This is a genomic window from Acetobacter zythi (genome assembly GCF_963921165.1).
In the GTDB taxonomy this organism is placed as follows: domain Bacteria; phylum Pseudomonadota; class Alphaproteobacteria; order Acetobacterales; family Acetobacteraceae; genus Acetobacter.
Window position 1 is genome coordinate 227,421 of the sequence record NZ_CAWUEO010000023.1, and the last position, 56,255, is coordinate 283,675.

Annotated in this window: 52 protein-coding genes, 1 tRNA gene and 1 riboswitch (2 of these 54 cut by a window edge); of the genes, 19 read left to right on the forward strand and 34 right to left on the reverse strand. The window is 58.9% G+C overall.

Going from position 1 to position 56,255, the window contains the following annotated elements:
* The 5 genes from AABE20_RS09725 to AABE20_RS09745 all read right to left on the reverse strand — a co-directional run.
* A protein-coding gene (locus AABE20_RS09725; RefSeq protein WP_242012599.1) for a potassium transporter Kup crosses the window boundary here: on the reverse strand, positions 1 to 1,680 show its 5' portion. It extends 186 nt beyond the left edge of the window; only the first 1,680 of its 1,866 coding nucleotides appear in the window; its start codon is at positions 1,678 to 1,680; its stop codon lies off the left edge, out of view.
* Positions 1,681 to 1,927: 247 nt separating this feature from the next.
* A complete protein-coding gene (locus tag AABE20_RS09730) occupies positions 1,928 to 2,626 on the reverse strand; it encodes a YggS family pyridoxal phosphate-dependent enzyme (RefSeq protein WP_338332867.1) in 699 nt (232 codons plus the stop codon).
* 66 nt (positions 2,627 to 2,692) lie between these two features.
* Complete coding sequence (locus tag AABE20_RS09735) at positions 2,693 to 3,718, reverse strand: NAD(P)H-quinone oxidoreductase (protein ID WP_338332868.1); 1,026 nt, start codon at positions 3,716 to 3,718, stop codon at positions 2,693 to 2,695.
* 120 nt (positions 3,719 to 3,838) lie between these two features.
* On the reverse strand, positions 3,839 to 5,608 hold the full coding sequence (locus AABE20_RS09740; RefSeq protein WP_338332869.1) for a chloride channel protein: 1,770 nt from the start codon (positions 5,606 to 5,608) through the stop codon (positions 3,839 to 3,841).
* A gap of 89 nt (positions 5,609 to 5,697) precedes the next feature.
* Positions 5,698 to 6,732, reverse strand: coding sequence for a TroA family protein (locus AABE20_RS09745; protein WP_338332870.1), 1,035 nt, complete (start codon positions 6,730 to 6,732; stop codon positions 5,698 to 5,700).
* Positions 6,733 to 6,837: 105 nt separating this feature from the next.
* On the opposite strand from AABE20_RS09745, the gene AABE20_RS09750 reads away from it, so the two are divergent.
* Positions 6,838 to 7,062 (forward strand): hypothetical protein, encoded by a 225-nt coding sequence (locus AABE20_RS09750; RefSeq protein ID WP_338332871.1) that lies wholly within the window; start codon positions 6,838 to 6,840, stop codon positions 7,060 to 7,062.
* Positions 7,063 to 7,116: 54 nt separating this feature from the next.
* Here AABE20_RS09750 and AABE20_RS09755 read toward each other — a convergent pair whose 3' ends face one another.
* The 8 genes from AABE20_RS09755 to tkt all read right to left on the reverse strand — a co-directional run bounded on the left by AABE20_RS09755 (position 7,117) and on the right by tkt (position 16,471).
* The gene (locus tag AABE20_RS09755; RefSeq protein WP_338332872.1) at positions 7,117 to 7,344 is read right to left on the reverse strand and encodes a hypothetical protein; all 228 of its coding nucleotides are present in this window, start codon (positions 7,342 to 7,344) and stop codon (positions 7,117 to 7,119) included.
* Between the two features lie 13 nt (positions 7,345 to 7,357).
* Positions 7,358 to 7,936, reverse strand: coding sequence for a gluconokinase (locus AABE20_RS09760; RefSeq protein ID WP_338332873.1), 579 nt, complete (start codon positions 7,934 to 7,936; stop codon positions 7,358 to 7,360).
* 2 nt (positions 7,937 to 7,938) lie between these two features.
* Positions 7,939 to 8,646: a ribose-5-phosphate isomerase RpiA gene (gene rpiA, locus AABE20_RS09765; RefSeq protein WP_338332874.1), complete on the reverse strand. Its 708-nt coding sequence runs from the start codon at positions 8,644 to 8,646 to the stop codon at positions 7,939 to 7,941.
* A 20-nt stretch (positions 8,647 to 8,666) separates the two neighbouring features.
* Positions 8,667 to 9,413 carry a 6-phosphogluconolactonase gene (gene pgl, locus AABE20_RS09770; RefSeq protein WP_338332875.1) on the reverse strand — a complete coding sequence of 249 codons (747 nt, stop codon included), beginning with the start codon at positions 9,411 to 9,413 and terminating at the stop codon, positions 8,667 to 8,669.
* Positions 9,414 to 9,430: 17 nt separating this feature from the next.
* Entirely contained in the window at positions 9,431 to 10,339 is a 909-nt protein-coding gene (locus tag AABE20_RS09775; protein WP_338332876.1) for an HAD family hydrolase, read from the reverse strand.
* A 59-nt stretch (positions 10,340 to 10,398) separates the two neighbouring features.
* Positions 10,399 to 11,397, reverse strand: a complete 999-nt coding sequence (gnd, locus tag AABE20_RS09780) for a phosphogluconate dehydrogenase (NAD(+)-dependent, decarboxylating) (RefSeq protein WP_338332877.1) — start codon at positions 11,395 to 11,397, stop codon at positions 10,399 to 10,401.
* Between the two features lie 16 nt (positions 11,398 to 11,413).
* Positions 11,414 to 14,281, reverse strand: a complete 2,868-nt coding sequence (locus AABE20_RS09785; protein WP_338332878.1) for a bifunctional transaldolase/phosoglucose isomerase — start codon at positions 14,279 to 14,281, stop codon at positions 11,414 to 11,416.
* Between the two features lie 87 nt (positions 14,282 to 14,368).
* Entirely contained in the window at positions 14,369 to 16,471 is a 2,103-nt protein-coding gene (tkt, locus tag AABE20_RS09790; RefSeq protein ID WP_338332879.1) for a transketolase, read from the reverse strand.
* Between the two features lie 351 nt (positions 16,472 to 16,822).
* Here tkt and AABE20_RS09795 point away from each other — a divergent pair, with 351 nt between their 5' ends.
* From AABE20_RS09795 to AABE20_RS09815, 5 genes are all read left to right on the forward strand, one after another.
* The gene (locus AABE20_RS09795) at positions 16,823 to 17,395 is read left to right on the forward strand and encodes an ankyrin repeat domain-containing protein (RefSeq protein ID WP_338332880.1); all 573 of its coding nucleotides are present in this window, start codon (positions 16,823 to 16,825) and stop codon (positions 17,393 to 17,395) included.
* A gap of 118 nt (positions 17,396 to 17,513) precedes the next feature.
* Positions 17,514 to 18,581 carry a histidinol-phosphate transaminase gene (gene hisC, locus AABE20_RS09800; protein ID WP_338332881.1) on the forward strand — a complete coding sequence of 356 codons (1,068 nt, stop codon included), beginning with the start codon at positions 17,514 to 17,516 and terminating at the stop codon, positions 18,579 to 18,581.
* Positions 18,582 to 18,741: 160 nt separating this feature from the next.
* Positions 18,742 to 19,017, forward strand: coding sequence for a hypothetical protein (locus tag AABE20_RS09805; RefSeq protein WP_165992243.1), 276 nt, complete (start codon positions 18,742 to 18,744; stop codon positions 19,015 to 19,017).
* Positions 19,018 to 19,203: 186 nt separating this feature from the next.
* Positions 19,204 to 20,238 carry a transporter gene (locus AABE20_RS09810; RefSeq protein ID WP_338332961.1) on the forward strand — a complete coding sequence of 345 codons (1,035 nt, stop codon included), beginning with the start codon at positions 19,204 to 19,206 and terminating at the stop codon, positions 20,236 to 20,238.
* Positions 20,239 to 20,590: 352 nt separating this feature from the next.
* Entirely contained in the window at positions 20,591 to 22,003 is a 1,413-nt protein-coding gene (locus AABE20_RS09815; protein ID WP_338332882.1) for a transglycosylase SLT domain-containing protein, read from the forward strand.
* A 44-nt stretch (positions 22,004 to 22,047) separates the two neighbouring features.
* Here AABE20_RS09815 and AABE20_RS09820 read toward each other — a convergent pair whose 3' ends face one another.
* Genes AABE20_RS09820 through lgt form a run of 4 tightly spaced genes read right to left on the reverse strand, consistent with a single transcriptional unit; the run spans position 22,048 to position 25,695 of the window.
* The gene (locus AABE20_RS09820; RefSeq protein WP_338332883.1) at positions 22,048 to 23,013 is read right to left on the reverse strand and encodes a hypothetical protein; all 966 of its coding nucleotides are present in this window, start codon (positions 23,011 to 23,013) and stop codon (positions 22,048 to 22,050) included.
* Entirely contained in the window at positions 23,010 to 23,813 is an 804-nt protein-coding gene (pgeF, locus tag AABE20_RS09825; protein WP_338332884.1) for a peptidoglycan editing factor PgeF, read from the reverse strand. Before pgeF ends, AABE20_RS09820 begins: the two co-directional genes overlap by 4 nt.
* Positions 23,810 to 24,838, reverse strand: a complete 1,029-nt coding sequence (locus AABE20_RS09830) for a class I SAM-dependent methyltransferase (protein ID WP_338332885.1) — start codon at positions 24,836 to 24,838, stop codon at positions 23,810 to 23,812. The genes pgeF and AABE20_RS09830 overlap by 4 nt, the downstream gene beginning before the upstream one ends.
* Before the next feature lie 8 nt (positions 24,839 to 24,846).
* Complete coding sequence (gene lgt, locus AABE20_RS09835; RefSeq protein WP_338332886.1) at positions 24,847 to 25,695, reverse strand: prolipoprotein diacylglyceryl transferase; 849 nt, start codon at positions 25,693 to 25,695, stop codon at positions 24,847 to 24,849.
* A gap of 256 nt (positions 25,696 to 25,951) precedes the next feature.
* On the opposite strand from lgt, the gene AABE20_RS09840 reads away from it, so the two are divergent.
* The gene (locus AABE20_RS09840; protein WP_338332887.1) at positions 25,952 to 26,254 is read left to right on the forward strand and encodes a putative quinol monooxygenase; all 303 of its coding nucleotides are present in this window, start codon (positions 25,952 to 25,954) and stop codon (positions 26,252 to 26,254) included.
* Positions 26,255 to 26,309: 55 nt separating this feature from the next.
* On the opposite strand, the gene AABE20_RS09845 is transcribed toward AABE20_RS09840, so the two are convergent.
* Positions 26,310 to 27,905: an L-lactate permease gene (locus tag AABE20_RS09845; RefSeq protein ID WP_338332888.1), complete on the reverse strand. Its 1,596-nt coding sequence runs from the start codon at positions 27,903 to 27,905 to the stop codon at positions 26,310 to 26,312.
* 198 nt (positions 27,906 to 28,103) lie between these two features.
* Between AABE20_RS09845 and AABE20_RS09850 the strand changes: the two genes are divergently transcribed.
* Together AABE20_RS09850 and AABE20_RS09855 are read left to right on the forward strand one after the other, a co-directional pair.
* Positions 28,104 to 29,441, forward strand: a complete 1,338-nt coding sequence (locus AABE20_RS09850; protein WP_338332889.1) for a PQQ-dependent sugar dehydrogenase — start codon at positions 28,104 to 28,106, stop codon at positions 29,439 to 29,441.
* A 145-nt stretch (positions 29,442 to 29,586) separates the two neighbouring features.
* On the forward strand, positions 29,587 to 30,771 hold the full coding sequence (locus AABE20_RS09855; RefSeq protein WP_338332890.1) for a lipase family protein: 1,185 nt from the start codon (positions 29,587 to 29,589) through the stop codon (positions 30,769 to 30,771).
* 266 nt (positions 30,772 to 31,037) lie between these two features.
* On the opposite strand, the gene AABE20_RS09860 is transcribed toward AABE20_RS09855, so the two are convergent.
* Positions 31,038 to 31,114 (reverse strand) — tRNA-Arg (locus tag AABE20_RS09860).
* 71 nt (positions 31,115 to 31,185) lie between these two features.
* Positions 31,186 to 31,629 (reverse strand): hypothetical protein, encoded by a 444-nt coding sequence (locus AABE20_RS09865; protein WP_338332891.1) that lies wholly within the window; start codon positions 31,627 to 31,629, stop codon positions 31,186 to 31,188.
* A gap of 228 nt (positions 31,630 to 31,857) precedes the next feature.
* Here AABE20_RS09865 and guaA point away from each other — a divergent pair, with 228 nt between their 5' ends.
* Positions 31,858 to 33,456, forward strand: a complete 1,599-nt coding sequence (gene guaA / locus AABE20_RS09870; protein WP_338332892.1) for a glutamine-hydrolyzing GMP synthase — start codon at positions 31,858 to 31,860, stop codon at positions 33,454 to 33,456.
* Positions 33,457 to 33,619: 163 nt separating this feature from the next.
* On the opposite strand, the gene AABE20_RS09875 is transcribed toward guaA, so the two are convergent.
* The 6 genes from AABE20_RS09875 to mtnA all read right to left on the reverse strand — a co-directional run bounded on the left by AABE20_RS09875 (position 33,620) and on the right by mtnA (position 38,556).
* The gene (locus tag AABE20_RS09875; RefSeq protein WP_338332893.1) at positions 33,620 to 34,369 is read right to left on the reverse strand and encodes a class I SAM-dependent methyltransferase; all 750 of its coding nucleotides are present in this window, start codon (positions 34,367 to 34,369) and stop codon (positions 33,620 to 33,622) included.
* A 53-nt stretch (positions 34,370 to 34,422) separates the two neighbouring features.
* Positions 34,423 to 34,689 (reverse strand): hypothetical protein, encoded by a 267-nt coding sequence (locus tag AABE20_RS09880; protein WP_338332894.1) that lies wholly within the window; start codon positions 34,687 to 34,689, stop codon positions 34,423 to 34,425.
* A gap of 85 nt (positions 34,690 to 34,774) precedes the next feature.
* Complete coding sequence (locus tag AABE20_RS09885) at positions 34,775 to 35,815, reverse strand: cysteine synthase A (RefSeq protein WP_338332895.1); 1,041 nt, start codon at positions 35,813 to 35,815, stop codon at positions 34,775 to 34,777.
* Between the two features lie 67 nt (positions 35,816 to 35,882).
* The gene (locus AABE20_RS09890; protein WP_338332896.1) at positions 35,883 to 36,773 is read right to left on the reverse strand and encodes a DUF2272 domain-containing protein; all 891 of its coding nucleotides are present in this window, start codon (positions 36,771 to 36,773) and stop codon (positions 35,883 to 35,885) included.
* A gap of 155 nt (positions 36,774 to 36,928) precedes the next feature.
* On the reverse strand, positions 36,929 to 37,426 hold the full coding sequence (locus tag AABE20_RS09895; RefSeq protein ID WP_408740850.1) for an aminoacyl-tRNA deacylase: 498 nt from the start codon (positions 37,424 to 37,426) through the stop codon (positions 36,929 to 36,931).
* Positions 37,427 to 37,458: 32 nt separating this feature from the next.
* A complete protein-coding gene (gene mtnA / locus AABE20_RS09900) occupies positions 37,459 to 38,556 on the reverse strand; it encodes an S-methyl-5-thioribose-1-phosphate isomerase (protein WP_338332963.1) in 1,098 nt (365 codons plus the stop codon).
* A 326-nt stretch (positions 38,557 to 38,882) separates the two neighbouring features.
* On the opposite strand from mtnA, the gene AABE20_RS09905 reads away from it, so the two are divergent.
* Positions 38,883 to 39,578: a histone gene (locus tag AABE20_RS09905; protein ID WP_338332897.1), complete on the forward strand. Its 696-nt coding sequence runs from the start codon at positions 38,883 to 38,885 to the stop codon at positions 39,576 to 39,578.
* 161 nt (positions 39,579 to 39,739) lie between these two features.
* On the opposite strand, the gene AABE20_RS09910 is transcribed toward AABE20_RS09905, so the two are convergent.
* The 3 genes from AABE20_RS09910 to AABE20_RS09920 are packed head-to-tail and all read right to left on the reverse strand — an operon-like array spanning position 39,740 to position 41,910.
* Entirely contained in the window at positions 39,740 to 40,777 is a 1,038-nt protein-coding gene (locus tag AABE20_RS09910; RefSeq protein ID WP_338332898.1) for an asparaginase, read from the reverse strand.
* A gap of 18 nt (positions 40,778 to 40,795) precedes the next feature.
* Positions 40,796 to 41,329 carry a hypothetical protein gene (locus AABE20_RS09915; protein ID WP_338332899.1) on the reverse strand — a complete coding sequence of 178 codons (534 nt, stop codon included), beginning with the start codon at positions 41,327 to 41,329 and terminating at the stop codon, positions 40,796 to 40,798.
* On the reverse strand, positions 41,329 to 41,910 hold the full coding sequence (locus AABE20_RS09920; protein ID WP_408740851.1) for a Fur family transcriptional regulator: 582 nt from the start codon (positions 41,908 to 41,910) through the stop codon (positions 41,329 to 41,331). The genes AABE20_RS09915 and AABE20_RS09920 overlap by 1 nt, the downstream gene beginning before the upstream one ends.
* Before the next feature lie 123 nt (positions 41,911 to 42,033).
* Between AABE20_RS09920 and AABE20_RS09925 the strand changes: the two genes are divergently transcribed.
* The 3 genes from AABE20_RS09925 to AABE20_RS09935 are packed head-to-tail and all read left to right on the forward strand — an operon-like array spanning position 42,034 to position 44,542.
* Positions 42,034 to 42,945: a metal ABC transporter solute-binding protein, Zn/Mn family gene (locus AABE20_RS09925; protein ID WP_338332901.1), complete on the forward strand. Its 912-nt coding sequence runs from the start codon at positions 42,034 to 42,036 to the stop codon at positions 42,943 to 42,945.
* Positions 42,942 to 43,748, forward strand: coding sequence for a metal ABC transporter ATP-binding protein (locus AABE20_RS09930; RefSeq protein WP_338332902.1), 807 nt, complete (start codon positions 42,942 to 42,944; stop codon positions 43,746 to 43,748). The genes AABE20_RS09925 and AABE20_RS09930 overlap by 4 nt, the downstream gene beginning before the upstream one ends.
* A complete protein-coding gene (locus AABE20_RS09935; protein WP_338332903.1) occupies positions 43,748 to 44,542 on the forward strand; it encodes a metal ABC transporter permease in 795 nt (264 codons plus the stop codon). The genes AABE20_RS09930 and AABE20_RS09935 overlap by 1 nt, the downstream gene beginning before the upstream one ends.
* A 31-nt stretch (positions 44,543 to 44,573) precedes the next feature.
* Here AABE20_RS09935 and AABE20_RS09940 read toward each other — a convergent pair whose 3' ends face one another.
* Both AABE20_RS09940 and AABE20_RS09945 read right to left on the reverse strand, forming a co-directional pair.
* Complete coding sequence (locus AABE20_RS09940; protein WP_277875470.1) at positions 44,574 to 44,705, reverse strand: hypothetical protein; 132 nt, start codon at positions 44,703 to 44,705, stop codon at positions 44,574 to 44,576.
* Between the two features lie 50 nt (positions 44,706 to 44,755).
* Positions 44,756 to 45,250 (reverse strand): flavin reductase, encoded by a 495-nt coding sequence (locus tag AABE20_RS09945; protein WP_338332904.1) that lies wholly within the window; start codon positions 45,248 to 45,250, stop codon positions 44,756 to 44,758.
* Between the two features lie 62 nt (positions 45,251 to 45,312).
* Between AABE20_RS09945 and AABE20_RS09950 the strand changes: the two genes are divergently transcribed.
* Entirely contained in the window at positions 45,313 to 46,332 is a 1,020-nt protein-coding gene (locus AABE20_RS09950) for an enoyl-CoA hydratase/isomerase family protein (RefSeq protein WP_338332905.1), read from the forward strand.
* A 95-nt stretch (positions 46,333 to 46,427) separates the two neighbouring features.
* Here AABE20_RS09950 and AABE20_RS09955 read toward each other — a convergent pair whose 3' ends face one another.
* The 3 genes from AABE20_RS09955 to AABE20_RS09965 form a co-directional block, all read right to left on the reverse strand.
* Positions 46,428 to 47,024, reverse strand: a complete 597-nt coding sequence (locus AABE20_RS09955) for an acetate uptake transporter (protein WP_338332906.1) — start codon at positions 47,022 to 47,024, stop codon at positions 46,428 to 46,430.
* A 191-nt stretch (positions 47,025 to 47,215) separates the two neighbouring features.
* Positions 47,216 to 49,468 (reverse strand): FUSC family protein, encoded by a 2,253-nt coding sequence (locus AABE20_RS09960; RefSeq protein WP_338332907.1) that lies wholly within the window; start codon positions 49,466 to 49,468, stop codon positions 47,216 to 47,218.
* The gene (locus tag AABE20_RS09965; protein ID WP_338332908.1) at positions 49,452 to 49,934 is read right to left on the reverse strand and encodes a MarR family winged helix-turn-helix transcriptional regulator; all 483 of its coding nucleotides are present in this window, start codon (positions 49,932 to 49,934) and stop codon (positions 49,452 to 49,454) included. Before AABE20_RS09965 ends, AABE20_RS09960 begins: the two co-directional genes overlap by 17 nt.
* Positions 49,935 to 50,105: 171 nt before the next feature.
* Positions 50,106 to 50,341: riboswitch (cobalamin riboswitch) on the forward strand.
* 176 nt (positions 50,342 to 50,517) lie between these two features.
* On the opposite strand from AABE20_RS09965, the gene AABE20_RS09970 reads away from it, so the two are divergent.
* The 4 genes in view from AABE20_RS09970 to AABE20_RS09985 are tightly spaced (at most 11 nt apart) and all read left to right on the forward strand, a layout consistent with a single transcriptional unit that may run on beyond the window.
* Positions 50,518 to 50,958 (forward strand): DUF1636 family protein, encoded by a 441-nt coding sequence (locus AABE20_RS09970; protein WP_338332909.1) that lies wholly within the window; start codon positions 50,518 to 50,520, stop codon positions 50,956 to 50,958.
* Positions 50,955 to 52,007, forward strand: coding sequence for a cobalamin biosynthesis protein CobW (gene cobW / locus AABE20_RS09975; protein WP_338332910.1), 1,053 nt, complete (start codon positions 50,955 to 50,957; stop codon positions 52,005 to 52,007). Before AABE20_RS09970 ends, cobW begins: the two co-directional genes overlap by 4 nt.
* Before the next feature lie 11 nt (positions 52,008 to 52,018).
* On the forward strand, positions 52,019 to 55,462 hold the full coding sequence (gene cobN / locus AABE20_RS09980) for a cobaltochelatase subunit CobN (protein WP_338332911.1): 3,444 nt from the start codon (positions 52,019 to 52,021) through the stop codon (positions 55,460 to 55,462).
* A gap of 3 nt (positions 55,463 to 55,465) precedes the next feature.
* Positions 55,466 to 56,255, forward strand: the 5' portion of a protein-coding gene (locus AABE20_RS09985; protein ID WP_338332912.1) for a cobyrinic acid a,c-diamide synthase CobB. 536 nt of this gene lie beyond the right edge of the window; 790 of the gene's 1,326 nt are visible here — the first part of the coding sequence; it begins with the start codon at positions 55,466 to 55,468; its stop codon lies off the right edge, out of view.

Consider the following 56,255-nt stretch of genomic DNA (forward strand, 5'->3'; position numbering starts at 1 on the left):
GTCCACACCGTTGGCTTTCAGTTCTTCCAGCGCGCGGGGGATGTTGGGCATTTCCATAAAGCCGTAACGCAGGATCACCCGGTACACATCGGTGGTCAGTTCTTCCACCGTTACGCGGTGGCCGCGTTCGGCCTCCGGCTGGTCAAGGTTCTGCACGGTTACGAACAGCACGTGGTCATGCAGGATCTTGTTGTGGCGCATGTTATGCAGCAGGCATGGCGGCACAAAATCTGGCGTGCTGGTCATGAACACGGCCATGCCGGGAACGCGCACAATGGTGCGCGACTGGGGCAGACGGGCAATAAAGGAACCCATGGGCAGGCTATCCTGCCGCTGGCGGGCAATAATAAGGCCGCGACCCTTTTTCCATGTTGTCATCATCAGGGTCAGCACGCAGCCGAGCATGACCGGCACCCAGCCCCCATCGGGGATTTTGAGCGCATTGGCGGTAAAGAACGTGCCGTCCAGCAGCAAAAAGCCCCCAAACACCATGCCCACCTGCCACGCAGGCCAATTAAAGTGCTTGCGAAAGACCGCAATGGCCAGAACGGATGTGCAGATAAACGTACCCGTAACCGCAATACCGTAGGCCGAGGCCAGAGCATCGGAACTGCGGAAGGCCAGCACCAGCAGCACGGCCCCCACAGCCAGAAAACGGTTGAAGTCTGGCAGGTAAATCTGACCCTCTTCCTCCGCATTGGTGTGGGTAATGCGCAGGCGCGGCATGTAACCAAGCTGGATAAGCTGGCGGCATAGCGAGAACCCGCCCGAAATCCCGGCCTGACTGGCAATAACCGTTGCCAGCGTGGACAGCACGACCATGGGGGCCTGCATCCAGTGCGGGCAGAGCAGGAAGAACGGGTTAGCCAGCGCCTTGGGGTCGGCAATGACCAGTGCCGCCTGCCCAAAGTAGTTGAGCACCAGCATGGGCAGCACAAAAAACAGCCATGCGTAGCGGATGGGTGCTCGGCCAAAATGCCCCATATCCGCGTACAGCGCTTCTGCCCCGGTTACGCACAGCACAACCGCGCCAAGGGCAAGGAAGGAGAGCTTGCCGTGGTAGAATACGAACTCCAGCGCATAGGTGGGGGAGAGGGAGAGCAGAATATGCGGGTGATGCAGGACCTGAATAAGCCCAAGCACACCCAGCGTGCCAAACCAGAGCAGCATGATCGGGCCAAATATGGTGCCCACCCGGCCCGTGCCCACCCACTGCACACTAAACAGGCTGATAATGACCAGTATGGCAACGGGTATGACCACCTCATGCGCTGCGGGCAGGCTGACCTCTACCCCCTCAATTGCCGAGAGCACGGAAATGGCGGGGGTAATAATGCCATCCCCAAAAAACAGACAGGTGCCTATAATCCCGACCATGCCAAGCACCAGCCGCGTTCGCGCACTGGTGGTAACGCGCTGGGCAAGGGACATAATGGCCAGAATGCCGCCTTCGCCATTATGGTCGGCCCGCATGATGAGCAGAACATATTTGACGGTTACAATCAGGATCAGGGTCCAGAAGATCAGGCTGGCAACCCCCATGATCTCCCACGGCTCCACCTTATGGTGGTCGGAAATAACCTCCACCGTGGACCGAAAAGCGTAAAGCGGGCTTGTGCCAATATCACCATACACAACGCCCAGCACACTCAACAGGGCCGCAAAGCCCACGGGAGCCATGGCATGTTGCGGCTGATCCGCATCGAACTCGGCAATCCGCCGTGGTTCTGGTGCTCCGGTGGTCTGGTGCGGCTCGCCCGGAGCCGGGGCGGAACCTGTGGGCGTTGTACTGTCGGCGTCGGTCATGGCATTTCTGGCTCCGCGTCAGGGGCAGAAGAAGAAAAAAGAAATTCTAGGATGCCCTGCATAAGGGGGGGAGAGTGCCAGAGGCAAGGCATACCGGCTACCATTATTGAGAATGGGCCGTTCAGGCTAGTGCCGGGCGGGGGCCAAATATGGCGCTGCCGACCCGTACAAGGGTGGCTCCTTGCGCAATGGCCTGCTCAAAATCAGCCGACATGCCCATAGACAGCACCGGCAGGCCGTGGGTTTGCGCCATGGAGCGCAGGAGTTGAAAATGCGGCACCGGATTCTGCCCGGCTGGGGGAATGCACATCAGCCCCCGCAAGGAAGGGCCAAAACGGTGCCTGCAAACGCGGATAAACGCATCGGCCTGCTCCTTTGGTACGCCAAATTTCTGCGGCTCGTCCCCTGTGTTGACCTCCACCAGCAGGTCGGGCAGGCGGCCTTCGGCATCGGCTGCGCGGGCAATGGCGTCCACCAGTGCGGGGCGGTCAAGGCTTTCAATCATATCCGCAATGCGCACGGCTTCGCGCGCTTTGTTGGTTTGCAATCCACCAATCAGGTGCAGCCGCAGGTCGGGGTGGTCCGCGCGTAGGGGCGGGAACTTGGCTGCGGCCTCCTGCACCCTGTTTTCGCCAAACACAAACTGGTCGGCGGCAAGGGCTTCCTGCACGCTTTGCAGGGGGTGGAATTTGGATACGGCCACCAAAGACACCTCGGCCGGGTCGCGCCCGGCGGCAAGGGCTGCGGCATGCATGCTGCGCCGCACCGCGTTAAGCCGTTCCGCAATGGCAGAGGAGGGGAAAGGCAGAGACGTATCCATGGGACCCCGGAATTCCTTCAAAAGATGGAGGGCAGGGCTGGCGCCCTGCGGCTGCTCCTTACCCTTTTAGGCGGGGGAGACACTTAATACAATTTTGCCTGTGTGGTTACCCTCCTCCAGCGCTGCATGGGCGGCGTCTGTTTTGGCCAAGGGGAAAACGGCATGGATAAGGGGCTTAATGCTGCCTTTGTTGAGCAGGGGCCATACGTGTTCATACAGTTCATGCGCAATGCGGGCTTTGTTGGCACTATCCCTTGGGCGCAAGCTGCTACCGGTTACGGTGAGCCTGCGGGTCATAATCCGGGCCAGATCGGCCTGCTCCGCCTTGGCTCCCCCTTGCAGGGCAATAATGACCAGCCTGCCATCCATGGTGAGGGACTTGAGGTTGCGGTTAAAGTAAGCCCCCCCGATCATGTCCAGAATAATGTTCACACCCTGATCGTGCGTAAGCTCGCGGATACGGGTTAAAAAGTCTTCCGTGCGGTAGTTAATGGCTGTTGCCCCCAGCTCTTCGCACAGGGCGCATTTTTCGGGCGTGCCTGCGGTGGCAAAAACCTGCCCGCCAAATGCCTTAACAAGCTGAATGGCCGTTGTGCCAATGCCGCTAGTGCCACCATGGACCAGCACCCGCGCGCCCTGTGCTGGCAGGGTGGGCATGAACAGGTTGGACCAGACGGTAAAATAGGTCTCTGGCAAGGCTGCGGCCTGTTCGGCGCTAAAGCCCGCAGGCCAGGGCAGGCACTGGCCTGCGGGTACAAGGCAGTATTGCGCGTAACCGCCCCCGTTGGTCAGGGCGCAAACTCTGCTGCCAAGGGCGGGCATGGATGTGCCCTCCTGTGGCAGACCGCAAGCAACAACCTCGCCCGCCACTTCCAGCCCAAGGCGTGGGCATGCCCCCGGTGGCGGGGGGTATAATCCCTTGCGCTGCATCAGGTCGGGGCGGTTAACGCCTGCGGCCATAACACGCACTAATACCTCCCCACGGCCGGGTTGGGGTACCTGCAATGTTTCAAGGTGCAAAACCTCGGGTCCACCGGGTTCGGTAAAGCAGATTGCTTGCATGGAGGGGGGAACAACAGGTGCAGCAGGCATGGGACACCGCCGGTTTTTAGGAAAAACAGAGGCTATGAGTATGGCGTGTGGGGTGGCGGGGTAAAAGAGGGAGGGCGATCACGTCCGTGCTACGTGGCATGGCGTTGCGTGGGCTTGGGGTTATTTGCCGTGTTTTTCCCCCGCCAGTTCGCGGCGGGTGCGTTCGAGTTCTTCCGCATAGCGGCGCAGCACGTAACGCTCGCTTAGAATACCCAGAACATGGCCTTCCCGGTCAGTGACAGCCAGTGCCGGACGGGCTGTGCGCTCAAAGGCCGCCACGGCATGGCCAATTGAAAAGTCGGGGGAGAGGACTTCTCCATCATGGTCCACCAGTGCGGACAGGGGCTGGTCGGGGGCAATGGTAATGGACTGGATCAGATTGCTTTCCAGCAGCCCTGCATAATGGTGCTGGGCATCGTGCAGTACAATGTAGCGGGGCATGCGCCCGGCAAAGGTTGTGCGGGCATGCGCTACGGTTGTGTTGGCGGCCAGCATGTCCAGTTCCGTGCGCATCATGCGGCTTACGGTCAGTGTGCGCATCCAGCCTACATCCACGCCGGAGCGGATGTTTTCTCCCCGCAGGTGGAAGCGCCATGTGGCAAAGGAGTAGCCAAAAATGCGTTTGACCGTAAAGGAGGCCACAAGTGCCGTCAGGGCTACGGCGGCGGTCAGGTTGGCGCTGTGGGTCGTTTCCAGCGTGAGCAGAATCATGGTCAGTGGGCCGCCAATAATGGCGGTAGCCAACGCGCACATGCCTGCAACCGTGCACAGGGCAAGGGGGAGGTCCATAATGGGCGCTACAACGCTGGAAAAAGCTGCTCCGGTCAGCACCCCTAGATAGAGCGATGCAAAAAACAGCCCCCCCCTGAACCCCGAACCAATGGAAAGGGTGGATGCCGCCGCCTTGAGGAGCAGAAGCCCCAAAGCCGCCCAGAACAGGGGCGGGCTAACCAGCCCCTCCCGCATGGCGATATGGCCGGAGGACAAAACGGTGGGCGATATAATGGCAAGCCCGCCGACCAGCAGCCCCCCCACCATGGGGCGCAGCCAGAGAGGTTTGATACATACGGCAAAAATCTGTTCCGCGTAGGCAGCGCTCTTCATCAGCGCAACGCCGATCAGGGCGGAAAGCCCCCCCAGCACTGCCAGCAGCGGGTATGCCAGCGGAGGCACGCCCTGTGGAATGGTCATGGTGATGGCGGGCAGGGTTTCCCCCGTCAGATGCACAACCGCCAAAGCACAAAGGGAGGCGCAGGCAACCGGAGCCAGAAGGGGAAAGGCGTAGGAGCCAATAATCAGCTCAAACGCATAAAAAGCCCCGGCCAGAGGAGCGTCAAATGCAGCACCAATGGCTCCTGCCGCACCGCAGCCCACAAGCAGGCGTACATCGGCCCGGTGCATGCGCAGGTTACGACCAATGCGCGAGCCAAAGGCCGAGCCAATCTGGCTGAACCCGGCTTCCAGCCCAAGGGAAATACCACAACCGTTGGACAGGATGGTCTGCCCCGTGACGATCAGACTGTCACGCAAGGACATGCGACCGCCATGCAGGGCGTTGGCTTCAATCGGGTCCACGGGTCTGTGGCGGTTATGGCGCTGCAAGGTGTAATGCCACAGGCCCAGCAACAGCCCGCCGGTGGCGGGCACCAGCAGGGCGCGCCAGGGAGCCACATGCTCCAGCCCGGACAGGCGGTTGTAACCCGGAGCCAGCATGTTATGGGTCAGCAGGGTGGTAAAGGTGATCAGGCTTACGGCCAGCCCCGCCAGAGCGCCGGTTATGGCGGCCAGAACAAGCAGCCAGAGCGAATCCGTGCGCACCAGTGCCCGCAGGGCCGTAAGCCACCGGGCGGGCGTCTTATGGGTGCGCAGGTGTTCCAGCAACGCTGTCATGCTTCATGGCATAACAGCATGGGGGCGGGGCGTCCAATAAGGAGTATGAATGTCATACAAGTTATTGGGAGCCTGCTTTTGCCCGGATATTATGGAGCGGGGGGCTGGGCTGCCAGAATGCGCGAGATGTCATCTTCGCTCAGATGGTAATGGAAGAAAATATTGTAAAAATTGCGCACGGCGGTCCGTATATCCAGATCCGCGAACAGGGTTGGGTGGAACTTTTTGGCCGCCCACTGGATTTGCAGCAGTTCCTCGCAGCCGTAGCGGTCCCATGCAAAAACCCCTTTGGGGTTGGTCCACCATTTTTTCTGCGCGAAGGCGTTGAGCGTGCGCAGGGGGGAGGATTCGGGCAGATCTCCGGCGGAGGAGTCCACAATAACAATATCGGGGTTCCAGACCGCGATCTGCTCAAAGCTAACTGGCCTGTGGTTTCCGGCAATTCTTGCGGCATTGGTGCCCCCTGCCGCTTGAATCCATGCGTCAATCAGGGTTTTTTCCCCATCCACCTGTAGGGGAGAAAAGCGCGCAATGTGGAGCACGCGCGGGCGTTCGGACAGATGGAGCTGGGCTGTGCGGAACTTGAGCAGTTCCAGCACACGTTCCATTTCCTGGCGGTAGCGTTTGGCGGTGTTATGGGCTTCCAGCGTGCCAATGGCTTCCGCACTCATATCCAGCGATGTGAGCATGTCCGGCATGGTCATGTATTCGGCGGCAAGGGCTGCTACGCCTGCACGCCTGAGTTCTTCCGCCTTGGCTTTGGTGGGTACGAAGACCAGACCAATTTTGTTGGCCAGCAGGTATTCGGCACTTGCCGTGTCGGGTTTGACACCCATATGCGCCATGTAAAGAACGGGCGAAATTTTGAAAAGCCACGGGTTATCGCCTGCGTTTTCCGCCGTAACCTGTATGCGCGGGGCAGCGCCCAGCATCACGCTTATTTCGTTATGGGCAAACCACAGGTCCGCAATGGGGGGAGCGCCGTCCTTGATCTCGACCGTCGCACCACTCATATCAGTCACAAGGCGTGCGTGCGCATGCATGGGTGCGCTCAGAACAAGGCTTGCAACCATACCCGCCACACAACGCAGCAGGCCAGAGTATTTGGGGCGGTGGAAGGTCATGCGGTTATCCTAATTTGATATACATTAAAATATGGACAGAGCGCTTGCAAGCCACATTGGCGGGAGTGAGCCAATGGCCGGGACTGGCGAGGCAGGAGGCAGATTATGCGCAAACATAGCGTCATGGTGGATGGTAAGGTGCTGTACTATGCAGCCCAGTTATCACACGCCCGGCGTTTTGCCCGTGCCCGGCAGGCGGAGGGCATAGAGGCATATGTTGTGCCCGATCAAACGCCGCCCCGTACCCGCACGGTGCGTATGAACCCCCTGACTGGCCAGCCCTATAATAGCCCTCGCTCTGGCAGACATGGGGCAAAACACACGGCATGAATGCGCTTTTCCGCCCCATTGTGCGGCGGGTTGCTGTGGCTGCGTGTGAACAGATTAAACCAGAACAGTGCGGTTGCGGCGCCAGCTTTCTTCCAGCGCGTCAGCCGGGTCGGGGTGTGGGTCGCTCCATGCCCCATCCTGACCGGGAGCATGGGTGAGGGCGCGCCATGTGGCCTCCCCCGCCGTGCGCTCCACCACCACAGGCCAGGCGGGGGGAATGCGCGTTAACAGGCGTTCCATTTTCTGACCCGATGTGAGCGGTTTGGCGTAATTATGCCCCATAACTGGCGGTCTTTCAGTTTTTGCTGGCTTTGAGCAGACCCATGATCTGGGCAATGGTTTCTGCTGGCTGGTGCAGGGTCTGGAGTGACCATGCCGCTTCGTCAGGGTGTGGGGGTTCGAGCGTATCCAACTGGTTGGGCAACTGGCTTGGGGGCATAAAATGCCCCGTGCGTGTGTTCAGCCGTGCGTTCAGGGTATTTTCATCCGCATGCAGGTAGATGAACTGCACATGCAGCCCCTGCGCGCACAGCTTGTTACGGTATGCACGTTTGAGGGCGGAGCAGGCCAGAATGCCGCCAGTCCTGTTTTCCGCGCAGGATCTGAGCCACGCATGGCACCGTTCCAGCCATGCTGTGCGGTCCGTGTCGGTCAGGGGGATGCCGTCACGCATTTTGGCAATATTGTCCGCATCATGCAGGGTGTCTGCATCCAACCACGGCCAGCCCAGTTCGTTATGCAGTCCTTCGGCAATGGTTGTTTTGCCAGAACCGCAAACACCCATCACCACAACAAGGCGTTTGCCAATGCCATGGGCCGCGGGCTGTGCGGGCAGAACATGCCCCGGTGGAAAAGCTGAACTGTTCAAGGACATGCCTAGCTCCCTTGTGGTGTCATAATGCGAATACCCTCTGGGCCTGCGGTAATGGTCTGTGTTGCCATGTGCAGGAACAGGCCGTGCTCCACCACACCAACAATGTTGTACAGAGCGTGGCTTAGCTTTTCCGGTTCCATAATGGCGGGAAAAACACAGTCCATAATCAGGTTTTTTTCATCCGTGAGGAAAAAAGACCCATCGCGCATACGGCGTGGCGTGACCTGTGCGCCCAGATGCCCCAGCCTGCGCGCGGCGTTTTCCCACCCAAACGGAATAACCTCCACAGGCAGCGGGCAGCGCATGCCCAGATGGTCCACGTATTTGCTGGCATCTGCCACCACCACAAACCGGGCTGCGGCGGAGGCCACGATTTTTTCCCACAAAAGTGCGCCACCCAGCCCTTTGATCAGGTTCAGGGTTGTGGGTTCAATTTCGTCTGCGCCATCTATGGCAATGTCCAACTCGGGCTGCTGGCCAAAGGTGGTCAGGGGAATACCTTCCTCACGGGCCTGTTTTTCGGTCACAACGGATGTGGGAATCGCTGTAATCTTCAGCCCTTCCTCACGGATACGGCGGCCGAGTTCGGCCACAACAAACTTGGCGGTGGAGCCGGTGCCAAGGCCCACGGTCATACCGGTCTGCACAAGGGATGCGGCCTTGATGGCGCATTGCTGCTTAAAGGCTGCTGCGGGGTCTGGGGCTGTCATCAGTCTGGTTGTCCTTGTTATTATTGGTCCGATGGGGCTGCGGCCCGGTCTGTAAACCATATCAGTTCGCCCTGAGCCGTAATGGCGCTGGCTGGGCAGGTTGGGTCCTGTGCGCGAATGCGGGCCAGAATATCGTGCTTGGCGGCACCTTCCACCAGAAAAACAACATGCTGGCTTGCGTGGATGGCAGGGTAGGTCAGCGTTAAGCGGGTATGGGGGGCGGCAGGTGGCACGCAGGTGGCAACCCAGTCCTTATGGTTGTCCAGCACAGGCTGGCCGGGAAAAAGTGATGCCGTGTGCCCATCCGTGCCAACGCCAAGGAGCTGCACATCAAAAAAGTGTCGCTCTGGTGTAAAGTTTTCCGCGCCATAGAGGTTTTTGAGCGTGCGTTCGTACGTTCTGGCGGCTTCTTCCGCCGGACCACGGTCAGGCATGGGAAAAATGTTGGCTGCTGGAATAGGAGCTTTGGAAAAAAGGAGCCGTTGCATCATGCCAAAGTTACTGTCGGCATGGTCATGCGGCACAAACCGGTCATCCCCGATAAAAAATTGCATGTTCTGCCACGGAAAGCGCTCCACATAAGGCGCGCTGGCCATAAGGGCATACAGGTGCTGGGGGGAGGAACCCCCGCTGAGTGCCAACCGGAAAGGTGAGGGGCCACTTTTGGCAAGGCTGCGTTCAAGCAGCCAGTCCGCCAGTCCGGTTATGAGTGCTTCCCTCTGCGGGAAAACACGCATGGCGCCAGTGGCGGTTGTCTGTCCGGGCATGGTTGGCTCTTTCGGGGTCATTGGGGTGGCGGGGAGTTGGGAGTGGCAGGGGCATAGCGCATAGTGGCGTCTGTTTTGCAACGGGGCAGTACAAAGTCCGTTATGGCGCGTGCCCAGCCCTCTTGTGTGTTCGGGCTGCTTACGTAATGCGCGCAGGCTTGCACATCTGGTGTGGCCTGCCCCATGGCAATGGCAAGTCCTGCAATGGAGAGCATGGGAATATCGTTGTTCATATCCCCAAGGCAGGCCACTTCCTCCACGCTTATGCCGTAGTCCGCGGCCAGTTGGCGCACGGCGTGGCCCTTGTTGGCATGCAGGGGGGTAATGTCCAAAAACCATTTGCTGGACAGGGCAACACTGGCGCGGCCTGCCAAATGCTGGCTGATTTTTGTCTGCTGCTCATGCAGTAAGGCATGGTCTGCGGTGGAGCCTGCAACTTTGCCAATGTTCTGTGTGCAGGCATGCAGGTTGGAAACCTGTATGGGTATGGTTTGCACGGTTTGGCTTTCCGCCTGCACAAGGGGGTCCTGTGCATTACGCACAAGCCATTCGTGCCCACGGAACAGCCATGTATCCACCTGCCGAGTTTCCAACAGGTCCAGCGTATCCAGCACTGTTTGCGGGTCGAGGGAGAGGCGGGAGCGGATGGTTCCATCGGGGTTGAACACGGTGCCCCCGTTTAACGCGCCATAGGGGGTGTTGATCCCCAGTTGCCCGAAATACATTTCCATCCCCCCCGGCGGGCGGCTACTGACAAGGCACAGAGGCACCCCCGCAGCCCGCAAAGCCTGCACCGCAGCAACACTCTGGGCTGTAATCTGCTTGTCCGGGGTGAGTAATGTGCCGTCCATGTCGGAAACAACAAGGCGGATATGGCGGGCAGGAGAGCGGTCGGGGCCATGCCTGTTCTGCCCAAAGCCTGCCATTGTTCTGCTCTCCTGCATACCCTTGCCTCTACGTGGGCAGGGGAAGAATAAAGGCGGTTCTAGCCTTTGCTTTCTACGTGGCCACCAAAGCCAAAACGCATGGCGGACAGCACTTTTTCGGCAAATGTGTTGCCACTGCGTGAGCGAAAGCGCGTAAAGAGGGCCGCCGTCATGACCGGCACGGGCACGGCTTCTTCAATCGCGGCTTCAATCGTCCAGCGTCCTTCGCCCGAATCGCTGACTTCGCCGCTAAATCTGGACAGTTCGCCATTATTGGCAAGGGCCTGTGCGGTCAGGTCCAGCAGCCATGAGGACACCACGCTGCCACGGCGCCAGACCTCGGCAATATCGGCCATGTTGAGCGAGAAGCGTTCCTCCTCGGCCAGCAGCGGGGAGTCCTTGCGGTACATTACGTCAAAGCCTTCGGCAAAGGCCTGCATCATGCCGTATTCAATACCGTTATGGACCATTTTAACAAAATGGCCCGACCCCGCAGGGCCGCAATACAGGTAGCCCTGCTCCGCCCGGGGGTCCAGACCGTCCCGGTCGCGCTCGGGGGTGCGGGGGATGTCACCCATGCCCGGGGCAAGGGCTGCCAGAATGGGGTCAATATGATCAGCCGCCGCCTTGGCGCCGCCGTACATCATGCAGTAGCCCCGATTCAGCCCCCACACGCCGCCTGATGTGCCGATATCAAGGTAATCAATCCCTTTTTCGGCCAGCACCTTGGCGCGGCGGATATCGTCCTTGTAGTAGGTGTTGCCACCATCAATCACAATGTCGCCCTGCCCCATAAGCCCGGCGAGGGACATAATGGTTTCTTCCGTAATGTCGCCAGCAGGGAGCATGGACCACACAATTTTTTTGGGGCCAGAAAGCTGCGCCACAACATCGGCCAGACTGGTGGCCCCTGTTGCACGCCCGGCTTCTGCCCGCTCTACGGTTTTGTTTACGGCCGAGGCATCCCGGTCGTAAACAACAACGTGGTGCCCAAAGCGTGTCAGGCGGACGGCAATGTTGCCCCCCATCCTGCCCAGACCAACAATGCCAATCTGCATGATTTCTCTCTTGCTTTCAGTCTTTGAATGACAGGGCGTCATGCAGGGCGGAGGCCAGAGCCGCAAGCCCTTCCTTCAGATTGCCACGGATGTGTACGCGCAGGGCGCGGCGTTTGCGCTCGCTCAGCACGTCAAAATCACCCCGGGCCTGTGCGGCCTTGACCACGCCAAACGTATAACCGGTGCCCGGCACGGGCAGGTCACGCGCGTTGTCCGCCGTAATCTGGAGGAACACCCCTGTGTTGGGGCCACCCTTGTAAGCCTGCCCCGTGGAGTGGAGGAAGCGCGGACCAAAACCCGTGGATGTGGCAATGGTTTTGGCATCCCGCACATGCAGGCGAATGTGCTGGAGCCATTCCGCCGTTTCGCGGTTGCGTTCAATAAAGGCCAGCAGAGCCACGTAATCATTGGGTTTTACGCGGTCAAAATGCGCCTTGAGAATGGCGGATGCACTGTCCGCCTTTACGGCGGCAGCGTTGGTCGGGTCCGTAAAAAAGGCAAGAGGCCCAAATTCCGCAAACGGGGTCTGGGCAGGCAGGGCGCCGGTTCTGTCGTAAGCTTCGGTGAGCTTGCGGGTTTCAATTTTGGTGGATTCCACATCGGGCTGGTCAAACGGGTCAATGCCCAGAAAAGCACCCGCAACGGCGGTCGCCACCTCCCAACGGAAAAACTCCTGCGCGATCTGGCGTTTGTTGTGCAAGGTGATGGTAATGACCGGCTGACCTGCTTCGATCAGGGTTGCAATGGCCTCGTCCTGCTCATGCCGGTGTTCAGGGGCAAGGCGCAGGTAAACAAACAGGCGGTCATGGCCATAGCGGCGGGGGCCACCGAGTGTTTCATTATCAACAGGGATAATGCCCTTGCCGTGCTTGCCGGTGGATTCCGCCACAAGCTGTTCCAGCCATGCGCCAAAATCGGCAATCTGCGGCGTGGCAATAATGCTCAGCTTGTCGCGCCCCAGTGCTGTGGCTGCAACGCCCATAAGGGTGCCAAGCTGCACGCCGGGGTTGAGTGCGGGCGGCACACTGGCATCGCACAGGCGCACGCCGCGTAGGGCGTCTTCCAAAAACAGGCGTACGGGCACGCCTGCCGCTGCGGCAGGCACCAGCCCGAAGTTGGATAGAATGGAGTAGCGGCCTCCAATTTTGGGGTCGCCTGCAAAAACTTTCCAGAACCCTTCCTGCTTTGCAAGGGCTTCCAGCTTGGAGCCGGGGTCCGTAATGGCGACAAAATGCGAACCCGCTTTGTCCTTGAGCGCACGTTTGGCCAAGTCCTGAAAATAGGCCAGCATAATATTCGGCTCAAGTGTGCTGCCGGACTTGGATGCAACAATGAACAGCGTGTGCGCGGGGTCTATTTTGCGCTCAAAGGCGGCAACCTGCTGGGGGTCCGTGCTGTCGAGCACATACAGGTGGCCAAAACCTTCGTGTTTGCCAAAGGTCATGGCCAGCACTTCCGGCCCCATGCTGGACCCGCCCATCCCCATGAGCAGCACCTGCTTGAAGCCACGCGCCCGGACCTCGACCTGAAAAGCCTCCAGTTCGGCCACATGGGCCAGCCGTTCGTCCACAACGTCCAGCCAGTTCACCCAGTCCGCCTCGGACTGGCCGGTCCATACGGAGGCGTCCTTGCGCCACAGGCGGCGGATGGTGCCCCCTTTGCGCCATTCTTCCAGACCAGCGTCCAGTGCGGCTTGCAGGTTGGCTGGCAGGCTTGTTTTCAGGGTGGTTACCTTGTTGCCCATCAGGGCAATCTGCTTGCCTGCGACCGAGCCAAGGAGTGCGTCAAACGCATCTTCAAATGCGCTCACACCTTCATTGAGCAAGGTGGTGGTGACGCCGGTCAGGTCCAGACCAAGGCGCTCTGCATCTTCCATCACCTTGCGGGCTTCGGCCACACCCTGTGTCAGGCTCTCACTGACCGTGCCGTGGTCACGGAAGGCATCCATGGTGGCTGGGGGCAGGGTGTTGACGGTTTGCGGGCCGATCAGTGTGTCCACATACAGCACATCGCTGTAGGTTTTGTCTTTGGTGCCGGTGGAGGCCCATAGCAGGCGCTGGGTTTGCGCCCCTGCATTTTCCAGCGCTTTCCAGCGCGGGGTCTGCATTATTTCCTGCCAATAGACATAGGCCATTTTTGCGTTGGCAATAGCCACTTTGCCGCGCAGGGTTTTAAGCTGCTCCGCATCTTTGTCTCCCGCCTGTATCCGGCGGTCTATGGCGGCGTCGATCTTGCCATCAATCCGGCTGACAAAGAATGACGCCACCGAGGCCACGCGGGATAGATCCCCTCCACGGGCCTTAAGGTCCTCCAGCCCACTCAGCCATGCTTCCACCACATCCCGGTAGGCCGCGAGTGAAAAAATGAGTGTGACGTTAACATTGATCCCCGCTGCAATGCTTTGGCGGATGGCCGGAATGCTCTGCGGCGTTGCGGGAATTTTGATCATCAGGTTAGGGGCGTTCACATCCGCCCAGAGCCGCTTTGCTTCATGCGCGGTCCCGGCCTCATCACGCGCCAGATAGGGCGAGACCTCAAGGCTTACAAAGCCGTCCCGCCCTTTGGTCTGTTCGTAAACTGGAGCCAGTACACCTGCTGCGGCCTGAATGTCGGTTACGGCAAGCCGTTCGTACAGGGCACCGGGGGAGAGTGTTTCGTGCGCGAGAATATCACGCATCTGCGGGTCATATTCCGTGCCTTCGCCCATGGCTTTTTGGAATATGGCCGGGTTGGAGGTTACGCCACGTATGTCGCCACTGTGCACCAGTTTGCCTAGTGATCCGTCCTCCACAAAAGAGCGGCGGATAAAGTCCAGCCAGGGGGACTGATGGACCGTGGCCAGGGCCTGTAACGGGTTGCTGCCTGTGGGCACAGAGGCGGTCATACGTGCATATCCTTATCCTGCCCGGCTTCTCGCAAGGAGCATGCCGGGCTTCATCCTGTAACCATTACGCCAGACTGGCTGTCTGGTTTAGCCCACCTGTTTGCGGGCGGCGCTTACAACGGCGTCCACGGTAAAGCCAAAATGCTTGAGCAACTGGCCAGCCGGGCCAGATGCGCCAAAGCCGTTCATGGCAATAATGGCACCCGTGGGGCCAGCGTAACGGTCCCATCCAATGGGGGAGCCGGCTTCCACCACCACGCGCCCCGTAACGGTGGAGGGTAGAACGCTTTCGCGGTAAGATTGTGGCTGCGCCTCAAACAGTTCCCAGCTTGGCATGGACACCACGCGGGCGGGCACGCCTTCTGCACTCAGGGTTTCATACGCTTCCACCGCAAGCGAGAGTTCGCTCCCTGTTGCGATCAGAATAACCTTGGGGGTCTGTTCGCTGCTGGCCAGCACGTAAGCACCTTTTGCCAGACCGGAGGCAGGCGCGTAGCGCGTGCGGTCCAGCGTGGGCAGGTTCTGCCTGCTCAGGGCCAGTGCTGCGGGGCCGGAGCGGTTGGCAATCAGGTAGCGCCATGCCTCGGCAACTTCGTTGGCATCGGCCGGGCGCAGGGTGGTCAGGCCGGGGGTCGCGCGCAGTTGCACAAGCTGTTCAATAGGCTGGTGCGTTGGCCCGTCTTCTCCCACGCCAATGGAATCATGGGTGAAAATATAGGTTACCGGCAGCCCCATAAGGGCGGACAGGCGGATGGGTGCCTTCATGTAATCCGAGAAGATCAGGAACCCCGCACCGTAAGGGCGCAGGCCATACAGGGCCATGCCGTTAACAATGGCCCCCATGGCGTGTTCGCGCACACCAAAGTGGAAGTTACGGCCAGCATAGCTGCCACCCCACTGTGCGGGCTGAAAACTGTCCTGCCCTTTGAGCAGCGTTTTGGTGGACGGCGCCAGATCGGCCGAGCCGCCCAGCAGCCACGGCAGGCGGCCTGCAACGGCGTTCAGCACCTCGCCCGAGCTTGCGCGGGAGGCAGTGCCCTTGGCGTCTGCGGGGTAAAGCGGAATGTCCGCGTCCCACCCTTCGGGCAGGGAACCGTTGAAAATAGCATCCAGTTCCTCCGCTTCACGCGGGTGGGCGGTGCGGTAGTCCGCAAACAGTTTTTCCCATGCTGTGCGGGCGGTGGCGCCCCGCGCGCCAAGCCCTGCGCGCATGTGCGGCAGAACGGCGTCTGGCACGGCAAAGCTGCTGTCTTCGGGCCAGTGGAGGAATTTTTTGGTCTCACGCACTTCTTCCGCACCCAGCGGTTCGCCATGGGCGGACGCCTTGCCTGCCTTGTGCGGCGCACCCCACGCAATAACGGAATGGGCAATGATCAGGGTTGGCGTGTTTGTCCGGGCTTTGGACTGGGCCAGCAGGTCCAGAAAGGCGGATGTGTCGTTGGCGTCCTTGAGTTCAAGCACCTGCCAGCCATAGGCGGCAAAGCGTTCGGCCACGTTTTCGGTGAAGGCGACTTCGGTCGAACCTTCAATGGAAATCCGGTTGGAATCGTAAATCCATGTCAGGTTGCCCAGTTCAAGATGGGCCGCGAGGGATGCGGCCTCGCTGGACACGCCTTCCATCATGTCGCCATCGCCACACAGCGTGTACACGTGGTGGTCGAACAGCGTAAAGCCGGGTTTGTTGTAGCGCGCGGCCAGCCATTTTTCGGCAATGGCCATGCCAACCGAATTACCGCAACCTGCACCGAGCGGGCCTGTTGTGGTCTCGACCCCCGTGGTGTGCCCGTATTCGGGGTGGCCGGGGGTTTTGGAGCCAAACTGGCGGAACTGTTTGAGGTCTTCCACACTCAGGGCCGGGGCATCGGTCACTTTACCGTCTGTGACCTGGCGGATGCCTGCAACATGGATCAGTGCGTAAAGCAGCATGGAGGCATGGCCAATGGACAGCACAAAGCGGTCACGGTTGGGCCAGAGCGGTGCCGTGGGGTCGTAGTTCAGGGCGTTCTGCCACAGGGTATAGGCAATGGGAGCCATGGACATGGCAGCGCCGGGGTGCCCGGAATTGGCGTTCTGCACCGCATCCATCACCAATGTGCGAATGGTGTTGATGCACAGCGTATCCGTGTTGTTCACGCTACCGGCTTCTGCTCCGGCTGGTGCACGAAGGGGGGTAGAAAAAGAAACGCGCATAGCGGGCCTGTCCTCCAGCTGGGCTTTAGTGCCAAAGCCCGCAAATATAGGGTTGGGGCCTGCGCACGAGGCCCCATAAAAGAAGTTTTTGCACAATTCCACGGTTCTGCATTTTTCGGCAAGAGACGAGCTTGCCCAAAGCGGAACCCTTGCGGAGTTATCCAGTTCAACCCATTATATCAAAAGAGTTGTTGTTCTGCCATGTTCCCCCGTCTGCCATATGCCAACAAGTTGCTTTGCGGTGCGTGGGTGATGTGACAAAATGGAACGATCAGGCAACCAGGCAAGATGTTCAGAACGGGGCAGGGGTCTGCCCCATGCAGAATAAACCGTTTTTTCCGGAGGTCAGTCATGACAGAAGAGTCTACCCGGGCACAGTCCGAGCAGGCCCCCGCCAATCCGGCAGCCGGAGAAGGCGGGCAGGCATTTACGCGTGAACAGGTGGAAGCCCTGTTCATTAACGCCGCCAGAGAGGGCGATGCAGACCTGCTGGACCGTTTTCTGGCAGCGGGAATGAACCCGAACCAGAGGATGGAAAAAGGCTATACCCCCCTTATTCTGGCCGCCTATAATGGGCACAGGGATGCGGTGCGGGTGCTGCTTGACCGTGGTGCGGATGCCAATCTGAAGGATGAAAAAGGCTCCACCGCCCTGTCTGGCGTGGCTTTTAAGGGGGATGTCGCTTTGGCGAACATGCTGCTTGAGGCAGGGGCCGATGTGGACGTTGCCAATGCTGTTGGCCGTACGCCGCTTATGTTTGCGGTCATGTTCGGGCGTGATGATGTCGCCCGTGTGCTGCTTGGCGCTGGCGCCAATGTACTGCTCCGTGATGGCGAGGGCCTGAACGCGCTTGATCTGGCGCAAAGGCAGGGGAATGGCGCACTCTTGCTGGATTTGAAAAAAGCGGTAGGCGTGTCTGCCTGACATCCCGCCTCAGGCCCGGCCGTAAGGTTGCGCTTTGCCTGTTTTTTAACTGAGCCTTTATTTTGAGCAACGGCCTGCCAGCGCAGGCCGTTCAACTTATGTGCATGGAATGATCGGAATGAGCCGCTTCTGGAGTCCTCTTGTTCACACCCTCACGCCTTATGTGCCGGGTGAACAGCCAAAAATTGCCAATCTGATCAAGCTTAACACCAATGAGTCGCCCTATGGCCCGTCCCCCCGTGCGCTGGACGCCATAAAAGCCGCTACGAATGACAGCCTGCGCCTCTACCCCGACCCGGAGGCTCTGGCCCTGCGTACCGCGCTGGGCCAGCGCGTGGGCCTTGGCGCGGACCATGTGTTTGTTGGCAATGGCTCGGACGAGGTGCTGGCCCACGCTTTTCAGGCCCTGTTCGCACATGGGGACCCGCTGCTGTTCCCCGACATCAGCTATAGTTTTTACAAGGTTTACTGCGGGCTGTACAAACTGCCCTACCGCATGGTGCCCCTCAGTGCGGACATGCGCGTGGTGGTGGAGGACTATACAGGTCCGTGCAGTGGCGTGGTTATTGCCAACCCCAATGCGCCAACGGGTATTGCGCTGGGGCTGGATGCCATTCGCAAACTGCTGGACATGCACCCCGACCGGGTTGTGCTGGTGGATGAAGCCTATGTGGATTTTGGTGCGCAAAGTGCTGTGGAACTGGTTCGGGATTACCCCAATTTGCTGGTTGTGCAGACTTTCTCCAAATCCCGCGCGCTGGCGGGTGGGCGTGTGGGCTTTGCCTTTGGCCAGCCTGACCTGATCGAGGCTCTGGTGCGGGTCAAGGATAGTTTTAACTCCTACCCGCTGGACCGTCTGGCGCAGGTGGGGGCGCTGGCATCCGTGGAGGATGAGGCATGGTTTACCCAGAGTGTGCAGCGGGTTATGGCCAGCCGCGCCATGCTGGACGAAGGGCTGCGTGCGCTTGGTTTTGAAGTCTTGCCGTCCATGGCAAACTTTGTTTACACTCGCCATCCCGATCGTGATGCAGGAGAACTCGCGGCGCAGTTGAGAACCCGGGCCATTCTTGTCCGGCACCTTAAGGGTGAACGCACAATGGCGTGGTTGCGCATTACGGTTGGAACGCAGGAGCAGTGTCAGGCCTTGCTTGATGTTTTGCGCGACAGTGTTCTTCGCAATTCGTAAAAACTGACTGGTCATCTGTCCAGTTGTTACGCCTCTGGTCGGGCCTGTGTGGCGCAGTGCGCGCAGCAGGTGCTGCAAGGCGGTCAGGTATTAAATTTTTAAGACATAAACCGTGCCGCATACCCCGCCGCACGGTCTTGATTTGATGGAGGGTCTGTTCATGCGCGCTTTTCGCGGCCAGATGTCTGATAACCAGCCAATCCGGCGCTCCTTGCCGGAAAAACAGAAGCAACTGCGTGACCTGAAGGAAACGCTGGCTGCCATGAAGTCCCACACATCTCCTGCGCTCAAGGAGAGTGTGCGTAAACGTATTGCCCAGCTTGAAGCCGAGCTAACGGCGGCTCCCGTGCTTAAATCCAACCGCCCCAGTGGCGCCGCCCGGCCCAAACAGGAGCGGGGGAATGCCCCACGCCGTCCAACAATACGGTCTCTCTAAATAATGGCATAGAAAGGGGAGGGGTGGTTGACCTCTCCCCTTTTTGTGTGGCTTGTGCGTGGTGTAGCGTTTTTTTGGCGTCATCATTGCCGCAGAATCAGGTGTTCTGCGGTGTATTGGAAAAACCCCCCATAACAGATTAGCAGAGCAGGGAGATCGGAATTGGCGGGAACCACCTTGTCTCAACTGACGGATCTGCTTTCTGAAGGGGGCACTCTGCTGCGTGATGGTCTGGTCTGGGCCATTTACTGCCGCCCCGGTCAGGAGCCGCAGGAGCTTGAGCGCGATGTGGTGGTCCACCGCCTGACAACCGGGAACTTCCCGCCCGAGTTTGTTGAGGGTGGAGGCTGGGCGTGGTTTCATTTTGATATTGTCCACACCATGTCACGCCATCAGATCGAGACCATTCCCTCCTTGCCAGAGGAAGTGCGGCAGGTTCTGACCAATCTTGAACGGAGCACCCGTCTGGAAAGCGAGGAGGACATTGTTTTTGGCGCACTCCCCGCGTTTGATGACACCTCCACCGATGATGACCGCAACGTCAGCACATGGCGTTTTGCCCTTGAACCTGACCTGCTGCTAACAACCCGCCGCCACCCTATTCCCGCCCTTGGGGTGGTGTTTCACGAACTCAAGCGCGGTCTGGTGCCCCGCTCCCCCGCCAAGGTGGTGGATCGTGCCCTGCTGGAATTTGCCGATACGTTACGGCGTGACTTTGCCCGACTGGACGACCAGCTTGATCGGGCGGAGGATGTCCTGCTGATGCTTGACCGCGATACGGATCTGGGCCGGATGAGCGGCCTGCTGGGTATGGTGCGCCGCCGCTCCACCGAACTGCGGCGGGTTCTGGCCCCCGTGGACCGTATTTTTCGGGATGAGGAACTGGAACTGCCAGAATGGGCGGAAGATGACCTGAAGGACCGCTCTCACCGGCAGGTTCACGCGGCCCTCGATGACCTTCTCGCTCTGCAGGACCGTGCGCGCTCCTTGCAGGATGAGCTGACCTCCAATCAGGCGGAAGAAACCAACCGGCGGCTGTATATTCTGACCGTGGGCACCATCCTCATGCTGCCTGCAACGTTGGTAACGGGCTTTTTTGGCATGAATACCGGCGGCATGTTCTTAACCAATGGCACGTGGGGTACGGTTGACGCGGGTGGACTGTGCTTTCTCATTATGATGGGCACATGGTTTTTGCTCAAATTTATCCGTTTTTTGTAAAACCTGTCTGCTGTGCAGGGTGGATAAAAATACAGCCATAACCGGAATTGCCGCATACGGTTGAGCGTGCCATAAAATTAGCCAAGTCGTACCGTAGCGTTATGGGCTGGGACGATCAGGCACAATGTGGTGCTCTGTTTTGTTCCTTTGGTTACAAAGTGGTCATGCCCGTGGTGTTTGCGCACATGGGAGCAGGTCCCGCCATGGTGGGTTTTGGCTCCATGGGAGCGTTTTGTTGCATGTGGGGTGTGGCCTGTATAAATACATGGCCGTATTTTGTGGCCCGAACATGCGGGACCGGGCATGGATCGGGTCGAATTTCCTGTGCCGCGGCAAGGATGGATTGGACAGCATGACAGGCAGACAGGCCCTTTTCAGGATGCAGAACTGTTGTGCCGTCAGTCCCGTACCCAAGGTCGGGTCTATGGTCAAAAAAGCACTCGCTCTAGGGTTGCTGGCCGTACTGGCGGCCTGCGCCAACCAGCCCGGCGGGAGTGATACGGATGTTCCCATCGCGCAGGAAGCCGAGTTCTACCGCGCCCATGCCCGCGCCTATTATGCCCCACCCGGTCCGGCGGAGGACCCATGGGGGCCATATATCCGCGAAGCATCCAAACGCTTTGATGTGCCCGAGGAATGGGTGCGTGCCGTAATCCAGCAGGAATCCGGTGGCAAACTGTTCCATGATGGCCAGCTTGTAACATCCGGCCCCGGTGCCATGGGGCTGATGCAGCTTATGCCCCCCACGTATGATGAAATGCGCGCCACTTACAATCTGGGTGGGGATGCGTACGAACCGCACGATAATATCATGGCGGGCACAGCGTATTTACGGCAGTTGTACGATGTGTACGGCTCTCCCGGTTTTCTGGCGGCGTATAATGCCGGGCCGGGGCGTCTGGAAGATTTTATAACCCGCAACCGCACCCTCCCGCGTGAGACACGGAATTATGTGGCCTCCATCGGGCGGCGTATTGTGGGTATTTCACCCCAGAACCGCTCTCAGGCGGATATGCAGGTTGCCAGCCATGATTCGTTCACCCAAAGGGCGGTCGGAGGAGTATCTGCCCGCAATCAGGGCGGGATAAGCGCTGTGCGGGCCGCTTGGTCGGGCAGGCAGCAGGGCAGCATGCAGCCCGTGCAGGTGGCCGATGCCATTGGGGATGACGGATCATCGGATAATTCCAGTGCGGCCTCTGCCTCCTATGGGCAGGAGTGGCATCCTGTTTCACGTAAAACAAGAGTAGATGGCCTGACGGAAAGCCCGGCGGATGTACGGGCTATATGGGCCAAACGCCTGGGGGCAGCAGCCCAGACCGTACCGGATGGGCCGGTGCAGGTGGCGCAGGTAACGGATGACCCGGTGGATTCCAGTATTCCAGTTGCCGAATCTGTGCCGGTGGCAGCCGAACCTGCCAGAATGGCGGTGGGGGAAGGGCGCTCAGGTGGTAATTTACGCCTCTTCTCCAGCGCCCATGCGGAGCCTGCGCCTTTGTTGAGCAAAAAAGTGCGTGGGGTGGATGCCAGAAACTGGGCCATTCAGGTTGGGGCTTTTGGTTCTGCTGCTTTGGCGCAACAGGCATCGGGGCGGGCGCAGCACCAGAACACATCTCTGTCTGGCGCGCGTGTGCAGATTGCTGTTGTGCAGGCAAAAAAGGGACGACTATACCGCGCACGCCTGACCAACCTGTCGCATACCGATGCAGTGGGTGCGTGCCGCAGGTTGAGCGGGTGTGTTGTTATCTCGCCCGAAACAAAGCCCTGAGCAGGCGGAAACCCCGCTAAGAGGCCGTATGGGGGCTAGACCAGTCAACCCGCCGTGGCTGACTGTGCTGGTGCTGGTGCTGGTGCTGGTGCGCCGGGGGCTGCAAGGGGTGTGTTATCCCGGCCGGAATAGCGGTCAATAATCTGTTTTGTCGCGGCTGCTGCCTCCTGTGCCGCAGCCACGGCCACATCGCCCCAATATTGGTCGAGGGAATGGGCGTCTATATCGTGCAGTTGTGTGGCGGCCCCTGCTTCCTTGCCGTTTGCATCCACGACCCGCCAGACAATTTCAATATGCTGCTGGGGGTGGCCGGTGGTGCCCGCCGGACCGGGTGTGAGTTTTACGGTTGTGGTTACGGTAAAGTCGGCATTTTTTGCCGAGTTCTGGATCGTATCCTCACTATCGCGGAACGCGGCGGTAAAGGCTTGCGCCAGTGATGTGTTGCCATCCCCCGGAGCGCCGCTCACACCAGTAAAGTAAACCCTTGCTGCCCGGTGTTTAAGGCTATGGGGGTCTTTTTCCATATCATCGGCCTGAATGCCGGTCAGGGCTGCGGCAATGCGGCTTGCGGCATCTTGGGCGACCAGTGCAAAAAATGGTCCATCCCCTGCCGACCATTGCTCCACGGGCACGGGTTGGCCTTCCTGCGTGGCCCGGACCGTGTTTTTGGGGGTCATGACCGTGTATACGGGTACAACCTGCCCGTTACGCAGCTCGGCCTGCATATTCAGCCACCAGTCCCCCTTGCGCGTAGGCTGGGCTATGGCGGGAATGGTCTGCTGGAGCAGTTCCTGAGCCACATCTTTTGCCCACAGGCTGGCATTGGCGTCGGATAATAAGGCATTGGGTGGGGTTGGCACATCCAGCCGCGATGGGGGTGCGTTGGCCGCCAGCCCCGGCCCGTTTCTGCCTGAATGTGCAAAGGGGTGGGGGACATCAAGGCATCCGCTCAGCAGGAGCAGGGCAGAACAGGGCAAAGCGAGGCGTAAAGACTGCTGGCGGCGTATCATCCGTTGCGGGTTCCCGTGGCGATAACAGAAATCTGGTGTCCAATGGGACCACCGCCAGCCAGAGTCCGCCGCCTGTGGCTGAAAAATCGGCTTTCGTCCATGAGCGTATCCACATCCAGAGCGGCAGCGTGTTTGATCCGTGCGCGCTGAAGGCGAAAAACACACCATCCAGCAAGATCAAACTGGTAATGGCCTGCCCGTTTGCCCGGAGTAAAAAACTGGGCGGCCTGCCTGTCTGTGCTGGTTATGGTTGTGTGCATGTCCTCGGCGGTTTCGTAGCTTTCCTGCGCAATGCAGGGGCCAACTACGGCATGGATGTCCTCCCGCGTGGCGCCAAGGGCCAGCATGGCCTCTATTGTGGCTTCCAGCACACCGCTTAATGCGCCACGCCAGCCTGCGTGGGCTGCGCCAACAATGGTCCCCTGTGCCGTGCTGAACAGGACCGGTGCGCAGTCAGCCGTAATAACGCCTATGGCCAGATCGGGGTTGTTGGTGACCAGCGCATCCGCCTCGGCGCCACTCCCAGCAGGCCATGCGGTGGTGGCGGTCACAACGGCTGGGCCATGCACTTGCGTAACACCCAGAAGGCAGTTGGCCTGCACCCCCATGTGGCTGGCAACGCGGGCACGGTTCTGGGCCAGATTTTCCGCCGTATCGCCCGAGCGGGTGGAGCAGTTCAGGCTGGCATATGGGCCGCTGGAAACACCTCCCTCGCGGGTAAAAAAGCCATGTCGGGCCTGACCCAGTAAGGGGCTGGTCAGGGGGGCCAGACTGGCTGGTGCGGCGGGTGGGCAGGTCATGCAACCGGACCTTTCGTAAAGCCGGGGGGCGTGGGCAGGGTGGGGCTGGTCATCACCATGACCTTGAACAGATGCCCCATTTTTTCTGGCGCCACCAGCCGGTTTGCAGCCGAACGCAGCATGGCTGCATCCTGCGGGCTGGCCTGAGCAGCAAGTTGCTCCGTCCGTTCCATGATGCCCAGATGTTGCAAAAAATCGCCCTGATTTTCGGTTCCGTAAGTGGCGGCTTCGGCCTTGCGGGCCACGGCAAGCAGGGCGGTAAAGTCCACATGGGTGGTCAGATCGGCTTCGCCCTCCTCCGCCTTGAGCGGGTGCGTTGGGCGGGCATGGCGTAGGGCCTGCAGAGAGTCCCCGGTTGAACTGGTGTCGTGCCCATAATCAATAAACAGGGCAACGCCGGGGGAGTGGGCAAATCTGTGGGCAAGGTCGCGCACAATATGCTGGGCCTGTTCGCACACTTCCACCACCGTATTTGGCTCCAATATGCGGCTATCCGGCAATGTGGGGGGCGCGCAGGAGATGAGTTCCAGCGATTTGTTGGCAACGTAGTGCTCATGCCAGCCCGTATTGGTCTGGATGAACTGCCGGACGGGCAGTGCGTCCAAAAATTCATTGGCCAGCAGGATCATGGGGCCTGCGGGTATGTCATCCACATGCTTGTGCCACACCGGCTGGGTGTAGGGGTGCAGAATTTCCGCCTGAACCTGCCGCAACCGGGGGGATGTTTCGACCAGATGCACACTTAGCGCCTGCGCCATGGTCGGGGCCTGACGGGTAATAACACGCAGGGCATCGGCCATGAGCGTACCCCGGCCGGGACCTGCTTCTGCCAGAATAATTTTGGCGGGGCTGCCCATGCCCTGCCAGACCGTAATGGCCCACGCACCCAGAAGTTCGCCAAAAACCTGAGAAATTTCTGGCGCGGTAATAAAGTCCGACAGGAACGGTGTTTCGGCATAATACTGGGCATTCACCCGTGCCATGAAGTGGTCAAGTCGCTCTGCGTGGTAGATGTGTGGTGCCATAGGTCCGTTCAGTTTTTTTCAGCGGGTTGATCTTGTGGGTCGGGCAGGCCGCCATAAATGGGCTGGCGGCGGGCGTTGAGCATCAGGGCAATGCCTGCGACAAGCATGGGCAGGCAGAGCAGTTGCCCCATGGTAATGCCGCCGGGCAGGTAGCCGAGAAAGGAATCCGGTTCACGAAAAAACTCGCAAAAAGAGCGGGCGCAGCCATAACCCGCAAGGAACATGCCCGCCAGAAAGCCGGGATGTTCGCGCACGGACTGGCGGCGGGATGCGGTGTACAGGATTAAAAACAGCAAAAGCCCTTCGGTCAGGGATTCATAAAGCTGGGAGGGGTGGCGCGGAATTGGCCCCCCTGTGGGAAAAATCATGGCCCATGGCAGACTTGCCGGGGCCTCGCGGCCCCAGAGTTCACCGTTAATAAAGTTGGCCAGACGCCCAAGCCCCAGCCCAATGGGCACGGCCACGGTCACCCGGTCCGCAAAGGCCAGAAAGTTCAGCTTGTACCGCCACGTAAACAGCACCATGGCGGTAATGACCCCCAGTGCCCCCCCATGGAAGGACATGCCGCCATGCCAGACTTCCAAAATGGAGATCGGGTGGCTGAGATAGTAGCTCGGCTGGTAGAACAGCACATAGCCAAGCCGCCCGCCCATAAGCACACCAATGGTAACCCATGTTAAAAAGTCATCCGCCAGTTCGGGTGTGCCAGCGCGTGGGCGCAGGGCAAGCAGCTTGCGGAGCAGCATAATCCCCAGCACAATGCCCAGAATGTAAGACAGCGCATACCAGCGCACGGCCAATGGCCCGAAATGCACCAGCACCGGGTCGAACTGTGGAAACATCAGAACAGGAAGCATGGAGAGGTCAATCCGGTGCGAGGGGCCAGAGGTATGGGCGGGTCCGGTATCAGGGTGATCTGAGCAGGAACCGGCCCACCAGTGCGGTGGGTCTTGGCGTGACTATAAAGGGCGGGCCTGCTCCCTCCAACCCAGCAAATGCGTGGTAGGCCGTGTGCGGGCGTAAAAACAGGGCAAAGGTTGGTAGTCAGGGCGCTGTCAGTTTTCTATCATGGGCCATATTATCCCTTTTCTGGAAGATATAAGGTCTTACCCCATGAGTGATGAAATTACGGTTGTTGCCATTCTCAAGGCCAAGGTGGGTTGTGAGGACGAAGTGGCAAAGGCCATGGCTACCTGTGCAGCGCCCTCCCGCGCGGAGGCGACAAACCGCCAGTATGTGCCCAACCAGGACCTTGATAACCCCCAGACACTCATTTTTATTGAACGCTGGGCCAGCAGGCAGGCCTTGGCCGATCATATGGAAACGCCACACTTCAAACAGCTGATCGCAAGTTTTGAGGGCAAGCTGGATACACCCGTGCAAATTCATATTCTGCAACCTGTTGCTGGTGCCTGAAGGCCAGATTCTGCGCCCGGCATAAACGCCGGGTGCAGAATGGTTTGGGGGGGAGCTAACGCAGAACAAACTGCTGGATAACCACCAGAACCCCCATGCAGAAGGTCAGGAACAGGCTGTGCTTGAACGTGCGCGCCAGCACAACGCCTTCATGCCCTTTGAGGGCTGTAACGGATACGCCGGTGGTAATGTTCTGGGGCGAAATCATTTTGCCCATGACCCCGCCTGATGAATTGGCCGAGGCAAACAGAACAGGGTCGAGCGAGAGTTGGTGCGCTGCCGCAACCTGCAGGTTGCCAAAGAGCGCATTGCCCGATGTGTCGCTCCCGGTCAGGAACACCGCCACCCAGCCCAGAAAGACCGAAATAAGCGGGAAGAACATGCCCGTGGAAGACACCGCATAACCCAGCGTGTAGGTCATGCCCGAATAGTTCATCAAAAACGCCAGACCAATGGTAAGGGCCACGGTTACAACCGCCAGCCATGCCTGCCGCAAGGTTGTGGCAATGGCGGCCCCGAACTGGCCAAGTGTTGTGCGTGTGAACACGGCACTAAGAATGGCGGACACCAGAATGGCCGTGCCCGTGCCAAGGGGTTCAAACTTCCAGACCGCCGCATAAACCGATTTGTAAAGCGATATAAAAACAGCATTATCCAGCCCCGGCCAGTGCACGGGCAGTGCGCCAATGCGGGCAACATGCAGTGCGTCCCATGCAATGACCACGGCAATAACAGTAACCCACGGAATCCACCCCTGCCAGAGCGGCACGGAGGCAGTGTTTGCAGGTTTTTCCGCAGTAATCTGGCTGAGGTCTATGGCGTATTCCGGGTCTGGTGCTGGTTGCCAGAAGCGCAGGAACACAATACTGGCCACGAGCGATACGCTGGAGGACAGTACATTGCTCAGGCTGTACAGGCCCGCGCCAGAAATGACCAGCAAGGTCAGGGCAAAGCTTCCGCCAGCCACAAGCAGAATGGGCCACATCTGGCGCACGGAGCGCCACCCGCCGTAAAGCGCCATAACATAAAATGGAATAAGGCAGGCAAAAGGGGTGAGCTGGCGGCCTATGGTGGCCCCCAGCACATCGGGCGGCAGCCCGGTAATGGACCCCAGCACGGTTACGGGAATACCCAAGCCCCCAAAGGCAACAGGTGCTGAATTGAAGATCAGAACATAGGTCAGCGCATCCAGTGCGGGAAAACCGAGCATGATGAGCAAAGCACTTGTAATGGCAACGGGTGTGCCAAACCCGGCAACGCCTTCCAGCGCCGCACTAAAGCAGAAGCCAAGTACGATCAGAATAATCCGTCGGTCATTGGGGACATGCCGGATAATCCAGCCCCTGAACGCGTCAAACCGTCCATTATGCACGGCCACGTTGAACAAAAGCAGGGCGCATAGCGCGATCCACATGACCGGCAGGAGCGAAAAAACCATACCGTTGGTAATGCTGGCTACGGCCAGCGTGGGGGGTAACCCCCACAGACCAATGGCAATAACCAGCCCCACAACCAGCCCCCCAAGGGAAGACTGCCATGCAGGGCGGCGCAAAACCCCCATAAGAAACAGGGTAACAAGAATGGGGCAGGCCGCAACAATAAAGGAAAGCAGCAGGCTGTGACCCACAGGAGCGAGAGGCTGTATGAACATGATTGTTCTCAAACAAGGCGTTGGCCTCTCTCATGATGGAGAGAGCGTTTGGAGTAACGCGTGCCTCTGGAGGAGGATGCAATAAAATTTCGTGTTATGATCCGCCTGCCTGTGTGGTCTTTGGTGTGTGAACCGGCACATGGTTACTGCGTTGTGGTTTAGGGCGGCCATGTGATGGGCGTTATGGAGGGCGGATTTATGGGCAGTCGGAGCATCTGGGTGGCAGGGGGTGTGCTTGTGGCCTGTGCCGCCTTGGCCGGGAGCGTGGTTCAGTATTCCCGCACAGAGCGGGCCACTCTTGCGGTGGAACAGGGTATGGGGCCTAATCCGGTGTTGCCCGAACCTGCGGGGCGGCCGTTGCCTACGGTCAACATTGCCCGCCCCATCGGCTGGAAGCAGGGGGAACATCCAACCCCCGCCGCCGGTTTGGATGTTACGGCTTTTGCCGCTGGTCTGGACCATCCGCGCTGGTTGTATGTGCTCCCTAATGGGGATGTGCTGGTAGCCCAGAGCAATTCTCCGGGGACCGATATACAAACTCTCAAGAACCGTATTGCCAGTTTTGTTATGGGTGCGGTGGGTGCGGGCGTGCCCAGCCCCAACAGAATTATGCTGCTGCGTGATGAAAACGGCAAAGGGGCGGCTACCTTGCAGACCATCTTGCTGGAGCATCTGGATTCCCCCTTTGGCATGGCGCTGGTTGGGAATGACCTGTACGTGGCGAACGCCAACGCGATTGTAAAATATGCGTATCATACGGGAGATACGCATATTACTGCCCCGCCTGTAAAAGTGGCAGACCTGCCAGCGGGGTATAACCACCACTGGACCAAAAACATTCTGGCAAGTCCGGATGGGCGGTACCTGTACGTTACCGTGGGGTCCAACAGTAATGTGGCCGAACACGGTATGGCGGTGGAAGAAGGGCGCGCACGGATTGACAGGCTTGACCTGCAAACAGGAAAGCTGGAGCCTTATGCAACAGGTTTGCGCAACCCCAACGGCATGGGGTGGGAACCGCAAACAGGCGCATTATGGGTTGCGGTTAATGAACGGGACGAAATCGGCAGTGACCTTGTGCCCGATTACATAACCGCAGTGCATGAAGGGGGATTTTACGGCTGGCCCTATAGTTATTATGGCCAGCATGTGGATGCGCGGGTGCAGCCCCCACGCCCCGATCTGGTCGCTACCGCCCTTGTGCCAGATTATGCGCTTGGGCCACATACCGCATCATTGGGGCTGACCTTTACAAACACAGCCAGGCTCTTGCCCCAGAGCATGCAGCAAGGGGTTGTTGTGGGGCAGCACGGGTCATGGAACCGGCGGCCAAAAAGTGGTTACAGGGTTATTTATATTCCCTTTGCCGCAGGCAAGCCCGATGGTGCCGCGCAGGACGTGCTGACAGGCTTCCTAACCCCGGATCAGGAGCACGTGCATGGGCGGCCTGTTGGTGTTGCGGTCGACCAGAGTGGCGCACTCCTTGTTGCGGATGATGTGGGCAATACCGTGTGGCGGGTAACGCAGGCCCGCTAGATCGAGCCTTGGATGTTTGGTTTTTTGTGTCCTTGCATCCGTGGCGGGATAATGAAACTCTGCGGGCATAAAACTGGCGGATTGTGCATGTTGCGTCCGGGTTTGTGCAATTTGGGGCGGGTTAGCCCCGTTCAAGGGGTATTTCATGAAGTCCGTACCACGTCTTGTTGCTGCTGTTTCCTTGTTTGCGCTGGCAGCCTGCCAGACACCATCGCAGCCGGTAGCGGTGCCTCCCGTTCAGGTTTCTGGCAGTCTTACGCAGTACCGGCCACTTGCGGCTGATCTGGGTGTTGCAGGGAGTGGACCGGCTTTTAGCATAAAGTACCTGTCCACAAATGGTGTGACAGGCAGCGGGTTGGTGCCTGTAACTGGTGTTGTCATTTACCCCGCGGGGCCAGCGCCCAAGGGAGGGTGGCCAATTGTTGCATGGGCGCATGGCACGGTGGGTATTGCCGATAGTTGTGCACCATCCCGTAACCCCCGCTCCGCGCGGGACCAGACATATCTGGACGAGTGGCTGCACCGCGGCTTTGCCATTGTCGCCACTGATTATCAGGGCTTGGGGAGCGAGGGCACACACCCCTACCTGAACGCCCGAACCGAAGCCTATAGCGTGCTTGATGGTGTAAAAGCGGCGCTGGCCGGTCTGCCGGACCTGAGCAACACGATCATGATTGTGGGGCAGTCCCAAGGGGCCGGGGCGGCATTTGCTTCCGCCGCCTATGCCCCGGCCTATGCGCCAGCATTGCATGTGCGTGGAGTGGTGGCCACGGGTATTCCCTATATGTCGCCCGAGGTCATTAAGGCTGTATTGCACGCCAAGCCGCAGAACAGTGCCAGCGGCATAGACCCGGTTGTGGCTTATGCCCTGTTAATTGGCGCGTCCGAGGCGGGGCTGAACCCGGCCTTTAACCCCGAGCAGGCCTTTACGGAGCGGGCCATGCCCGAATTCCACGCGGCATCGGAAATTTGCGCCCGCCCACTTATGGAGCGCATCAAAGCGGAAGGGTTGACCCGCGCCAACGCGTTTGAACCCACCTTGGTGCAGGCACTAACCCCTGCGTTCAAAGCCATGGCGTTCCCCACTCTTAAGCTGGATGTGCCGCTATTTGTTGGTATTGGCACAACGGATAGGGACGTAGCCCCCCAAGGCCAGTTGATGCTGGTCAAGGATGCCTGCAAAGCAGGAACGGTGGTGCAGGCGCATTTGTACAAAGGGCAGGACCACTCTCAGGCTGTTCTGGCCTCCATGGTGGATTCCGCAGCGTTTACAACAGCGGTTATGAACGGCGAACCTGTTCAGCCTGTGTGCAAACCGGTTGCGCAGTAACAATTTTCAAAATATTTGCAAAAAACCGGGATCTTTCTGTGGTCCCGGTTTTTTTTGAATGATTTCATCAGCCCTGCCGCAGGGCCGACCAAAATTGCGCGGACGCGTGGCAAGGCATTGCCCGTTATGGCACTTTTCCAAATTGATGGTTTTTGCAAAAGCTGATCTGTTGGCCTGCCATGCTGGAGGCCAACAAAACGGATGCGTCCAAATGCAAAGTCACAAAAGCTTTTGTGATATACATGGGATTTGCGATAAAAAGGAAGTGGTGCACCCGAGAGGACTCGAACCTCTAACCCCCAGATTCGTAGTCTGGTGCTCTATCCAGTTGAGCTACGGGTGCGCCGTGAGGGGGTATTTAGCCGAGCATTCTGCCCCCGGCAACCCCTAAATTTTATTTTTTTGAAATTTTTTCTAGTTCCGGTTCAAAAAGTTATCCAGCGGGTGGTTCACAGGGCGGCGGAGTATAATATGCGCACGGCAGGTGGGCGTGCCGTAAACCCCTTCGAACGTGTCATCTATGGGGTGGGCTTCAAACACTATTGGCAGGGACTGTTTTCGCGCATCCTGCAAAATAAGCTGGGCATGGTAATGCTGGCGCTCCTTGTTGGGGACACCGTGCAGGATCAGGTTGCCCATTTCGGGCACAAAAATCATTTTTGTGGGCAGGATCTGCATGTAGGACAGGCCCTCGGTCGGGCAATCGCGGCCTTTGTCTGTGACCAGCATGCCTGTCCAGTCCCCATAGGGGTCGTTGGCGGCGGAGGTGGTGGCCTGTGCCGGAGCGGGCGTAAAAGCAGCCCATCCCATGCTTAACAGGGCAGCGCATGCCCATAACTGCAAGTGTCTGTCTTTCATATTGGGTGCTCTCCAGTGCTGTCTGCCTGAATCTGGGGTGATCAGCAGGTTGTGGCAAGCCCGGGCGGAAAACAGATTTGCCAGTTATTCTGGTTTTATAGGGTGACGAGGCCGCCGCATGGCTTTATATCCGCAATCATACTTACTTAGTGGTGGGTCTTAGAAGTGTGTTTGTCGCCACTGCACAAGAAAGCCAACCCTGACGCAGACCAGAAAGAACCATAACCCATGTCCGATGCCGCTCAGCCTGCTTCCCCTGTTGTGTTGGATGAAGCCTTGCACCATGACCGTATTCTGATTCTGGATTTTGGTAGTCAGGTTACGCAGCTGATTGCCCGCCGTGTGCGCGAAAGTGGCGTATATTGCGAAATCTGGCCGTTTACGACAGATGCCGAAAAAATACGTTCTTTTACTCCACGTGGTATTATTCTGTCTGGTGGTCCTGCCAGCGTAAATGGCCCGGACGCCCCCAAGATTCCAGATGTGGTGTTCGAGATGGCAGTGCCCGTTCTGGGCATCTGCTATGGTCAGCAGGCCATGTGCAAGCAATTGGGTGGCGAGGTGGAAAGCGGAGAACACCGTGAATTCGGCCGCGCCTTTGTAGATATTGTAGAAGACTGCGCCCTGTTCCGTGGCGCATGGGCACGCGGTGGCCGTGAACAGGTCTGGATGAGCCATGGTGACCGTGTGGTCGCTCTGCCGCCGGGGTTCCGGACTGTGGCGGTCAGTCAGGGTGCGCCGTTTGCCGTGATCGCGGATGAAGGCCGCCGCCTTTATGGCGTGCAGTTCCACCCCGAGGTGGTGCATACGCCCCACGGCGCTGCGCTGCTGGAAAACTTTACGCATAATGTTGCAGGGTGTTCGGGGTCATGGACCATGGCCGGTTTCCGCGAGATGGAAATTGCCCGTATTCGCGCGCAGGTCGGGACTGGCAGGGTTATTTGTGGCCTGTCTGGCGGGGTGGATTCCTCCGTTGCCGCCGTGCTGATCCATGAAGCCATTGGTGAACAGCTAACCTGTATTTTTGTAGACCACGGCATGCTGCGTGCTGGAGAAGCGGAAGAGGTTATCAAGACCTTCCGTGGCCAGTTCAACATCCAGTTGATCCACCGCGATGCATCTGACATCTTTTTGTCCGCGCTTGACGGCGTGACGGACCCTGAAATCAAGCGCAAGACCATTGGTCGTTTGTTTGTTGAGGTGTTTGAGGAAGAAGCGACCAAACTGGGCGGGGCGCAGTTCCTTGCTCAGGGCACACTCTACCCCGATGTTATCGAGAGTGTCAGCTTTACGGGTGGTCCCTCTGTTACCATTAAGTCCCATCATAATGTGGGCGGCCTGCCTGACCGCATGAACATGCAGCTTGTTGAGCCGCTGCGTGAACTGTTCAAGGACGAAGTGCGCGATCTGGGGCGTGAACTGGGGATTCCTGAAATTATTGTCGGGCGGCACCCGTTCCCCGGTCCGGGGCTTGCTATTCGGATTCCCGGCAACATCACGCGCGAAAAACTGGATCTGCTGCGCAAGGTTGATACCGTTTTTCTGGAAGAAATTCGCGCGGCTGGTCTGTACGATGCAATCTGGCAGGCTTTTGCCGTACTATTGCCCGTGCGCACCGTGGGCGTTATGGGCGATGGCCGTACCTACGATCAGGCCTGTGCATTGCGCGCCGTGACCAGCACGGATGGCATGACGGCCGATGTGTACCCGTTTGATATGAGCTTCCTGACCAAGGTAGCTGGACGGATTGTGAATGAGGTGCGTGGCATTAACCGCGTGACCTATGACATTACGTCCAAGCCCCCCGGCACAATTGAGTGGGAATAAGCGTTAAACCCCCGCTTTGGTAAGGCAGCTTTGTGTTTGCTGCCATGCCATGGATTAAAAAAACAGGGTGCATCAGTAATGATGCACCCTGTTTTTTTATGGTGATGTTATCGTGGTTTGTTTGGGGCCATGCCCGGCAACATTTGCCATGCGAGGCAAAGGTTCAGGGTTTGCGTAGACAAATAAAAATTATGGAAAACGAAAAGGTTTTGGGGAGCCAGTCAAACGGATTGGTATATATTTTGGTAATCCGCATATTGTGGCGGATGGTTTGTGCCAGCCAGCGCCAGTCAAACCCTTTGTGGCCAATGCCGTGTGTTTCCACTTTGTCCAAATTGAACAGACCTGCATGGAGGGTTTCCATCCATTTATATTCTTTGTGCCGCATATAGCCTGTGAGGAGGGAGCCAATATTTTTAAGCCAGATAATGGGCCCCACTTCATTAGGCACGGAGCACATAAAAGCTTCTGGTCTGGCAGCGGCTATTTGCTCAATAACCCGGACAACAATATCTTCTGGAATGTGTTCCAGAGCCTCAAGGGCAATAATTACATCGGCATTTTGGAACTGGTCATAATGATTGCTAATGGAATCATTGATTATTTTGAAGTTTTTATGGCCTGCATATCGTTCTTTTGCAAGGCTCAGTAACGTCTGGTCAACATCTATACCAGTATAGTCGATATTAAAGCGGCTATTCAGAACATGAAAAGCTTTGGCATGGGCACAGCCAATATCGACCACCCGTAAAGTGCGGGAAGGGTTTTTGGCCGAAAGTTCGGTAAACAGTTTGATTAAATGCTTATACCGGGTCGTGTGCAGGTAGGAGACCAGCGGGTTAAAGGTCTGGTTTTTTTCGTAACAGGTAAAATCGTGACCTGTCTGCTGAGTGCGGGAGGTGGGCGATGCCATAAAAATCTCTTTCGGAGCACTATGGATTTAAGATGTATGACCCACCAGAAACGCTAGCAGTTTTTGGATTGTGGCCGGTTGTGCCAGTCGATGCAGACATCGGATAACCACAGCGTAAGCGCGGAAACAACCAGCCAGAGAAAACCGGGAAGAATGTTAAAATCCTGAATGACAACAATGCCCATGCAAAAAGCGGCAATGGAAATGGTCAGATTGACCAGGCAGCAGAACACAGCAACAGGCCAGCTTGCAGGAAGACCGCTTTTTGTCATGTACCCTTCATGCCAGATAACTAAGGCATGCTCCTTGATGTCATCCATAAAATAGACCTGACCGAAAGGTCAGATGTTTCCTGCCCCAAAAAGCGCCTTACGGGCATGTTCTGGGGCAGGTGTTCATGCATTTTTACTGATCAAGCCATGGGGCGACAGGCAGATTTTTCTCACGCAGGAAGGTCGGGTTGAACAGCTTGGATTCATACCGCGCCCCGCCATCTGCCAGAATGGTGACAATTCTATGGCCCGGTCCAAGCCTGCGTGCCGTGCGGATGGCAGCAGCCACGTTAATGCCCGAAGACCCCCCAACAGAAAGACCTTCTTCCCCCAGCAGGCTGTATATAATGTCCAATGCCTCGGGGTCGGGAATGCGCTCCGCATCGTCAATGGGAGCGCCTTCAAGGTTGCCGGTCACGCGGGATTGGCCAATACCTTCGGTAATGGAGGACCCCGCCACGGACAGGTCATTGCTTTTGACCCAGCCATACAGGCCGGAGCCTTCGGGGTCGGCCAGGACAATCTGGGGGGCTTTTACGCCATCGCGCCGGGCGGCGTCATGCAGGCCAAGGGCTATGCCCGCCAGTGTGCCGCCTGTGCCGCATGCGCAGGTAAAGGCATCCACCTTTCCGCCCATCTGTTGCCAGATTTCCTGCGCCGTGGTCGCGCGGTGGCCTTCGCGGTTGGCGGTATTGTCAAACTGGTTGGCCCAGACCCAGCCGTTTTCTTCCGCCAGACGGCGGGAGACATGGACGTAATTGCCCGGGTCGCGGTAGGGTTTGGCGGGCACCAGACGTAGGTCAGCGCCAATCATGCGTAAAAAGCCGATTTTTTCGCGGCTTTGCGTCTCGGGCATAACAATAACGCATTTATAGCCACGGGCATTGGCCACAAGTGTAAGGCCTATGCCGGTATTGCCAGCGGTGCCTTCCACAAGGGTGCCACCGGGTTTGAGCACACCACGGCGTTCTGCATCATCAATAATAGCAAGGGCTGCGCGGTCTTTTACAGAGCCGCCGGGGTTCATGAACTCCGCCTTGCCGTAAATCTGACAGCCCGTTGCTTCAGAAGCCTTGCGCAGAAGAATAAGGGGAGTTCCACCTACCGCACCGGGCATGTCGGGCGAGAGTGAGGTCCAGCCGGAATGGGTGGAGGGCGCTGCGCTTTCGGTCATCTGTATACCCTGCTTACTATGATCAGGTTGGGCGATTGGGGCGGGTCTTGTGTTCGGGGTTGCACCCCTACCTGCCTGCGTCCGGTTCTTCTGGTGCATCATATAGCACTTCCAAAACCGCACACCAAGGATAGCGTGGATCGTAGCTCTGCCCGGTGGGGCTGGCCAGACGGCCCTGCTCATCCGTGGGAACGTGGGTCAGGGCTACGGCATCGTCAATATTGCCGCCAATAATGCTGATCTGGCGGCCAAAGGGCGGGCCATTCTGGCCTGTGGCCACCACATAGCCGCAATGCGCGGGAAAGCCGTAGGAGGTGGGTAGACTTGCAAAGCGGATGGTCTGCCTGCCACGGCCACGGGCAACACAGATCAGGTCTCCGGTTTTTGGGGTGTAGGCTGCGGGGTCGTGCGCGCGCAGGATGGGGGACAAGCCCGAGGCTGCGGCATTGATATAGGTGGAATGGTTGGGGGAGTAAGGGAAGCGGTCATTCGCCCCGGCAATCCGCATGACGTAGGAGATGAATGCAGCCGACCATGCAAAAAAGCCGTCATGCACAAAGTCCGTTAACTGGCCATTGGCGTTGTGTTTGCCACTCCATGACGCCTCGGTCATGCCGGGGTCCATGCCAATCCACCAGTATTCGCCCACACGTTGCCACAGGCCGGGTGCGCGTTCGGGTTTGATGGCGGCAACCTGTGGCTCCGGGCGTTGTTCGGGGTCATCATCATTGACCGGGCTGCCAAACAGGCGCCACTCCCGCATGGCAATGGCCACAACGTCCTGCTGGTTGAAGGGTTCAAAGTTATGCGTGGCAAAGTCCGGCACATGGCTGTTCGGACCATATGTGCCGGATGCGCCGCCTCCATGGGCGGATGAACCGCCCCCCGAGGAGGGCTGGGAGGTGCAGGCCGCCAGACACAAAGGTGCCAGAAGGGCCACAGTCAGCTTGCGTGGCATCTTGTCTCCATACCAGAACAGGACTTCACACGGGGGCGGGCAACTGGTTCGACCACCACACAGAAGAAAGTCCTATGCTTAGGAATAGGCGTCCTTAATGGAGGGTGGAAGGGGTTTTATGCGCCTTTTGTGCTGTCTTTCCCTTTTTTGTTCGCTCAGTTCGGGGGTGTGTCCACTGTAATGCTGGCGGTCTGGGCCTGCACGCAGCGAATGGCATCCGCTGGTGCAAGTTCCACAACAAGCCCCCTGCCACCACCATTAATGTAGAGTTTATCCAGTTTGAGAATACTTTCATCAAACACAACCGGCACGGTTGTGCGCGCGCCAAAGGGGCTGATACCGCCAACCTGAAAGCCTGTAAGGGCTTCGGCTTTTTCGGCCCCGAGCATGCGGGCGTTACGGCCGCCAAACAGGGCGGCCACTTTTTTCAGGTCCATTTTCAGGTGTACGGGAATGGCGGTGCAGACAACCTGTTTTTTGTCTATTTCCACCATCAGGGTCTTAAAAACCTTTGCCTGATCAATGCCTATGCCAGCCGCCGCATGCAGGCCAATTTTGCCCGGATCGGATACGTAATCATAATCATGCATGGTAAAGGCTACGGCGTGGGCGTCGAGAAAACAGGTGGTTGGTGTTGGGGCGGTGTCTGACATAACGGGTTGTTTTTCCAATATGATCTGGGGCTTTAGCCCTGTTCGGGAAAAAGGGAGAGCAGGCCTTCGGGTGTGGCCGGGCAGCAGCCTTTTTCGGTTATCAGGCCGCTCACAAGCCGGGCGGGGGTTACGTCAAATGCCGGGTTGGCGGCCTTGCTGCCATCGGGGGTAATCTGCACCCGGCTGATCTGCCCGTTGTCAGCCCGACCATGGATATGGGTAATTTCGGTTCCCGAGCGTTCTTCAATAGGAATTTCACGCACCCCATCGGCCACGCGCCAGTCAATGGTGGTGGAGGGCAGGGCCACCCAGAACGGCACATTATTATCCCGCGCTGCCAGAGCCTTCAGGTAGGTGCCAATTTTGTTGGCAACATCGGCATTGCGCGTAACACGGTCGGTCCCGACAATAACAAGATCCACCAGCCCGTGCTGCATCAGATGCCCCCCTGCGTTGTCCGCAATAACGGTGTGGGGCACGCCGTGGCTGCCAAGCTCCCATGCCGTCAAGGCTGCGCCTTGGTTGCGGGGGCGTGTTTCATCAACCCACACATGCACGTTCAGGCCTTCATCATGCGCCATGTAAATGGGGGCGAGTGCGGTGCCCCAGTCCACGGTGGCAATCCAGCCTGCGTTGCAATGGGTCAGAATGTTGATTCTGTCATTCTTGCCGCGTTGTGCGGCCAGTGTGCGGAGGAGTTCCAGCCCGTGCAGGCCAATGGCTTCATTCTGTGCGGCATCTTCATCGCAGATACGCCCGGCCTCGGCGTAGGCGGCGGCGGCACGTTGTGCCGGAGCAATGGGGCGGAGGTGGTTGAGCATTCTTTCAATAGCCCAGGCCAGATTGATGGCTGTGGGGCGCGTGGCGGCCAGCATGGCGGCTTGCTGTTCCAAAGCCGTATCGGAACTGTCCGTGCGCAGGGCAAGGGCCAGCCCGTAGGCGGCAACCGCGCCAATTAGCGGTGCGCCACGGACCTGCATGGTTTTAATGGCATGGGCAACCTGCTCAGGTGTGGTCAGTTGGAGAATCTCCAGAGCGAAGGGCAGGCGGGTCTGGTCAAAAATATGCACGGACCAGCCGTCTTTTTCATCAACCCAAACGCTGCGGTAAGGTGTGCCGTTAATTTTCATGGTCATGGGTTCCTGGTGGCGGAAGATAAAAAATCAATCACTGATCATAGGGTTTCTTTGAGTGCGGGGGCAATATCCCGATAGCATGACAGTTTTGCGAACATGAGTAGAACATATGTTGTGTAATAACTGAATCCGTGAAGTCTATTCTTGAAAAGATGAGAGTATTTTTTTGCATTTGCGTTCATTTTTGTTATGTAGAGGGAGAAATAGGCATGCTTTGCTAATGGCGCAGACCGTGCCGGGAACGGATTTGTTTTTTAGTTTTTTGAAAAGATGTTTTCTCTTCTCAAATTTTTAAGAGAAGATGAAAAAAGGATGCAGGAATGAGTGAGACCAAAAAAGGCCGCAAGGCTGTTGCCAGCAAACGTGTTCCGGCCCGCGCCGCGAGTGTTGCAGCCCCCAAAAAGCGCGCGCCGCGTGCAAAAGTGGAAGTTGTAGAAGAAATTTTTGAAGTGGAAGCTCCGGCTCCCACCGCGCGTAAAACACGCCAGACGGCAGCAGCACGCAAAACCACCAAAGTGGAAAAAGTGGCCAAGCCCGCAACGACCAGAAAAACCAGCAAATCTGTCGCTGCACCGGTTGAAGCCGCAGCCAAGCCTGCCCGCCGTGCAAAAGCAGCCGCAGTTGTGGCGGAAGCTCCGGTCAAGGCGACCCGCACAGCAGGGAAGGCAGCAAAAGCCGCCCCCCGCACAACCCGTGCCAAAGCGGCAGCGGCCCCCGAGGTTGTGCAGGCAGCCCCCACGCGTGCACGTAAGGCCACGCGCAAAGTGGTTGTGGAAACTCCGGCTCCGGTCAAGCCCGCCTCCAAGGCAACACGCAAGCGGGCCGATAAGGCAGAGGCTACGGAAAGCACAAAGAACCTGTCCGCAGTTGAAAAACTGCGTATTGTGCAAGAACGCCGCCGCCGTAAGCGTTATGAACGTCTGGCAGCCGAAGCCGTAGCGGAAGCAGAAAAAGCCGCACCGGTACGCAAGCGCAAGGCCGCAACAACGCGTAAACCCCGTGCTGCAAAAGCATAAGGGCAGGTAGGTTGAAAATGCGGGCATGGTTACCAAAAAAGGGTTGGCCATGCCGGTTTTTTATCGGGCTTGCATATTTATGCCGAGGTTCATGCTGAACCCCCTGCGCATGTAAAGTTTATAAAACCGGATAACCGTTTGAGTTATCCGGTTTTTTGTTGTCAGGTCTGGTCCGATATGGCGGAAGGCAGAAAATCCTGTGCCAGCATAGGGGCTGCACGTAACTCTCCAACTAACTGACCATTCCAGTTTTTGAGGGGGCGGCGCATATAATGCGCCAGGATCGGTGAATTTTCGATCTGGGCAAAGCGGGCAATGAGGGCCGCAGCCGCAGTTTCTGCGGCTCTTACGCCACCATCGCGACATTTTATGGCAATACCAAACCCCTGTTCAGGCAGGGCAACGACCATAACACCTTCCGCACCCATTTTGGTGAGCACTCTGGGGGCGAGTTCCTGCATCACCAACGTGTCAAACTGCCCGGTACCCGCGATCATGCCCGGGTTCTGTGCAATGGCGTGGCGCAGGCGGGCGGCGGCCTCTGCCCGACTGGGCGAAAGCCCGGTGCCCGATGCAAAACGGGCATAGCCCAGCGCAAGGGCTGAAAGGGGTATGGCCCATGTGGGAATGGCGCATCCATCCACCGCCATGTTTGTTGTGGTGTGGGCGGCCCCGGTTACATCTTGTAGTGTGTGGGCAATGGTTTGCATAACGGGGTGTGCGGGGCGGGTGTAGTGCGCCACGTCCTGCCCAGTTGCGCAAGCAAGGCACACAAAGCCCGCATGTTTGCCCGAACAGCAGTTATGCAACGCACTGGGCATTTGGCCCGCTGCTGCGAGTGCGCGCGCACTGGTGGTGTCCAGCGGCCAGTGTGTGCCGCATTCCAGCACGCCATAGTCCAACCCTGTGCGGGCCAGCATATCGGAGACAGCGGCAATATGTGCGGGTTCCCCCTGATGCGAGGCGCAGGCCAGCGCCAATGCGGCATCGGGCAGGGCAAAGCGGTCTGCCGCACCTTCGGTGAGCAGGGGGAGCGCCTGTAGGGCCTTGACCGTGGAGCGCGGAAAAATGGGTGTTGCGCAGTCTCCAGCGGAAAAAACGGTTTTGCCGTGGGCATCCACAACAATGGCCGCACCGTAATGGCTGGATTCCACAATGCCATTCCGGGTTGTCTGGGCTAGAAGAACGTCATCTGTCATAAAATCTGGCCTAATTACCTAGTGTGTTTGCTCGCCACTGAGCAGGTAGCATGCTGTGGCAAATTCTGCCGTATGGTCGGGTTCCACTTCCAGTGCTTGTGCCACAAGGGAGCGTTTCAGTTTGAGCACAACGGGCATGTTGTGTGAATCACCGCCTGCGGTATCGGCTGTTTTTGCCAGCCACGGGCAAATTCCGGCCCGCTCCGTGAGCATGAGTGGTGCGCGCCGGTCCAGCGGAAGCCCCGTGGCCATAAGGTGCTGGGCGTGGCTTTGCGAAACAACCATGTAAAGAAAAGCATCTTCCCCGCAGGGCTGTATTTTTTCCGGCGATGGCACAAAGCTCAGGCGGATTTCGTCGGGCATAAAGCGAGAGCGCGGGAGCGGGGGCAGTGGGCGGGCAAACAGGTCATCCTGCTGTGGGGGTAATGTTGTGCAAACCGTTTTGGCTCTGGCCGTTTTTTTGCGCCCCCGGACAGGCGTGCAGGTTTTGCCAGCAAGCAGGGCAGGGAGCAGGTCTGGCTGAACAGGGCCGGGCGTGGGGGCGCGTTCCATCAGTTGGGGGTTGGGGCATGCCCCTTTGGGCCGGGTGCGGCCTGTGTGCAGTCCTCACATAGCCCTTCCACTTCGACCGATGCGCTTTGCATGGTAAAGTTTTTTTTGCCACAGATGTTTTTCAGCACGTCCAGAACACGAGGCGCGTCTGCAATTTCGGTCACGCCACCACATTTGCGGCAGATCAGGAACTGCGCACTATGCAGGCAAGGCTCCGCCCCACCCTGTGTGTGGTCGTGCGGGTGGTCATGCTGGAGATGGGTGCAGGGCACAAAAGCAGACAGCCGCTCTATCCGGTGAATAAGCCCATGTTCGAGCAAAAAATCGAGCGCGCGGTAAATGGTTGGGGGGGCAGGTTTGCGCCCGGATGTTTTAAGCTGCTCCAGCAGGTCATAGGCGCCAACAGGGGCGGGTGCTTTGAGGATAAGGCCCAGAACATCACGCCGCTGCGGGGTCATACGGCCACCATGCTCTGCGCACTGGCGAGCTGCATGGTCAAGCTGGTGCTGGATACGGTCTGAAAAACCGTAGCCGTCATCCGGTGGGGAGGAGGGTGGTGTTCTGGTCTGCATGTTCATCATCCGTTCTCTCTTATTTCTAGCGTAAACGAGCCAGAAGGGGAAGGCCAGACATGCGCGATGAGGTGACGGATGGTGAGAAGTAATGTAATATTATTACATATCATTGATTGGGGCATTGGCATCATGGCTTTTCTGGTTAAGAAAAAACAGAATTTCTGGTTAAAATCAGCCCTTTGCGCGTTGGGTGTGGCCGGAGCGCTCGGGTTTGGCGCGGGGGCGGCTCGGGCTGCCAAAGTGCCCTTGGTTGTGGCGGCGGAAAATACGTGGGGTGATATTGCCGCACAGATTGCCGCGCCAGACATGCGGGTTGTGGCCATTTTGTCCTCCCCCACGGTGGACCCGCACGAATATCAGGCAACCCCGACCGATGCGCGCATGATTGCGGCGGCGGAACTGGTTGTCGCCAACGGTGCGGGGTACGATACATGGGCCGACAAGCTGGTTGCGGCATCGGGCCTGCTGCCTGCACGGTATGTTAAGGCCGATTCGTGGTCGCCCTGGCAGGAGGGCGGGAATCCGCACCTGTGGTTTAATGTGGATGCGGTGAGTGCGTTTGTTAAACATTTTGCCGAAGCCTGCGCCCACATAGACCCCGAACACGCGGATGGATACGCAGGTCGGGCAGAAAAAATGCAACTGGCTATCCAGTCCATTCAGGCCCATGCAGGGTTGCTGAAGGCCCATGTGGCGGGCATGCACGTAGCTGCGACCGAACCGCTGTTTACGCCACTGGCCGATCTTTTGGGCTTGCAAATGGATGAGCAGGCCTACCAGCTTGCGGTCATGAATGATGTGGAACCGGCCCCCTCCACCGTGGCGACGTTTGAAAGCGATCTGAAAGACCGCCGCCTGAAAATGCTGGTCTATAACCAGCAGGTGGAGGAACCATCGGTCCGCCATCTGCTGGAACTGGCCCAGCAGTCCAATGTGCCAACCCTGCCCCTGTCGGAAATGCTGCCCCCACACAAGCACTGGCAGGTCTGGGTGCATGATATTCTCACGCAGGTTGGCCAGTTGCTTGGGGTGCAGCAGTGACCACTCCGGCTATTGAGGCCGGGCAGCTCAGTGTTTCGTATGGTGGGCGGCGTGTGCTTGATCAGGTCAGCTTTGCCATTGAGCCGGGCAGCTTTGTGGCGGTTCTGGGGGGGAATGGTGCTGGCAAAACATCGCTGTTCCGCGCCATTCTGGGGCTGACCCTTCCAGAGCAGGGTTATGTGCGGGTGGAAGGGCAAAGCTGCGGCAAAGGCCGCATGCCCGTGGGGTACATGCCCCAGATGCGGCGCATGGTTGCCGGGCAGTTAAGTGGATGGCACATGGTGGCCGCTGCCCTGCAGGGGCGGACATGGGGGCTACCCTGGTGCTCTGCCCGCGCCCGCGCGGAGGTTGATGCCGCATTGGATGCGGTGGATGCGCGCGAGTTGGCCATGCGGCCGGTTATGTCCTTGTCCGGGGGGGAGCGGCAGCGGCTTCTGCTGGCGCAGGCATTGCTGGACCAGCCGCGTATTCTGTTGCTGGATGAACCTCTCGCCAGCCTGGACCCCGCCCGCATGCGTGAGACCACGCGCAGGATTTATGATCTGGCGCGTGAGCGGGGGCTGACAGTCCTGTTTTCCACGCATGATATTAATCCGCTTATGGGGTTTATGGACCACGTTCTTTATCTGGCGCATGGCAAGGCGTTGTTGGGGAGTGTGGATGACGTTATGACAACCCCGGCCCTGAGCGCGCTGTATGGCGCGCCGGTCGAGGTGGTCCGTGCAGATGGCCGCCTGTTTGTTGTGGCCAATGGCGGGGCGGATACCCTGCATTGTTGTGACTGTGCGGAGCACTCGCGCTGATGTTTGCCTACGAGTTTATGCGCACGGCGTTTGTGGCGGCTTTTCTGGCGGCTTTTGTCTGTGGTCCTGTCGGCTGGTTTTTGGTGCTGCGGGGGCAGAGCTTTGCCAGCCACGCTCTCTCGCATGTCGGGTTTGCGGGGGCGGCTGCGGCGCTGTTATGGGGCCAGCCGGCTTTTTTTGGCTTTGGGCTAAGTGCTGTGCTCAGCGGTATGGGCATGGGCATGGCAAGTGACCGGGTAATCGGGCGGGATGTTATGATCGGGCTTGTGCTCTCGCTTGCCATGGGCACGGGGGCTTTGTGCCTGCATTTTCTGACCCGTTCGGCAGGGGCTGCTACAGCCCTGCTGTTTGGCGATATTCTCGGCATTTCTCCATCCAGCCTTTACTGGCTGGGGGGGCTGGCCGTTGGCTGTGTTGGTGCCCTTGCGGTTATGAGCAGACCCTTGCTGTTTGCCTCCCTCCAGCCGGAGGTGGCGGAGGCAAAAGGGGTTAACCTGCGCTTGCTGGATGTGCTGTTTCTGGCGCTGGTGGGCATTGCCTCGGCCATGTGTTCGCAGATAACCGGCGTCCTGCTTGTATTTACGCTTATGGTCGCCCCGGCTGCTGCCAGCCTGCGTCTGGGCTTTGGCCCCATGCAGGGCATGGCTGTGGCATCCGCCCTTGCCCTGTTCGAGGCATGGGGCGGACTGTGCCTGTCGTGGCTGAGTGACTGCCCCGCATCCTTCTGGATTGCGTTACTGGGCAGCGTGGTGTTTGCCACGGCCAACGGTGTGGCCCACCTGCGTGGGCGCTAGAGTCCGGCAGGTGGGGGCTGTTGGTTGAGTATTAAGTGAGCAGCCAGTTCAGGCCCGTGCCCAGAACAACAGAGGCGGTCAGAGCCGCATACAGTGCCAGCACCATTTGGTTACGGGTGGCGGGCATGGCCACTGCGCGGCTTTGGGAATGTTTACGGACCATCAGCTATGCTCCTTATATAAAACAGGGCGGCAGAGCCTTACAGGCCGCCTTTAGCCCTGCTGATAAGGTAGAGAGTGGTATCTGCGGTTAAAATAAACAAGCCCTTCGGCACCACTATGGCATAAAATACCCTGCACAACGCCAAACATCACACTATGGGTGCCCACTTCCACAATCTGGCTGATCTGGCAGTCAAAGGTGGCGGCGGCTTCGTGCAGGACGGGGGCGCCGGTTGCCAGTGTCTGCCAGTGGCCTGCGGCAAAGCGTTCTGCCATGCTGTTCGGGCTTGCAAAATGGTTGGACAGGTCCTGCTGACTGGACGTGAGAACATTGACGCACAAGGCCCCACCCTCATAAAAGGCGGTGCGTGCGCGACTGTTGCGGTTCAGGCAGACCAGCAATGTGGGTGGAGTATCGGTCACGGAGCAAACAGCGGATGCAGTAAACCCGACCGGATTATCCAGTGTTCCTGTAGTTACAATATTCACGGCCGTACCCAGTCTGGCCATGGCTTCACGATAGGCACTGGTCTCCGGAGCCAACATCTGCTGTCCTCATCACAACGGTTGATGGCTACGTGTTTGTGCATGAAACAAAGAGGAAAGCAATGATCGAGGATGTCCTTTCCGGCACGGCTAGCGTGCGAACAGCCCGGCGGGGGCATCTGGGGTGCATCATACTGGATAAACCCAAGCGCCTGAACGCCGTTGATCTGGACATGGCGACCGGCATCGAACGCGCACTTGCAGCGTGGCGGAATGACCCATCTGTACAGAGTGTGCTGATTGAAAGCAGTGCGCCGCGTGCTTTTTGCGCTGGGGGAGACCTCAAGGCCATACGGGATGTGCTGCTGGCCGAAGGGCCAGATGTGGCGTTTGATCTGATGAGCCGTGTCTACCAGACCATGTTGCATATTGCGCAGTATGCCAAACCCGTTGTGTCGTTCATGGATGGTATTGCCATGGGTGGGGGCGTGGGTTTGGGGGGGCATGCCCGCTACCGGGTCGTGACCGAGAATTCCATTGTCGCCATGCCCGAAACATCCATTGGTCTGGTGCCCGATGCGGGTGGGTCATGGCTTTTGGCCCAGGCCCCCGGTGGCGCCGGGTTACGGCTTGCGCTGACCGGCGGGCGTATGAGCGGGGTGGAAGCCGTAGCCATGGGCTTTGCGGACTATATGGTCCCCGCGGACAGTCTGGAGGACCTGCGTGGGCTGCTTGCCCTGCGTCCGGTGGAGGATGTGTTTGGGCTGATTGCCCCGCTCCCCCTGCCAGAGCGGGCCTGTGCGCTGGTGGAATATGATCCATCGGCCAGTCTTGAGCAGATTGTGCGGGGGCTGGAACGCTCGGAGCAGACGGTGGCCAAAGCAGATTTGCTGGATATTTCGCGCGCCTGTCCCACGTCCATTTTTGCGGCATGGTATGGCTGGCAGCTTGCACGCCGGGCGGCCTCGTTGGAAGAGGCTTTTGCCATAGAAGGACGGCTGGTGCGCTATATGCTCCAACGCCCGGACTTTGCCGAAGGCGTGCGCGCCCGTCTGATTGACCGGGATAATGCGCCCCTCTGGCAGCCCCCCATTCTGGCGGCGGTGGATGTTGCGGCGCTGGAGGCCATACTGGCTGCGTAAGAACTGGAGGCGCGCATATGCCGCAGCCCTTACCCCGAGAGGTTCCGCAGGGTAAGGGCTTAATGTATGTTCTGGATTGTGCTGGGCGTGGGGTTTCAGGCAGCGGTCGGTGTGTACGGGCCTACCGGCAGAACGTGGCATTTGAACTGGGCTTCCAGTATTTCGGCCGCAGCCAGATATACGGCGGACAGACCGCAGAGCAGTCCTTCGTAGCCCGCAATGACTGTGAGTCCCGGCTCGCCCAGCAGGTCGCCCAGACCCAGCAGCACAAACAGAATGACCAGCGTGCCAAAAATAACCTGATGCGCGCGTGTGGCCCGCAGCGTGCCTAAAAACATGACCAAGGTGAACAGCCCCCACAGGAGCAGATAACTGCCAACCAGTGCGGGGGAACTGGCGGGCACAATGCCCGTATGGGGCATGGCGATCAGGGCAACCAGCGTAAGCCAGAATGCGCCGTAGGAGATAAAGGCTGTCATGCCAAAGGTGTTGCCCACGCCGTATTCCAAAATACCTGCAATAATCTGGGCAATGCCACCAAAGAGCAGGCCCATGGCCAGAATGGCGGACCCCATGGGCACAAACCCTGCATTATGCAGGTTGAGCAAAATGGTGGTCATGCCAAACCCCATAAGACCCAGAGGGGCCGGGTTGGCACGCAGGGGAGGGAGCGCAAAATCAGTTTGAGCCATGGTGTTTCTTCTTATGGAGATTAATGTAATGGCTCGGTTATAAGTGGTGTTGTTGCGCCGGGTTCCCATAAAAAATAAATTAACGGCGTAAAAACTTATTTATTAAATGATTCTATAAAGTTCACTGCTCTCTTAAATTTGTTTTTTACAGTATTGTGTTCAACTGAACCGAACGGAGTTCAGTAAAAGTTCTACTGCGTGGCCGGGTGGGCGGAAACCGGAACCATTGGTCGCGCCAGATCCTCGGGGAGTTGAATGGGGCCGTGATCATGGAAAAAACCGGGAACCGAGAGAATAATATTTGCCGCCTGCTCAAGGCAGGACAGGGTGCGGTCGCGGGTGAGGGATAACCCCGCCTCCTGCGTTGGAATGGTGCGGATGGCCTGTGCCGCCTGGCGGAGCGCCTGTGCGGTTTCCGCCGGGTTGTGGCGGAGTTGGGCAAAGGCGTTAAAAGCGTTTTCCAGTGCGGCATGGGCCTGCGGGTCCAGCGTTGCGTGGGCCGCGTTCCATTTAAGCCGCACAATCAGCCTGCCAAGAGAGAGCGAGGCAAAGGCCGCATCCGTATAACCCTGCCGGTCCAGACTGGTTGTAATAAAGGATAGGCGCATCATCAGGCGGGAGATTTTTTGGAGTTGCAGGCCCTCCCACGCCACCCATGGTTCGGTACGGCCATAGGGTGTGCGCGCCAGTTTTTGAATACTGCGGGTGAGCGACGTTACCAGCCGCGCCGCATCCAGCCTGTGATCGGCAGGTAGAATAACCCGAAAAACAATAGCCAGTAGGGAGCATGCGGCCAGCATGCTCATCCAGTTGTTGGTCAGGGTCAGGTCATCATAAACAATCGGGTTATCGACCGAGAGCATCATGGTAAAAAATACGGCATATCCAAACGCGCCAATGCTGTAGCGCGGGTGGAACTGCAACCACACGCCCGGTAGCAGGAACAGGCAGAGGCTCAGCCAGAGCAGGGGGTAGCCATCTATGCGTGGCAGGGCCAGCGCATGGCACAAAAACCCCATGGGAATGGCCAGTATTGTGCCCGCCGCCATCATGGGGCTGGCCTTGGCGGCAGATGGGGTGGTGGATAAAAGGCTGGATGCGGCAACAGTATATATGATCAGCAGTGGGCCAGCACTCCAATGCAGAACATACCACAACATGCCTGCCAGCAGGGCAATAAAGCCCCCACGCACACCGTTACGCAGGGCGGTTGGCCATTCAAGATAAGGCTGGATGTTGGCCTGCGTGCGGTCCGGGCGCAGGCTGGTCAGGTCATGCAGGGCCAGATCCATCTGCACCAGTGCATCGCGCGTGTTGTCCAGCGCGGCCAGTGTGGTGGTGCTGGTGGTCTGGCGGGCAAGCTGTTCCAGTGTTTTTAGCGCGTCATGCAAGCAGGTGGACAGTGGAGTGGCGTTGGTCAGCCAGTCTGGGCGTTCGGTCAGTTCCAGTACCTGACCCAGGGTTTGGGCAACCAGCAGGTGTACGGCGCGCGTTTCCTCCACCCCGGAGGAGAAGGTCAGCCAGTAGGGGTGGTAGCTGACAATCAGCCCTGTCAGGCGGCTTAGGCACAGGCGCAGGTTGCGCACGCGGTTTTGCATATCCGGGTCGTCTGCTGCGGCAAATTCTATGGCGGGGGTCAGGCCGCTCATATTAGCCAGTAGCTTACTGCGACTATCATAGATCGGCTGGCCAAATCCGCGAAAAGCCGCGTTCGCACTTTGGGCTTTCTGTTCCTGTTTTTCCAGCGTGCTGGTCACTGTGGCGTCCAGCGCCTCGGGCGTGGTGCGTTCGCTCTCGGCTTTATGAAACGTTCTGGCGTGCAGAACCGTGTCTCTGAATGCCTGACCGAGTTTGTGCAGAACCGTGCTGGGTTTGCGTGGAGATGTGACCATAAATACACAGGCTGTCACCACAATACCCGTTGTCACCACGGACAGGCGGCTCATGGCGGACAGAAAAATACCATCGGGGTTGGCAAAGGCGGGGGCTGCAATAATAACAATGGTGTACCCGGTCAGCACGGCCGCATACGCGCGAAAAAACCGCAAAAATGTGGCCACCATACAGGCAAGACCCACAAAAACGGACAGCACCGCAAAATACAGAACGGGTGACTGCACAAACACAGCCATGACCCCAACACTAATTGTAGCCCCGATCAGGGTGCCAATAATACGCCAGATACTTTTGGAAACCATGGCCCCAACCGTGGGGTTGGAAACAATAAGCACCGTTGTTGCCGCACTGAGCGGGGACTGAAGCTGAAAAACAAAGGCCAGAAACAGCGCAATGCCAATGGAAAGGAAAACCCGCATGGTATAGCCCGCCGTGGCGACAAAGCCATTCCAGCGTGCATCATCCGCAAAAAATGCGGGCGCAACACGGGTGTTGACCCATTGCAGGAGCGGGCCGGGCCGGGCAGGCAGGTCAGAGCGTGTGGGCATGGTGCGCTTCAAGCAGGGTGGAAAGGGTGTGGGTGAGGGTATCGGCCTGAACGGGGGGGAGGGCACGCCGAATGTCACGCTCCAGTTCGGCGGCAATATTATGGAACAGCCTGCATTGTTCCTGCCCTAAATCTGTCAGGAACAGGCGCTTGGCGCGGCGGTCCTGCGCATCGGGCTGGCGGGTGATGAAGTTTTGTTTTTCCAGCAGGTCCAGAACACGCACCAGTGCCGAGCAGTCTATGTTCATGGTCTGGGCCAGATCGCGCTGGGTGGCGCCTTCTGACAGCATGCGCAGGTAGGCCATGGGGCGCATGACGGCCAGAGTCATGCCATGCGGGCGCAACGCCCGGTCCAGACGGGTGCGCCATAGCGTTGCCAGCCGCATAACCCGGAAGGTCAGCGCCATGCCGGGAAAGTGCGTCTCATCCAGTGCTGCTGTGTTGCGCTGGTCAGTCATGCGGCCCATTAAATTAGTGTCATTATAGTTGATATAAAAACTATATGCGTAAAATAGGACAACCCTCCGTATGGGTCAATCATGTTCCGTACTCCACAGTGCGCGCCTGTTTGGCTTATGCGCCGCAGGTATGGCCCGCCACATGGGCGCATAGCTTGAACCGACACGGTTTTTGTGCGCATCATGCGCGCACTTGATGGTGCCCCCTGATCGGGGGTGAAAAGGGAAGATCGGTGCAAAACCGTCGCTGCCCCCGCAACTGTAAGTACCCATCACGTTCCGCTCAGGCCCTGCCTGAGGGACCGCCACTGGTTCCGCCAAGGAATCGGGAAGGCCCGGAACGGCGCTCTGCTCCAGCCAAACGCCGGGGCAGGTAGGGTACAAGCCAGGAGACCTGCCATCACAAGTCTATAAGGCTGTTCCTTGGGGAATGGCTGCGTTCTGGCGTTGTTTGCTGGCGGGGTGCCCGGCGGGCACGAATGCACCCATTGGTGCGTTTTCTTTGCCATATGCGTGGCAGAGGGCTGGTTGTGACTGCCCCCATGCCTGCCATTGCTCCGCCATATGGAAGAATGGCCTGTTGGAAAGACGCATGACCGCGGAACACGCCTCGCTTTCTCCTTCCGATAATCCGGCACATGCCGGGCCACCTGTGCTGCATGTGTGCGTTACGTGCAGGCGCGGTGGGCCTGCCATGGACTGCCCGCCGGGTGCGCAACTGCTCGAACGCCTGCAAAACCTGCTGGATGCGGAGCGGCTGGCAGACCTGGCGCCATCGGCCACGCTGCGGCCAGTGGCCTGTCTGGCCGCGTGTGACCGTGGGTGTACAGCGGCCATTGCCATGCCCGAGCGCTGGACGTGGCTGCTTGGCCATCTTGGGGAGGAAAAAGCAGAGGATATTCTGGCTTTTGCCCGCCTGTACGCGGCTTCCGCCAAAGGGACCGTCATGCCATCGCGCCGCCCTGCATCGCTGGCCAATATGGTGCTGGGGCGTGTGCCCGCAACGCTTTACAATGAACAGGAAAAACCATGACCGCAGCCAGAACACGTGTGCCCGTAACCATTATTACCGGTTTTTTGGGGGCTGGAAAAACCACCCTGCTCCGGCATCTGCTCAGCCGCGCGCAGGGGCACCGCATTGCCGTGGTGGTCAACGAATTCGGCTCCCTCGGGATTGATGGCGAAATCCTGCGTGGTTGCGGGGTGGAGGGCTGCCGCGAGGAAGATATTGTCGAACTGACTAATGGCTGCCTGTGCTGCACCGTGGCGGATGACTTTTTGCCCACCATGGAAGCCCTGCTGGACCGGGCCGACCCACCCGAGCATGTGGTGATCGAAACATCAGGTCTGGCCCTGCCCAAGCCCCTGCTCAAGGCTTTTGGCTGGCCCACGGTGCGTAACCGCATGACCGTGGATGGTGTTGTGGCCGTGGTGGATGCACCCGCCGTGGCCGCCGGGCGCTTTGCGGATGACCCGCAGGCGGTGGAAGCACAGCGGGCGGAGGATCCCTCCTTGGACCATGACAACCCGTTGGCCGAAGTGTTTGAAGACCAGATTAACGCTGCCGATCTGGTGGTGCTGAACAAGACGGACCTGCTGGATGCAGCACAGCTGGCTGCTGTTGAGCAGGATATTCGCGACCATGCGCCCCGGCCCATACAGATCGTGCGGGCAATGGAAGGCAAGGTGGACCCCGCCGTGCTGCTGGGTATTGGGGCTGCGGCCGAGAGTGATCTTGCCGCCCGTCCCTCTCACCACGATGCGGAGGATGGTGAGCACGAACATGATGATTTTGAAAGTTTTGTGGTGGTCGTGCCCGAACAGCAGACGGTGGATGAGTTCCTGACCACCTTGCAAAACACCGCACGCAGCTTTGACGTGTTGCGTATGAAGGGGTTTGCCGCCGTGGCGGGCAAACCCATGCGGCTGGCGGTGCAGGGGGTGGGGAGCCGCTTCAGGCACGAATTTGACCGGCCTTTGGCCACCACCGAAGAACGCACGGGTCGCATTGTGGTCATTGGGCAGAAAGGTCTGGATGCGACCGCCATTGCCACTGCCCTTGCTGGCCATCTGGCCACGTAAGGGGGGCGGGCATGCACCTTCTGGTCCGCGAAAACCGGACGCTGGATGAACAGGACACCGCCGAAGATCTGGGGTTGCCCGGTGCGGATATTGTTGTCCTGTCCTTTACAGAGAGTGATCTGCTGGGGCTGCGCCATGCGGAGCAGCAGATACGCGGCAAAGAAGGGCATGCCTCCCTGCCTTCCGTGCAGGTCACAAACCTTGCGCGCCTGCGGCACCCCATGTCGATTGACCTGTATGTGGAAAGCACGTTGCAGGGGGCCAGATGTGTGGTGGTGCGCCTGCTGGGTGGGGTGGATTACTGGCGATATGGTGCGGAGGAACTGGCTGCATGGGCGCGTGAGCAGCAGGTGCCCGTGGTGTTTTTGCCCGGTCATACCGGGTGTGGCGGTGCAGGGCAGTCCGTAGGAGCAGAGGCGGATGACACCCGTCTGGAGGACTTGTCGTACGGTGTGCAGGCAGCACAACGCCAGCGCCTGAACGGTTTTTTTGCTTATGGCGGGCCAAACAACATGGCCGCCGCCCTACGCCTTATGGCAACCCTTGCCAATGGTGGGGAGGAGGATGGCGCACAGCCCGAGCCTCTGCCTGCATGGGGTGTTTACCGCACCTACCCCGCGCAGCAGGGGAGGGGGGACTATTCGGCAGTTCTGGTCTTTTACCGTGCGCATCTTCAGGCATCGGACATGGCCGGGCTGGAACGGCTGGCCGAGGTTCTGGCCGGGCAGGGGTGCCGCGTGGCGTTGCTGTTTGTCACATCTCTTAAGGATAAAACCGTAGCGGAGGGCGTGGCCGGGTATCTGCGCCGCGCACAGCCCGATGTGGTGTTGAACGCCACCTGTTTTTCCGCACGGGGTGGGCAGGGGTTTTCCGCGCTGGATGGGGCGGATGCGCCCGTGTTGCAGGTTTTGCAGCCCGGTAGCACGCAGGCTTTGTGGGCCGGTAGTGCACGCGGGCTGGGGCGCTCGGACCTTGCCATGCAGGTGGTATTGCCCGAACTGGATGGCACAATTGCGACATTCCCCATTTCCTTCCGTCAGGAGGAAGCACCGGGGCTACCAGCGCGACGTGTGGCGTATGAGGCGGGTATTGCCATGGTGGCGGCACGCGCCATGGGCTGGGCACGGCTGCGTAAAAAACCTGTAGAGCAAAAGCAGGTTGGCATTGTGCTCTCGGATTACCCCGGTGCGGGGCTGGAGCACACACGTGCGCATGTGGCCCACGCAGTCGGTCTGGACGGGTTTGCCAGCCTGCACAACATTGTGCAGCACATGCAAAAACAGGGGTATTGGGCAGGCGGGCAGCCGGTGCCAACAGCACAGGACCTGACCCGCCTTATGGCCCACCAGCCCGCGCAGGTGGTGTTGTCTGTTGCCGAATATCAAAAGCTGAGTGCAGGGCTGGATACGGATTTTATGGCGTCCGTTACAAAAGCATGGGGCCAGCCCGAGCAGGATGGCGCGGTAAAGGAGGGGGCCTTCCACCTGCGTTTTGCAACGCTCGGCCACATAACCCTTGCCGTACAGCCGGACCGGGGAAAGGCGGCTGAGCGTAAAGCGACCTACCATGACCCGGATATACCGCCATGCCACGCCTATGTGGCGTTTTACCTGTGGTTGCGTAATGTTAAAAAACTGGACGCACTGGTGCATCTGGGTACGCATGGCACGCTGGAATGGCTACCGGGCAAGGCAACGGCTCTTTCCCCCAACTGTGCGCCTGCGGTGCTTACGGGGGGCATGCCGGTTATTTACCCCTTTATTGTCAACAATCCGGGGGAGGCCGCCGCTGCCCGCAGGCGTTTGGGCGCTGTAACCATCGGGCATATGACGCCCCCTGTCATGCAGACCACCCTGTCGGGCGATATGCACGAGCTTGAACGCCTGATTGATGAATATGCGGAGGCCGATGGGCTGGACCCCCGCCGGGGCGCCCTGTTGCGGGCGGATATTCTGGCCCGTGCCACCCGCACGGGTGTTCTGGCCGAAAGCGGTGTCCGGGCGGGTGAGTTGGACGAAACCGAGGCTCTGGCCCGGCTGGATGCGTATTTGTGCGATGTCAAGGATCTGCAAATCCGTGATGGCCTGCATGTTTTTGGCAAAACCGCACCGCATGCCGCACCTTTGGTCCAGACCATTGCACAGGCCTGTGGCAGGCAGCAGGACCCGGCCTTTGTGGCCGATGTGACCCGGCGCATAAACCTGTGTGGCACGGCGGAAATGCACGCCTTGCTTGCTGCCCTTGCCGGGCAGCCGGTGGCGGCGGGGCCTGCGGGTGCGCCCACACGCGGGCGTATTGACGTGCTGCCAACCGGGCGTAACCTTTTTACACTGGACCCGCGCGCCCTGCCCACTCCCTCCGCTGTGGTGCTGGCTACCCGAATGGAGCAGTTGTTGCTGACCCGCCACCTCCAGGAACATGGCGAACCGCTGACCCGCCTTGTTATGGATATGTGGGGGTCAGCCAGCCTGCGCACGGGGGGCGAGGATCTGGCGCTGGCCCTGCGCCTGATGGGGGTGGAAGTGCAACGGGCTGCGGGTACGGGCCATGTTTGCGGGTTTGAGGTTATTCCCCTGCCCGTGCTTGACCGCCCGAGGGTGGATGTCACACTTCGTATTTCCGGCCTGTTCCGTGATGCCTTCGCTGACCAGATCGCCCTGTTTGATCAAGCAGTCAGCGCGGTAGCAGCCCGGCGTGAGCCGGAGGGGTGGAACCCCCTTGCCGCACAGGCCAAGGGGTTGGAGGGCGAGGCCCTCAAACGTGCAACCGCGCGTATTTTTGGAGCTGCAACCGGAGCCTATGGCACAGGGGTAGAGGAGCATCTGCTCCACGGCACATGGGACAGGCAGGAGGATCTGGCGGCTGCATGGCTGGAAGGCTCGGCATGGATGTATGGCGGCGGGCGCGACGGCACACGGGATAAGGAGGCTTTGTCCACTTTGCTGGGCCGGGCCGAAACCGTTTTGCACGTGCAGGACAATGCCGAGACCGATCTGCTGGAAAGCCCCGATATTGCCGCGCATGAAGGGGGGCTTGCTGCCGCCACGCATATGGCCGGTGGTGCGCCATCCGTCCTGCACGGCGATACATCGCGCCCACAGGCCCCCCGCCTGCGCGCAACAGCGGACGAGGTGGCGCGCATTGTGCGCGGGCGTCTGGCCAACCCGCAATGGATAGAGGGCATGCAACAGCATGGCTATGCCGGTGCGGCCGAACTGGCGCGCGGGCTGGATGCCCTGCACGGCTTTGCCGCCACCATGCCCCAGCGCTTTGACCCGCAGTTTGATCTGGTGTTTGCCGCAACTCTGGGCAATGCGGCGTGCGATGCGTTTTTGCGCCACGCCAACCCTGCCGCAAGGGAAGCCATGCGCCAGCGCTTTGCTGAGGCCATGCGGCGTGGTCTGTGGCACCCGCGCGGCAACAGCGTTGCCTGTGTGCTTGATGGGGATGAATAAAGCATGACAACACGGGCCATTATGGTTGCCGCTCCACGTTCTGGTGGGGGAAAGACAACGCTTACCCTGGCTTTGCTGGCGGCATTTGGTCGGCGGGGGTTGCGTGTTGGCGCGGTCAAAACCGGGCCGGATTACATAGACCCGGCTTTTCATGCGGCCATTACCGGCCGTCCCGGCTTAAATCTGGATAGCTGGTGCATGCCTGATGGCCTGTTGCGCAGCATCATGCATGCCGCGTGCGAGGATGTGGATATTCTGGTCGTGGAATCGGCCATGGGGCTGTTTGATGGCCTTTCCCTGCCCGATGGGCAGCGGGGCGCTCCGTCCGATATTGCCGCGTTTTTTGATATTCCGGTTCTGCTTGTGCTCGATATGTCAGGGCAGGGGCAGTCCGTGGGGCCGGTTGCCAAGGGGTTTGCGCAATGGTCGCCCCATGTGCAGGTCAGTGGTGTTGTGCTCAACCGTGTAGCCTCCCCCCGGCATGAGCGTTTGGGGCGCGAGGCCATGCAGGCGGCGCAGTTACCTGTGTATGGCGCACTCCTGCGGCAGACCGGGCAAACCCTGCCCGAGCGGCATTTGGGGCTTGTACAGGCGCGTGAGCATGGCAATCTTACAGGCTGGCTGGCCGATCTGGCGGACAAAGCCGAACGGGAACTGGATCTGGACGGTATTCTGGCCTCTGCCCGGCCTGTTTGTGCGCGGCAGCCTCCCCCCATGCCCACAGGGCTGGTGCCCCCGCCGGGGCAGCGGATTGCTGTTGCGGACGATGCGGCTTTTTCCTTCCTGTATGGGC

Coding starts and splice junctions, on each gene's coding strand:
- hisC (WP_338332881.1), top strand. CDS start 17,514: ATGAGCCGCTTCTGGAGTCCTCTTGTTCACACCCTCACGCCTTATGTG.
- AABE20_RS09935 (WP_338332903.1), top strand. CDS start 43,748: ATGTTTGCCTACGAGTTTATGCGCACGGCGTTTGTGGCGGCTTTTCTG.
- AABE20_RS09915 (WP_338332899.1), bottom strand. CDS start 41,329: ATGGAACGCGCCCCCACGCCCGGCCCTGTTCAGCCAGACCTGCTCCCT.
- AABE20_RS09960 (WP_338332907.1), bottom strand. CDS start 49,468: ATGCCCACACGCTCTGACCTGCCTGCCCGGCCCGGCCCGCTCCTGCAA.
- guaA (WP_338332892.1), top strand. CDS start 31,858: ATGTCCGATGCCGCTCAGCCTGCTTCCCCTGTTGTGTTGGATGAAGCC.
- AABE20_RS09895 (WP_408740850.1), bottom strand. CDS start 37,426: ATGTCAGACACCGCCCCAACACCAACCACCTGTTTTCTCGACGCCCAC.
- AABE20_RS09775 (WP_338332876.1), bottom strand. CDS start 10,339: ATGGCAGGCTTTGGGCAGAACAGGCATGGCCCCGACCGCTCTCCTGCC.
- AABE20_RS09875 (WP_338332893.1), bottom strand. CDS start 34,369: ATGGCATCGCCCACCTCCCGCACTCAGCAGACAGGTCACGATTTTACC.
- AABE20_RS09745 (WP_338332870.1), bottom strand. CDS start 6,732: ATGACCTTCCACCGCCCCAAATACTCTGGCCTGCTGCGTTGTGTGGCG.
- AABE20_RS09830 (WP_338332885.1), bottom strand. CDS start 24,838: ATGGCACCACACATCTACCACGCAGAGCGACTTGACCACTTCATGGCA.
- AABE20_RS09880 (WP_338332894.1), bottom strand. CDS start 34,689: ATGGATGACATCAAGGAGCATGCCTTAGTTATCTGGCATGAAGGGTAC.
- AABE20_RS09955 (WP_338332906.1), bottom strand. CDS start 47,024: ATGGCTCAAACTGATTTTGCGCTCCCTCCCCTGCGTGCCAACCCGGCC.
- AABE20_RS09850 (WP_338332889.1), top strand. CDS start 28,104: ATGGGCAGTCGGAGCATCTGGGTGGCAGGGGGTGTGCTTGTGGCCTGT.
- AABE20_RS09925 (WP_338332901.1), top strand. CDS start 42,034: ATGGCTTTTCTGGTTAAGAAAAAACAGAATTTCTGGTTAAAATCAGCC.
- rpiA (WP_338332874.1), bottom strand. CDS start 8,646: ATGACAGCCCCAGACCCCGCAGCAGCCTTTAAGCAGCAATGCGCCATC.
- AABE20_RS09840 (WP_338332887.1), top strand. CDS start 25,952: ATGAGTGATGAAATTACGGTTGTTGCCATTCTCAAGGCCAAGGTGGGT.
- AABE20_RS09740 (WP_338332869.1), bottom strand. CDS start 5,608: ATGACAGCGTTGCTGGAACACCTGCGCACCCATAAGACGCCCGCCCGG.
- AABE20_RS09920 (WP_408740851.1), bottom strand. CDS start 41,910: ATGATGAACATGCAGACCAGAACACCACCCTCCTCCCCACCGGATGAC.
- AABE20_RS09735 (WP_338332868.1), bottom strand. CDS start 3,718: ATGCCTGCTGCACCTGTTGTTCCCCCCTCCATGCAAGCAATCTGCTTT.
- AABE20_RS09965 (WP_338332908.1), bottom strand. CDS start 49,934: ATGGGCCGCATGACTGACCAGCGCAACACAGCAGCACTGGATGAGACG.
- AABE20_RS09845 (WP_338332888.1), bottom strand. CDS start 27,905: ATGTTCATACAGCCTCTCGCTCCTGTGGGTCACAGCCTGCTGCTTTCC.
- AABE20_RS09805 (WP_165992243.1), top strand. CDS start 18,742: ATGCGCGCTTTTCGCGGCCAGATGTCTGATAACCAGCCAATCCGGCGC.
- AABE20_RS09730 (WP_338332867.1), bottom strand. CDS start 2,626: ATGGATACGTCTCTGCCTTTCCCCTCCTCTGCCATTGCGGAACGGCTT.
- AABE20_RS09755 (WP_338332872.1), bottom strand. CDS start 7,344: ATGGGGCATAATTACGCCAAACCGCTCACATCGGGTCAGAAAATGGAA.
- AABE20_RS09890 (WP_338332896.1), bottom strand. CDS start 36,773: ATGCCACGCAAGCTGACTGTGGCCCTTCTGGCACCTTTGTGTCTGGCG.
- AABE20_RS09905 (WP_338332897.1), top strand. CDS start 38,883: ATGAGTGAGACCAAAAAAGGCCGCAAGGCTGTTGCCAGCAAACGTGTT.
- AABE20_RS09820 (WP_338332883.1), bottom strand. CDS start 23,013: ATGATACGCCGCCAGCAGTCTTTACGCCTCGCTTTGCCCTGTTCTGCC.
- AABE20_RS09795 (WP_338332880.1), top strand. CDS start 16,823: ATGACAGAAGAGTCTACCCGGGCACAGTCCGAGCAGGCCCCCGCCAAT.
- AABE20_RS09785 (WP_338332878.1), bottom strand. CDS start 14,281: ATGACCGCCTCTGTGCCCACAGGCAGCAACCCGTTACAGGCCCTGGCC.
- AABE20_RS09760 (WP_338332873.1), bottom strand. CDS start 7,936: ATGTCCTTGAACAGTTCAGCTTTTCCACCGGGGCATGTTCTGCCCGCA.
- lgt (WP_338332886.1), bottom strand. CDS start 25,695: ATGCTTCCTGTTCTGATGTTTCCACAGTTCGACCCGGTGCTGGTGCAT.
- pgl (WP_338332875.1), bottom strand. CDS start 9,413: ATGCCCGGACAGACAACCGCCACTGGCGCCATGCGTGTTTTCCCGCAG.
- gnd (WP_338332877.1), bottom strand. CDS start 11,397: ATGCAGATTGGCATTGTTGGTCTGGGCAGGATGGGGGGCAACATTGCC.
- AABE20_RS09910 (WP_338332898.1), bottom strand. CDS start 40,777: ATGACAGATGACGTTCTTCTAGCCCAGACAACCCGGAATGGCATTGTG.
- tkt (WP_338332879.1), bottom strand. CDS start 16,471: ATGCGCGTTTCTTTTTCTACCCCCCTTCGTGCACCAGCCGGAGCAGAA.
- AABE20_RS09940 (WP_277875470.1), bottom strand. CDS start 44,705: ATGGTCCGTAAACATTCCCAAAGCCGCGCAGTGGCCATGCCCGCCACC.
- AABE20_RS09885 (WP_338332895.1), bottom strand. CDS start 35,815: ATGACCGAAAGCGCAGCGCCCTCCACCCATTCCGGCTGGACCTCACTC.
- AABE20_RS09865 (WP_338332891.1), bottom strand. CDS start 31,629: ATGAAAGACAGACACTTGCAGTTATGGGCATGCGCTGCCCTGTTAAGC.
- mtnA (WP_338332963.1), bottom strand. CDS start 38,556: ATGAAAATTAACGGCACACCTTACCGCAGCGTTTGGGTTGATGAAAAA.
- AABE20_RS09750 (WP_338332871.1), top strand. CDS start 6,838: ATGCGCAAACATAGCGTCATGGTGGATGGTAAGGTGCTGTACTATGCA.
- AABE20_RS09950 (WP_338332905.1), top strand. CDS start 45,313: ATGATCGAGGATGTCCTTTCCGGCACGGCTAGCGTGCGAACAGCCCGG.
- AABE20_RS09815 (WP_338332882.1), top strand. CDS start 20,591: ATGACAGGCAGACAGGCCCTTTTCAGGATGCAGAACTGTTGTGCCGTC.
- cobN (WP_338332911.1), top strand. CDS start 52,019: ATGCACCTTCTGGTCCGCGAAAACCGGACGCTGGATGAACAGGACACC.
- pgeF (WP_338332884.1), bottom strand. CDS start 23,813: ATGACCTGCCCACCCGCCGCACCAGCCAGTCTGGCCCCCCTGACCAGC.
- AABE20_RS09970 (WP_338332909.1), top strand. CDS start 50,518: ATGACCGCGGAACACGCCTCGCTTTCTCCTTCCGATAATCCGGCACAT.
- AABE20_RS09855 (WP_338332890.1), top strand. CDS start 29,587: ATGAAGTCCGTACCACGTCTTGTTGCTGCTGTTTCCTTGTTTGCGCTG.
- cobW (WP_338332910.1), top strand. CDS start 50,955: ATGACCGCAGCCAGAACACGTGTGCCCGTAACCATTATTACCGGTTTT.
- AABE20_RS09945 (WP_338332904.1), bottom strand. CDS start 45,250: ATGTTGGCTCCGGAGACCAGTGCCTATCGTGAAGCCATGGCCAGACTG.